Here is a 57,671-nt window from a genome sequence, read left to right on the forward strand (position 1 = left end):
AACGGAAATCACCTTCATTTGACTTAGTAGTGTTCACAAAGAGTCCCTTGACCATTTAGTTTTTCAACACTATGAAAACAGTATGATGTTTAAATAATCATACTGTTTTGGAGTTTCTTCCTATCATATTGTTACAATGATTCACGAATAACCTTTTTATAATAGCCAACAGAAAGGATTGCAAAGATAGCATATAAAGTTATATAGCAGCTCATAGCGATCCATAACGGTGCTGTTAACTCTGAACCAAATAAAAACCATCCTGATTTTACTGCAAAATAACTATGAAGTAGCCCAATGATTAATGGAACACCAAAGTTAAAGGCCTGTTTCATATAAATTCCTTTCATAATATCTCTTTCGGCAAAGCCTATTTTTCTTAATATTGTGTAAGACCCACGCTCTTCTTCTGCCTCAGACATTTGCTTAAAGTATAAAATGCTGCCTGTTGTCATTAAAAATGCTAAGCCTAAAAACGCAGTCGTAAAGATAGTTAGCCCTAAATCTTCAATATTCTCTTTGCGTTCGCTCTCAAAAGATGATTGAATATATTGTTTTGATGAACCATCACTATTCAACGCTAAAATAACCCCTGCACCTGTTTGAATATATAGTTTCTCTGCTGTTGTTATGTCTTCCTTTGATTTTAAATTAATTGTAGCTTGTTTATGCCAAAGAAAAGGCTCTGATTGTGCTCCTAGCTTTTCAAACATTTCATCTGTAACGACAAAAATGGGTCCTCCACCGCCAGCTGTTACAATTCCACTTATGATACTTTTATCTTGAACATCTATAACATGAAATGTCTCCTCATGTTTACCAGTCGATACTACAACCTCACGATCCTTTTCTAATGGAAACATCTCTGCCATGTAACCGCCATAGTTTGTTAATATCACACTATTGCCAGACAATTTTGCCTCAGGTACACTTTGCTGATAATCACTTAGCGGGATAGTATATATTGTTCCTTTCATGGTATAAAATGGGCTGTCCTTCTGATCTTTAGACATTAATTGGGCTATAGAAGCTGTTACCGCCTGCAAACGGTAATCTACTTTGTCATAAGAAATATTGCTTTCCTCAAGTTCTTTCAAAAATTCCTGACCATTGTCCTCAAGTAAGATAAAATCTCCAGGTACTCGGCTAAATGCTGACGACTCTGAGGAATAATACCCAATATATGATAGTGTTGTAATTCCAAGAGAAACACCCGTTAAAACTGTAATTAATGTTAAGGATTTTGCGTTACTTTTCATACGATGCATAATGGGTGTTAATGCTAAAACATCGAGAACTGTTAAATGTCCATTTTTCTTTAAACGGATAGAGTTCATTATAAACGCTACAGAGAAGCGGAATACTAAAAATGTCCCGCCTATAGTAGTAGCTAAAATTATCATCATATTAACAAATAAGTTGCCAGGAGTTTCAATATCGAAGAGCTTTGTTGATGCATAGTAGCCATATACAATCAATACAAGCCCTATAAAACCGATCGCCATTTGTAATGGGCTAAAACGTTTGACACGCTCGTCTGCTTGCTTAGCAGCGCTGAATAAAGATAGCAGTGACACACGGTGAATCATCCAAGCCATCTGAACAAGCACAATTACTAAGAGTATAGCGAAGACGATAATAGATTTCTGTAATGCCTCGATACTAAATGTCATCGTGACAAGCGCCTCTTTTTCTAGAACACGTAATAATATCATGGCAAATAATCGAGAACTAAAGAAGCCTGCGAGCATACCTAAAACCACTGCACCAACAAATAATAAAATACTTTCAATTGCTAATAAACGTACAATTAAACCCTTTGTCATACCGATTAGTTGATACAAGCCAATTTCTTTACTACGACGCCTCATAAATAAATGGTTTGCATACAGTACGAAGAATAACACGATAAAATACAATATATATGTTGCTGCTTCAAATCCCGCTGTGGCTGTACCACTCTTATTAACAGTTTCCAGTACATCAGCATTGTTTTGCAAAGTCACAAAGGAAAAATATAAAGTCACACTGAAAATAAGGGCAAAGAAATATAAATAATAGTGCTTCATATTTTTCTTCATGCTACGTAATACAAGCTTACTAAGACTCATAACCGTCACCACCTAGCACACTTTGCGTATGCATGATTTCCTGGAAAAACGCCTGCCTTGTTTTATCACCTTTATATAACTCACTATAAATAAGCCCATCCTTTAAGAATAAAACACGCGTGCAAAAGCTTGCTGCTACTGCATCATGCGTAACCATCATAATTGTAGCCTTTTTCGCCTCATTAATACTTTGTAGATTTTTTAAAAGTGCTGTGGCTGATTTGGAGTCAAGTGCACCAGTAGGCTCGTCTGCAAATACTAGCGATGGATTTGTAATTAGCGCACGAGCTGCAGATGTACGTTGTTTTTGCCCACCTGATATTTCATTGGGATATTTATTTAGAATCTCAGCAATCCCCAATAAATGTGTAAGCTCTTTTACACGACTGTCTGCAACAGCCTTTGGTAGCTTGCCAATAGCTAACGGTAATAGTATATTTTCTTTTACCGTTAATGTATCTAATAAATTATAATCCTGAAATATAAAACCTAATTGCTCACGACGGAAATTAGCTAGTGCCTTTTCCTTCATTCCTCGTAAGTTTTGACCATTTATTTCAATAACACCTTCTGTTGCAAAATCAATAGAGCACAGAACGTTTAATAATGTTGTTTTTCCAGAACCTGATGAACCCATAATCCCAACAAATTCTCCTTGATTAACCTCTAAATCTATACCCTTCAAAACCTCTTGAGCTGTTGATTTTTTACCATAGACCTTCTTTACTTTACGACCAATTAAAACTGCCACTTATAAACGCCCCTTTCTATAGTTCAAGTGTACCCTGTCTTCTTTGCTTATTCGTGCGTTTTACATGACAATATAAAAAGGTAGGTGACAATTTTGTCATCTACCTGTTAGTTTGATATATTCATTTTGTAATGGAAAACGCAAGGTAAATATGGAGCCTTCCCCTACATTGGATTGAACCGTAATACGAATCCCAATCTTCTGTGCGACATTATGTGCTAAGTATAAACCCATACCTGTTGACTGACTAGATTCCCTTCCAGCTGTCCCTGTATATGACTTCTGGAAAATTCGGGGTAAATCCTCTTTACGAATGCCAATACCATTATCCTTAATATGTAATAGTGTTGCTCCGTTTGGGTCTACCTCTGTAAATATGAATATTTCTGAGTTAGTGGGACTATATTTAATCGCATTAGACAAAATTTGTCGAACGATAAAGGCTAGCCATTTACCGTCTGTCATCACTGTATCTGTTAACTCTTCAACATCAAAACCGATACCCTTTTCAATGCACCATGCCTGCATAGCTTTTATTTCATTATAGACAGCAGCTCGTAGCTCCATTTCTAACATATAATTATCTTTTTCAATGGAAGATAATCGTGTCTGGTGAAGCTGCTGATCAACCAATAAATGTAGCCTTAGCCACTCTGCCTCTAATTTACGACGTAATGACAAATCTTCTATATGATCCAGCATTAAATTAATAGTCGTTAACGGGGCTTTTACTTCATGAACCCATGCGAGAAGCTCATCAGTATACTCTTGTAATTGAACTTTTGCTTGATTTAGCTCTGCATTTTTATCATAAAAAATATCTTCTATTTTCGTAAAGTAAGCTGTTTGAAAAGGGGAAAGCACCAGGCTTCTGCTATGTGCATCATCGAGTTGACTATCTACATTTCCCAGGAAATCATTAAGTTGCTTTATCTCGACTACATATCTCCAAAAAAGAAACATTATAAAACTAACAAGCAAAATCACATTTACATACCAAATAGATACCCCTACTAGACCAACGTCTAATGAAAATAAAATGTTGAGTACAGCAATCATAAATAGAAAGTAACTTATCCATGCTAAGCGTTCTCTTATAAATAATAATGGCATCTTCATCACGTCCCTTGTATGACGGCAATATAACCAAGTCCCTTTTTGGTTAAAATAACATCCTGTAAACCTATATCCTCAAGCTTAGAACGTAAACGATTAACATTCACTGACAAAGTGTTATCATTAACAAAGCGCTCATCATCCCATAACTTTCTCATCAAATCATCTCTAGAAACAATTTGGTTTGTTTTTTCCACTAAAATACGTAAAATAAAGAGTTCGTTTTTAGTTAAGGAGGCAATGTTTCCATTATACATAATCTCACTTCTAGCATAGTCAATAACCGCACCATTGAATCGTGTAACATCCAAAGATTCTTCTATATAATCATACGTACGACGTAAAATAGCCTGAACCTTAGCTAGCAATACTTCCATGTGGAAAGGTTTTTGCACAAAATCATCAGCACCCATTTGCATTGACATAACCATATCCATCGGATGGTCTCGTGATGATAGAAAGAGGATTGGCACCTTTGATATATGACGAATTTCACGACACCAATGAAAACCATCATAGGCTGGTAATTGAATATCAATTATGACTAGATGCGGCTTTTCCTCAATAAAATCATCCATCACCTTTTGAAAATTTTTAGGTCCAACCACCTGTAACGACCACTGCGTAAATCTTGTCTGAATCATTTCAAAAATTGATGGATCATCCTCTATCAATAATATCTTCAACTCCATTTTAAAGCACTCCTTTTTAACAAGTAGGATATCTTGCTTTTAACGTTGCAAGCCCGAAAATATCAGTTAATTTAACTTAAATAAGTTATCATAATGCAGTCTGTTATTAACCACACTAAATGCACATAAAACAATTTAATTTAAATGTAAATTGTATATTTGTTAGCTATATTAATTTTAACATAAAAAACCAATCTGTAAGCGTCCCTACAGATTGGTTTAGAAAAATTAGCTTAAGCTAAAATTATTTTTGGATAGTAGCTACTACGCCAGCGCCTACAGTACGGCCACCCTCACGGATAGAGAATTTAGTACCTTCTTCAAGAGCGATTGGAGCAATAAGTTCTACTGTCATTTCAATGTTATCACCAGGCATTACCATTTCAACGCCTTCTGGTAAGTTACAGATACCTGTTACGTCAGTTGTACGGAAGTAGAACTGAGGACGGTAGTTAGAGAAGAATGGAGTATGACGGCCACCCTCTTCTTTTGATAAAACGTAAACTTCAGCTTTGAAGTTAGTGTGTGGAGTGATTGAGCCTGGTTTAGCTAATACTTGACCACGTTGGATTTCTTCACGAGCTACACCACGAAGTAATGCACCGATGTTGTCACCAGCTTCAGCGTAGTCTAATAATTTACGGAACATTTCTACACCAGTTACAGTTGTAGATTTTGCTTCTTCAGTAATACCAACGATTTCGATTACATCGCCGACTTTAACTTGACCACGTTCAACACGGCCAGTTGCTACTGTACCACGACCAGTGATAGAGAATACATCCTCTACTGGCATCATGAATGGTTTGTCAGTTTGACGTTCTGGAGTTGGGATATAAGAATCTACAGCGTCCATTAATTCAACGATTTTTTCTTCCCATTCTGCTTCGCCTTCAAGAGCTTTAAGAGCAGAACCTTTAATTACAGGGATATCATCGCCTGGGAAGTCATATTCAGATAGTAGGTCACGGATTTCCATTTCTACTAATTCTAATAATTCTTCGTCGTCAACCATATCACATTTGTTCATGAATACTACTAAGTATGGAACACCAACTTGACGAGATAAAAGGATGTGTTCACGAGTTTGTGGCATTGGACCATCAGCAGCAGATACTACTAAGATACCACCGTCCATTTGTGCAGCACCAGTGATCATGTTTTTAACATAGTCAGCGTGTCCTGGGCAGTCAACGTGTGCATAGTGACGAGATTCTGTTTCGTATTCTACGTGAGAAGTATTGATTGTGATACCACGTTCTTTTTCTTCTGGTGCGTTATCGATGTCAGCGTAAGATTTAGCTGTACCACCCATTTTTTTAGAAAGAACTGTAGCAATTGCAGCAGTTAAAGTAGTTTTACCATGGTCAACGTGTCCGATTGTACCAATGTTAGCATGCGTTTTTGAACGGTCAAATTTTTCTTTAGCCATTAGAGATTGCCTCCTCAAAATTATATGTTTTATTTTTGGAATTTATAGAATGAATGCTGATAGAGAACGGGCCCATCCCCTATCCTGCAATCATAGCTTACAAATTAGTTATACTTTATGCAAGATGAAAATTCAATTATTCACCTTTATTTTTTTTGATGATTTCAGCAGCGATTGATTTTGGTACTTCTTCATAATGATCAAATGTCATTGAGAATACACCACGACCTTGCGTTGCAGAACGAAGAGTCGTTGCATAACCAAACATTTCCGCTAAAGGAACCATTGCACGAACAACTTGTGAGTTACCGCGAGCATCCATACCCTCAACGCGTCCACGACGAGAAGTAATGTTACCCATGATATCACCAAGATATTCTTCTGGAATTACAACTTCAACTTTCATCATTGGTTCTAAGATAACAGCGTCACATTGTTTCGCAGCTTCTTTAAGTGCCATAGATGCAGCAATTTTGAACGCCATCTCATTCGAGTCAACGTCATGGTAAGAACCGAATACTAATTTCGCCTTAATGTCGATTAGTGGGTATCCAGCAACTACACCGCGGTCAAGAGAGTCACGAAGACCAGCTTCTACTGCAGGAATGTATTCACGAGGTACTACACCACCAACGATAGCGTTTTCGAATTCAAAGCCTTTACCTTCTTCATTTGGAGAGAACTCAATCGTTACGTCTCCGTATTGTCCACGACCACCAGATTGGCGAGTGAATTTACCTTGAACTTTTGCAGAGCCACGGAATGTTTCACGGTAAGATACCATTGGAGCACCTACGTTAGCTTCTACTTTAAATTCACGGCGCATACGGTCAACTAAGATATCAAGGTGAAGCTCACCCATACCTGAGATGATTGTTTGTCCAGTTTCTGTGTCAGTGTGAGCACGGAAAGTTGGATCCTCTTCTTGAAGTTTAGCTAAAGCTTGACCCATTTTATCTTGGTCAGCTTTTGATTTTGGTTCTACAGAAAGAGAAATTACTGGCTCAGGGAATTCCATTGATTCAAGAATAACTAGGTTTTTCTCGTCACATAGAGTGTCACCAGTAGTAGTATCTTTAAGACCTACTGCTGCTGCGATGTCCCCAGCGAATACTTTAGAAATCTCTTCACGAGAGTTAGCGTGCATTTGTAGGATACGACCAACACGTTCACGTTTACCTTTAGAAGAGTTTTGTACGTATGAACCTGAATCTAATGTTCCAGAGTACACACGGAAGAATGTTAATTTACCTACGAATGGGTCAGTCATAACTTTGAATGCAAGAGCTGAGAATGGCTCTTCATCAGAAGATTTACGTTCTAACTCTTCGTCACCATCAACTGTAGTACCTTTGATTGCTGGTACATCAACTGGAGATGGTAAGTAATCGATAACTGCATTTAACATTGGGCGTACGCCTTTGTGTTTGAATGCTGTACCACAGATTACTGGGTAGAATTCTACTGCGATTGTAGCACGACGAATAGCCGCCTTTAGCTCAGCAACAGTAATTTCTTCGCCTTCTAAATATTTTTCCATGATTTCTTCATCAACACTTGCAACGGCGTCGATTAATTTTTCACGGTATTCTTCAGCTTGTTCACGGTATTCTGCAGGAATTTCTCCTTCAGTTACTGCTGTACCCTTCTCATCACCGTAGAAAGTAGCTTTCATTTCAACTAAGTCAATGATAGCAGAGAACTGATCTTCAGCTCCGATAGGTAATTGGACAGGGTGAGCATTTGCTTGTAATCGCTCATGTAGAGTTCCTACAGAGTATAAGAAATCTGCTCCTGTTTTATCCATTTTGTTAATGAATACAATACGTGGAACACCATATGTTGTAGCTTGACGCCATACAGTTTCAGTTTGAGGCTCAACACCTGATTGAGCATCAAGTACTGTTACAGCACCGTCAAGTACGCGTAATGAACGTTCTACTTCTACAGTGAAGTCTACGTGTCCAGGAGTATCGATGATGTTTACACGGTGACCTGCCCATTGTGCTGTTGTTGCAGCAGAAGTGATTGTAATACCACGTTCTTGCTCTTGCTCCATCCAGTCCATTTGAGAAGCGCCTTCATGTGTTTCACCGATTTTGTGAATCTTACCAGTGTAATAAAGGATACGCTCAGTTGTTGTTGTTTTACCAGCATCAATGTGAGCCATGATCCCAATATTACGAGTATTCTCAAGTGAGAATTCGCGTTTCATAGGAAATTTCTCCTTCCATATTGGGGTAAAGATTGTATAAAAGACCTTGTGTTAGCCAATTAGCTAACACATAGGTTAAATTACCAACGGTAGTGAGCGAATGCTTTGTTCGCTTCTGCCATTTTGTGCATATCTTCACGTTTCTTAACTGATGCACCAGTGTTGTTTGAAGCATCTAGAATTTCGTTAGCTAAACGCTCTTCCATAGTTTTTTCACCACGAAGACGAGAATAGTTAACTAGGTAACGAAGACCTAAAGTTGTACGACGTTCTGGACGTACTTCAACTGGTACTTGGTAGTTAGAACCACCAACACGGCGAGCGCGTACTTCAAGAACTGGCATTACGTTATTTAGAGCAGCTTCGAATACTTCAATTGGATTTTCACCAGAACGTTCTTTAACAATCTCGAACGCACCGTATAAAATCTTTTGAGAAGTACCTCTTTTACCATCAACCATCATTTTATTGATTAAACGAGTTACTAGTTTTGAACTATAAATTGGATCTGGTAACACGTCACGTTTGGAAACAGGACCTTTACGAGGCATGTGTTTTCCTCCTTTCGAATAGTTATCGATTTATTTTTATAAAGTTGACCTTGTCGTATTTGTCAGTCAATATCAAATCTGCTAGCAAGATTTGATATTTGTGACAACTAGTATGAGGCTCATTTATGAAATAACGTTAATTAAACGTTAAATTATTTTTTCTCTTTAGGGCGTTTTGTTCCGTATTTAGAACGTGATTGTAAACGACCGTTTACACCAGCTGTATCAAGAGCTCCACGTACGATATGGTAACGAACACCCGCTAAGTCTTTTACGCGTCCGCCACGGATAAGAACAACACTGTGCTCTTGTAAGTTGTGGCCTTCACCTGGGATATAAGCTGTAACCTCAATTTGGTTAGTTAAACGTACACGAGCGTATTTACGTAACGCTGAGTTTGGTTTACGAGGTGTCATTGTACCAACACGAGTACAAACACCGCGTTTTTGTGGAGACTTAACATCAGTTAAAGATTTTTTAAATGAGTTATATCCTTTGTTTAACGCTGGTGATTTTGATTTCGTGCTTTTAGATTGACGAGGCTTACGTACTAATTGGTTAATTGTAGGCATCGGTATTTCCTCCCTTCATTTATTCCTTGTTAATACCACACATCCAGGTGGTTCATTTTTTGGGTAAAAACAAAGTCTTTGTGTTTTATACACAAAAACTACTCTACAGCAATAGCAACAACCGCTGCTCCAACGTGGATTCCACAGGCCTTGCCCAGTTCCTTTTTGGACTCAACAAGAATAACTGGCACACCGATTTCTCTCGCGAAAGTAATGGCCAAATCGGTTACCCAATTGTCTGCATCAAGTGCCACAAAAAGTTCTTTCACTGAACCATCGCGCATTGCTTTTACTGCTTGCTTTGTACCTATGATTGTTTTACTAGCCCTTACTTTATCATAAGACATTTGCATATCCTCCGAAGTACAGACAGTTAACTATCAACCTTCAATATATTATCATTACCAATTACCACTGTCAACTAATATCTTTAAAAAGTCCGAAGAGATGGGTTTTTACCATCTCTCCGGAGCTCATTTTAATAGTTATTCAGCAGAAATAGTTTCTTCTAAATCAAGCTCATCTTTTTCAATGCGGATTTGACGGTAACGTTGCATACCAGTACCTGCAGGAACAAGTTTACCGATAATTACGTTCTCTTTTAATCCTAGAAGTTCGTCACGTTTACCTTTAATTGCAGCATCTGTTAAGACACGAGTTGTTTCTTGGAATGATGCGGCAGATAAGAACGATTCTGTTTCAAGTGAAGCTTTTGTAATACCAAGAATTACAGGACGGCAAGTTGCAGGGTTTTTGCCGTTTATAACAGCATCTGCATTTGCCTCTGAGAATTGGTGGATATCTAGTAATGAACCAGGTAATAATTCTGTATCACCAGCTTCAATTACACGCACTTTACGAAGCATTTGACGTACCATTACTTCGATATGTTTATCTCCAATTTCTACCCCTTGCATACGGTATACTTTTTGTACTTCTTTTAACAGATACTCTTGAACTGTTGAAACGTCTTTAACTTTTAGTAATTGTTTTGGATCGATAGAACCTTCTGTCAATACCTGACCACGTTCTACAAAGTCGCCTTCTTGTACTTTCAGACGCGCATTGTAAGGTGCTGGGTATTTACGTGTTTCTACATCACCTTCAATTGTAATTTCTTTTAGACCTTCACGGATTTCAGTGATGTCTGAAACAGTACCTGCGATATCAGAAATAACTGATTGACCTTTAGGATTACGTGCTTCAAAGATCTCTTGGATACGCGGAAGACCTTGTGTAATATCATCCCCGGCAACCCCACCTGTATGGAATGTACGCATTGTTAACTGTGTACCTGGTTCACCGATTGATTGAGCAGCAATGATACCAACTGCTTCTCCAACTTCAACCTCTTCACCTGTTGCTAAGTTCATGCCGTAACATTTTTTACATACGCCATGTTTTGTATTACATGTAAATGCAGAACGAATTGTTACTTCTTCAATACCTAACTCAGTAATAATACGAGCGATATCTTGATCGATTAATCCGTCTTTTGCTAAAATCACTTCGCCTGTTTCTGGATGATAGATTGTTTTCTTCGTATGACGACCAACAATACGTTCGTCTAACGCTTCAATTAACTCTGTACCTTCCATTAACGCGCCGATTGTTAAACCGCGGTCAGTTCCACAATCATCTTCACGAACGATAACATCCTGTGCTACGTCTACTAGACGACGAGTTAAGTAACCTGAATCGGCAGTTTTTAGGGCTGTATCGGCAAGACCTTTACGGGCACCATGTGTAGAGATGAAGTATTCCAATACCGTTAAACCTTCACGGAATGAAGATTTGATTGGAAGTTCAATGATACGACCAGCCGGATTGGCCATCAGACCACGCATACCTGCTAATTGTGTAAAGTTAGAGGCATTACCACGGGCACCTGAATCAGACATCATGAAGATTGGGTTTGTTTTCTCAAGTGATTTCATTAGTTTTGATTGGATTTCATCTTTCGCAGCACTCCAACTAGAGATAACGCGGTCATAACGTTCTTCCTCTGTGATGAAACCACGACGGAATTGTGCTTGCACTTTATCTACTTTGTCTTGTGCTATTGCTAAAATATCGCCTTTATCTGGTAATACAACAATGTCAGAAACACCAACTGTAATACCAGCGCGTGTTGAATATTTGAATCCTAGGTTTTTCATGCGGTCAAGCATTTTAGATGTTTCTGTAATGTGGAAACGTTTAAATACTTCGGCAATGATATTTCCTAAGAATTTTTTACGGAACGGGTTCACAACTGGTACTGAAGCAAAGTATTTGCGTAGTACAGCTATACGTTGTGCATTAACTTTGCCCTTTTCATCAAGTGCATTATAAGTCGCATCAGCCTCAAGCTCTTTTAACGTTTCTTCGTCAATTGTTAAGTTAACAAAGAATTTGTCTGGTGTTTCTTGCTCTAAGTTGAAGTCAGTTGGCTCATTAATATACGGGAATGATTTAGGCAAGATTTCGTTAAAGATTACTTTCCCAACAGTTGTTAATAAGAATTTATTATTTTGTTCTTCTGTAAATCTTGGGTTGCTTAACGAACTTGCTTTAATAGCAATACGAGTATGCAAGTGAACATGACCTGTATCATATGCAATTAACACTTCGTTTGGACCATAGAAAACAGAGCCTTCCCCTCGAGCACCTTCACGCTCAAGTGTTAAGTAATAGTTTCCTAATACCATATCTTGAGAAGGTGTTACAACTGGTTTACCGTCTTTCGGGTTAAGGATATTTTGTGCAGCAAGCATTAATAGACGAGCTTCTGCTTGTGCTTCAGCTGATAATGGTACGTGAACCGCCATTTGGTCACCATCGAAGTCAGCGTTGTAAGCTGTACATACCAATGGATGAAGACGAATAGCACGACCTTCAACTAATGTTGGTTCGAACGCTTGAATACCAAGACGGTGAAGTGTAGGTGCACGATTCAGTAACACTGGATGCTCACGAATTACATCTTCTAAAACGTCCCATACGTCGTTGTTTAAACGTTCGATTTTACGTTTAGCAGATTTAATATTATGAGCAAGACCACGTTCAACTAATTCTTTCATAACAAACGGCTTGAATAACTCAATAGCCATTTCTTTTGGTAGACCACATTGGTACATTTTTAAGTTTGGACCTACGACGATAACGGAACGACCAGAGTAGTCAACACGTTTTCCTAGTAAGTTTTGACGGAAACGGCCCTGTTTACCTTTCAGCATATGTGAAAGTGATTTTAATGGACGATTACCTGGACCTGTTACAGGACGACCACGACGACCGTTATCAATTAATGCATCAACAGCTTCTTGTAACATACGTTTTTCATTTTGAACGATAATGCTTGGAGCACCAAGGTCTAGTAAACGTTTTAAACGGTTGTTACGGTTGATTACACGACGATATAAATCGTTTAAGTCAGAAGTAGCGAAACGACCACCATCTAATTGCACCATTGGACGAAGCTCTGGTGGAATAACAGGTAGTACATCTAAAATCATCCATTCAGGTGAGTTACCTGAGTTACGGAAAGATTCAACAACTTCTAGACGTTTGATGGCACGTGTACGACGTTGACCTTGTGCAGATTTCAGCTCTTCTTTTAAAGATTGGGTTTCATCCTCAAGATCAATTTTGCCCAATAATTTCTTGATTGCTTCCGCACCCATAGATGCTTCGAATGTGTTACCGAATTTTTCACGATATGCACGATACTCTTTTTCAGAAAGTAGTTGTTTGCTTTCTAAGTTTGTTGCACCTGGCTCAATAACAACATAGGATGCAAAGTAAATTACCTCTTCTAATGCACGTGGGGACATATCTAAAATAAGACCCATACGGCTAGGAATACCTTTGAAGTACCAGATATGAGAAACTGGTGCTGCTAATTCGATGTGGCCCATACGTTCACGACGTACTTTAGCACGTGTTACCTCAACACCACAACGATCACAAACTACGCCTTTATAGCGTACACGTTTGTACTTACCACAATGACATTCCCAGTCCTTTGTTGGACCGAAAATACGCTCACAGAATAAACCATCTTTTTCTGGTTTTAATGTACGATAGTTAATTGTTTCTGGTTTTTTTACTTCACCGTATGACCAAGAGCGAATCTTGTCAGGAGAAGCTAAACCAATTTTCATATATTCAAATTCATTAACGTCTATCAAGGAGCCTACCTCCCTCTAGTATAGGTCTTTATAAAGACTCTTTTACGCAGCTCGACAATCGTTTGCAAAAAATGTACTTCTTTGACAAAAGATTAAAATAGTTATTCATTAAAAAAGAAAAAGTCGGACAGGGCATTAAATCCTGCCCGACTAATTTGAAATTAATTATTCAAATGACTCTACTGGCTCTTCTTCTTTATCTACATTTGGTGCAATGTTAAGAGCATCAGCTGGCTGAAGATCTTCTTCTTCGTCTAAATCACGAAGCTCTACTTCTTCATCATTGATTGTTAACATTTTTACATCCATACCTAGAGATTGAAGTTCTTTAATCAATACTTTGAATGATTCAGGAACGCCTGGCTCTGGTACACTTTCACCCTTAACGATGGCTTCGTATGTTTTCACACGGCCAACAACATCATCGGATTTAACTGTTAAGATTTCTTGAAGTGTATAAGCAGCACCGTATGCTTCAAGTGCCCATACCTCCATCTCACCAAAGCGTTGTCCACCGAACTGTGCTTTACCACCAAGCGGTTGTTGGGTTACAAGTGAATAAGGCCCTGTTGAACGTGCGTGAAGTTTATCATCAACCATGTGAGCAAGTTTAATCATATACATGATACCTACTGATACACGGTTATCGAACGGTTCACCTGAACGTCCATCATACAGGATTGTTTTACCATCACGGTTCATGCCAGCCTCTTCCATTGTTTCCCAAACATCTTCCTCGTTGGCACCATCGAATACTGGTGTTGCCATATGAACGCCTAGGTAACGGGAAGCCATACCTAAGTGTAGTTCTAAAACTTGTCCGATATTCATACGAGATGGTACACCAAGTGGATTTAACATAATATCGACAGGCGTTCCATCTGGCATGAATGGCATATCTTCTTCTGGTAAGATACGAGAGATAACCCCTTTATTACCGTGACGTCCGGCCATTTTATCCCCAACACGTATTTTACGTTTTTGAACAATGTAAGCACGAACTAATTGGTTAACACCTGGTGGTAATTCATCGCCATCTTCACGATTAAATACCTTCACGTCAAGAATAATACCGCCTGCACCATGTGGTACACGTAACGAAGTATCACGAACTTCACGCGCTTTTTCACCGAAGATCGCATGTAATAAGCGTTCTTCTGCTGTTAATTCTGTAACCCCTTTAGGCGTTACTTTCCCAACAAGAATATCACCATCACGAACCTCAGCACCGATGCGGATGATTCCACGTTCGTCTAAATTACGAAGTGCATCTTCCCCAACGTTTGGAATATCACGTGTGATTTCTTCAGGTCCTAATTTTGTATCTCGAGACTCTGACTCATATTCTTCAATATGAACAGATGTATAAACATCGTCTTTTACAAGGCGTTCGCTCATAATAACAGCATCCTCATAGTTAAAGCCATTCCATGTCATGAACGCAACAAGTACGTTACGACCAAGAGCAAGTTCGCCTTTTTCCATAGAAGGACCATCTGCTAAAATATCACGAGGCTTCACACGTTCGCCAACTTTAACAAGTGGACGTTGGTTGTATGAAGTACCTTGGTTTGAACGAATGAATTTTTGTAATTTATATTTTGTTAAATCGCCTTTAACCTCTTTACCTTCAACGACTTCAATTCGGCGAACATGGATAGAGCGAGCTTCGACATGCTCAACGATACCGTCATATTTCGCCACGACAGCCGCACCTGAGTCACGCGCATCAACATGTTCCATACCAGTACCAACGAATGGTGCTTCTGGGTTAAGTAGAGGAACCGCTTGACGTTGCATGTTGGCACCCATAAGTGCACGGTTAGAGTCATCGTTTTCTAAGAACGGGATACATGCAGTCGCAGCCGAAACTACTTGTTTTGGTGAAACGTCCATGTAGTCCATTTGCGCTTTATTGAATACTGTATTATCCCCACGGAAACGGCCTACTACTTCATCATTCGCAAATGTACCATCAGGATTTAATGGTGAGTTTGCTTGTGCTACATAGTAGTTGTCTTCTTCGTCAGCTGTTAAGTAATCAATTTGATCTGTTACTTTACCTGTTTCATGATCAATACGACGATAAGGTGTTTCAATGAATCCAAATTTATTAACTTTGGCAAATGAAGATAATGAGTTAATTAAACCAATGTTTGGACCCTCTGGCGTTTCAATTGGACACATACGCCCATAGTGAGAATAGTGAACGTCACGCACTTCGAAACCTGCGCGCTCACGTGTTAAACCACCAGGCCCTAATGCTGAAAGACGGCGTTTATGTGTTAACTCTGCCAATGGGTTTGTTTGGTCCATGAATTGTGATAATTGAGAGCTACCGAAGAACTCTTTAATTGACGCAATTACTGGACGAATATTAATTAATTGCTGTGGCACAATAGCAGCTGTATCGTTAATGGACATACGCTCTCGTACTACACGCTCCATACGAGATAAACCGATTCGGAATTGATTTTGTAATAACTCCCCAACCGAGCGCAGACGACGATTGCCTAAGTGGTCAATATCATCTGTAGCCCCTACATGGTACAGTAAGTTAAAGAAGTAACTTACAGAAGCTAATACATCAGCAGGCGTGATATTTTTCACTTCCTCATCAATATACGCATTACCAATAATATTGATTTCTTTTTGTGCTTCATCTTTAGGTGCATAAATTTTAATAGATTGGATTGTTACATCATCTTCAAGCACTCCACCAACTTGTGATAAAGCACGGTAACCAATACCTTTAGATGAATCCTCAAGGAAAGGTAAGATTTTATCTAACGTACGACGATCAAGAACTGTACCCTTCTCTACTAAAATTTCGCCTGTTTCTGGGTCTACAAGCGTTTCAGCAATCGTTTGGTTAAATAAACGATTTTTAATATGAAGCTTTTTATTCATTTTATAGCGACCAACATTCGCTAAATCATAGCGTTTTGCATCAAAGAAGCGAGAGAATAATAAGCTCTTCGCACTTTCAACTGTTGGTGGCTCACCTGGACGTAAACGTTCATAGATTTCTAAAAGCGCTTTTTCAGTACTTTCAGAGTTATCCTTTTCTAACGTATTACGTAAATACTCGTTGTCACCAATAATATCGATAATTTCTTGGTCTGAACCAAACCCTAATGCACGAAGTAACACTGTTACTGGTAGCTTACGAGTACGATCGATACGTACATACACTACATCCTTTGCATCAGTTTCATATTCTAACCACGCACCGCGGTTTGGAATAACTGTAGCTCCAAAACCTTTTTTACCGTTTTTATCAGTTTTATCATGGAAATACACACTCGGTGATCGGACTAATTGTGAAACGATTACACGTTCAGCACCATTGATAATGAACGTACCTGTTTCAGTCATTAATGGGAAATCACCCATGAATACATCTTGTTCTTTCACTTCGTCTGTTTCTTTGTTATAAAGACGTACTTTCACACGTAATGGAGCTGCGTAAGTAACATCTCGCTCTTTACACTCATCGACTTCATACTTAGGATCTCCTAATGAATAATCAATGAATTCTAATGAAAGATTGCCTGTAAAGTCCTCGATCGGCGAAATGTCACGGAACATTTCACGTAAACCTTCTTCAAGGAACCACTCGTAAGACGCCGTTTGAATCTCAATCAGATTTGGAAGCTCAAGCACCTCTTTAATACGCGCAAAGCTTCTACGCTGGCGGTGTTGTCCATACTGAACTAGTTGACCTGTCAACTCATTCACCCCTCAATAAAGCGATATTAGGTCTTTGCAAAATCATACAAATAGTGTATGATTTCGAAAGACAAAAAGAAAACGAGTCTTCAAAAAGATCTCATTTTCGGTTAACTAAACTTATCTTGGCAAGTATACCCATATTAAAACAATCATATACAAAAAGGGCACACGACCTCAAAATAATATTTTTGCATTGTATCATATTATCATAGCCAATTTGTCAAGTCAATATTTTATACATATTTCATTTATTTTTTTGCACATACTATCCAGTACCCTTTTTTCTTCTCCACAACATCGACTTCAGAAAACTTTTCTTCTAAGTAACTTACTGTTGATGGCGCACCTTGTTTTTTCTGAATTACTACCCACAGCTCACCAGATGACACTAACTTATCGTAAGCTCCATCGTAAAAACGGAAAATGGTTTCTTTTCCTGCGCGAATTGGAGGATTGGTTAAAATAGCTGCGGCTTTTACATCCTTGTCAACCATCGATAGTCCGTCACTCACAAATATCCGTACATTTTGAACACCGTTTACTTGCGCATTTTTTTGCGAGAGTGCAACTGCACGCTCGTTTATATCCATCATAAAAACAGTACGATCTGGATTTGCTTTGGCAATCGATAAACCGATTGGTCCATACCCACACCCCACATCAAAAATTGCACCATCAATATCAGGCATTTGAAAAGCATCTATTAACACACGGGATCCAAAATCTACTTCGCTTTTACTAAAAACACCTGCATCCGTCTCAAAGGAAAACGAATGTCCCAATAATTTGAATGTCCAGTGACGAGGTTTACTTTCAGCTTGAGGCTTATTTGTATAATAGTGATCTGCCATTTTCACGCCTCCTCAGAATGAAGAAAAAAGCTCGCCAAAATGACGAGCTTTCCTTTTGTTAAAAAGTAACGCGAGATTACTTAACTTCTACAGAAGCGCCAACTTCTTCAAGTTTAGCCTTGATTTCATCAGCTTCATTTTTAGAGATGCCTTCTTTAAGAGCTTTAGGAGCGTTATCAACTACTTCTTTAGCTTCTTTAAGACCTAAACCAGTGATTTCACGAACCACTTTGATTACTTTGATTTTTTCTGCACCAGCAGATGCTAATACTACATCAAATTCTGTTTTTTCTTCAGCAGCGCCAGCAGCACCACCAGCAACTACAGCTACAGGAGCTGCAGCTGTTACACCGAATTCTTCTTCGATAGCTTTTACTAAATCGTTTAATTCAAGAACTGTCATAGCTTTGATAGCTTCTAAGATTTGCTCTTTATTCATTATAATTTCCTCCTAAATTGGATAGTATTTGTTTTTGCGGTTTAAGCCGCAGAAGTTATGATGCGTTTAAAATTATGCACCTTGTTCTTCTTTTTGTTCTGCAACAGCTTTTGTTGCAAGTGCGAAGTTACGCACTGGAGCTTGAAGTACAGATAAAAGCATTGAAAGAAGACCTTCGCGTGATGGAAGTTCTGCAAGTGCTTTAACATCTTCAACTGAAGAAACAGTACCTTCGATAATACCTGCTTTAATTTCTAAAGCGTCATTTTTCTTTGCGAACTCGTTGATGATTTTAGCAGGAGCTATTACATCTTCATTTGAGAACGCAATTGCGTTAGGACCAACTAATACGTCGTTGATTCCTTCAAGACCAGCAGCTTCAGTAGCACGACGAGTTAATGTATTTTTGTATACTTTGAACTCAACGCCAGCTTCACGAAGTTGTTTACGAAGCTCTGTCACTTGTGCAACATTAAGACCACGGTAATCCACAACTACTACAGAAGCAGCGTTTTGGAATTTTTCAGTAATCTCTTGAACTTGTACTTGTTTGTTTTCGATTGCTTTGCTCATTATGACACCTCCTATAAGAATGGGTCATTTATACCGACAAAAGAAAAGCCTCTGGGTCAAAATAGACACAGAGGCTGAAAGTCATCATCTTTAAATAAGAATCCGAATTCCGATGTCCTCGGTAGGAACATTAAGTGACAAGTCACTCCTACTGTCTACGGTACAAATGGATGATTCACAACAGCAAACATCATATCATAGATACAAGTTCACTGTCAATATATTTATATGAAAAGTTAGATTGATTATTTTACCACTACGTTAGAAGCATCGATTTTAACAGCTGGACCCATTGTAGTTGTAACGTTTACAGATTTCATGTAAGTACCTTTAGCAGCTGCAGGCTTTGCTTTTTGTACTACATCAAATACAGTTAAGAAGTTTTCTACTAATTTTTCTGCTGCAAAAGAAACTTTACCAATAGGAGCGTGGATGATACCAGCTTTATCAGCACGGTATTCTACTTTACCAGCTTTAATTTCTTCGATTGCTTTTGTTACATCAAAAGTAACTGTACCAGTTTTAGGGTTTGGCATTAAGCCTTTTGGTCCTAAAACGCGACCAAGTTTACCAACTTCACCCATCATGTCAGGTGTTGCTACGATTACATCGAAATCAAACCAACCTTGTTGGATCTTTTGGATGTACTCTGCATCGCCTACATAATCTGCACCAGCTGCTTCAGCTTCTTTAAGTTTTTCGCCTTTAGCAAATACTAATACGCGTTGAGTTTTACCAGTACCGTTTGGTAGTACTACAGCACCACGGATTTGTTGGTCGTTTTTACGAGTATCAATACCTAGACGGAAAGCAACTTCTACAGTAGCGTCGAAGTTTACTGTGCTAGTTTTTTGAGCAAGTTCAATTGCCTCTTGTGCGCTGTAAAGTGTGTTACGATCGATTAATTTTGCTGCATCTTGCAGTTTTTTACCTTTTTTAGCCATTATATAATTCCTCCTTGATTGTGGTTGTAGCGGATTTTACCTCCCACGAATAAAGGTTGCGCGTTCACAAAGAAACTTCGCAACCTTCCAAAAAACAAAACATCAAGTAACAGGGATTAGTCTTCGATAACAATTCCCATGCTTCGTGCAGTACCTTCAACCATTAACATAGCAGCTTCTACTGAAGCAGCGTTAAGGTCTGGCATTTTAGTTTCAGCGATTTCGCGAACTTTATCACGTTTAACCGTTGCCACTTTTTTACGGTTTGGTTCACCAGATCCAGATTGGATACCAGCCGCTACTTTAAGTAGAACTGCTGCAGGTGGAGTTTTTGTAATGAAAGTGAAAGAACGGTCTTCGAATACTGAAATTTCAACTGGAATAATAAGACCAGCTTGATCAGCCGTACGCGCATTGAATTCTTTACAGAATCCCATGATATTCACACCTGCTTGACCTAATGCAGGACCAACCGGTGGAGCTGGATTTGCTTTACCAGCAGGGATTTGAAGTTTTACAACTTTAATAACTTTTTTAGCCACGAGACACACCTCCTTAAGTCCGTGATGTGGTAATTGGGTTGCCCCTCCCACTCAATATCTGTCTGTCAGCTAAGTGCCGATAACATTAAAATTATCATTGCAGACGCCAAAACAAAGTATGACAGTCTGACCTATGAAATGATACCACTTTTAATTTTTTTAAGCAAGTAGTAATTTACAAAATCTGCGAAACTTACATCTAAGTATTTTACAATGAGGTTTCTCACATTAGATTTTCTTTATTTGTTCAAAACTTAGCTCCATAATTGTTTCACGACCAAACATATCAACAGTCACTTTCACTTTTCCTTTTTCGGTGTCAATTTCTTCAACACGTCCTTGGAAGTGTGCAAAAGGCCCTTCCAATACTTCGACAGCCTCTCCCACCGAAATATCTACTTCAACAACTTTGTCAGACATACCCATTTGTTGTAGCAGACGATCCGCTTCTTCCGGTAATAAAGGTGTTGGTTTTGCACCACCGCCCGACGAACCGATAAAGCCCGTTACACCTGGTGTATTACGTACAACATACCAAGAGTCATCCGTCATGATTAGTTCTACTAATACATATCCCGGAAAGACTTTACGCATCATTGTACGTTTTTTTCCATCCTTCATTTCTGTTTCCTCATGTTCAGGCACGATTACACGGAAAATCTTATCTTGCATCCCCATTGTTTCAACACGTTTTTCTAGGTTTGCTTTTACACGATTTTCATACCCTGAATACGTATGAACAACATACCAATTTTTCTCCATAACTACTAGGACTTCTCGTCCGTCCCTCCCTTACAAATAAAAGTGAAAATGAATCGCAAAATGCTAAAGCACCCATCACTCTTTTCACAAACTACTCATTTAGAAAAACATAGCTTTCGCTAATAGCTAGCGAAAGCCTGATGATATATACCGAAACTAGCATAGTCATCTATAGCTACGCTCATACTCTCACTCGTAGCCTACTTAATCATAATGAGAATATTTTACTGCTGTTTACTTCATAAAACAAACGAAAAAACCCGTTATTGCATTGGACGGGCTATTTCAGAAGTATTAACATGCTATTTACTAAATTATAAATCTAAGTACCAGCGGAATAATGATGAAATACCTAGGTCTACTAACACAAAAAATAAAGCCATAATTACAACAGTTGAAATTACAACGACTGTATATTTCGTCAGTTCTTTACTTTTTGGCCAGCTTGTTTTGCGCATTTCCGACATTACATTGCTCAAAAAGTCTTTAATTTTGCCCATTCTAGCCTAACCTCCGAATCAATCATATCTGTCTATTTACAAGTTACTTTATAGCGTCTGTTTATGCACTGTATGTTCATTGCAATGCGAGCAAAATTTCTTTAATTCGAGGCGTACAGTTGAGCCTTCTTTAGCTGGAAACGTGTAATTTCTCGACCCGCATTTTCCACAATTTAACACGACTTTTTTTGCCATATAATCACCTTTTCGGCACTTTGTCTTTTAAAGACTACCACCTAAAATTGCCCATGTCAACAAAGGTATGCAATCGTTAGGACATTTCCTCGAGGACTAAATGCCTCTCTAATTTACGCTTTACTCTTTGCAGTGCATTGTCAATGGACTTCACATGGCGATTTAATTTAGCAGAAATCTCATGATAAGATTGTCCATCTAAGTATAAAGCTAGTACTTGTAATTCTAGTTCACTTAGAATCTCACTCATCTTTTCTTCTAAATAGCCAAACTCTTCTCTATGAATCATCAATTCTTCTGGATCATCCATAATAGCGCCTGTTAGCACATCCATTAACGTGCGATCTGATTCTTCATCAAAAATCGGCTTGTCCAAGGATACATAAGAATTAAGTGGAATATGCTTTTGTCTAGTTGCAGTTTTAATTGCTGTAATAATTTGCCTTGTAATACACAGCTCAGCAAATGCTCTAAAAGAAGCCAGCTTATCTCCTTTAAAATCTCGTATCGCTTTATACAAGCCAATCATACCTTCTTGCACAATGTCTTCCTTATCTGCTCCAATTAAAAAATAGGATCTTGCCTTCGCTCTTACTAATAAACGGTATTTTGTAATTAAATAATCTAACGCATCTGTATTACCTTGATGCACCATTTCAATAAGTTCTTCATCATTGAATCGTTCAAAATCTTGTGTCACTTGTACAATGCTATTTTTAAACATGGTATCACCTCAGCCACAACAGATAATTAGGAACAGTATAACGGAATTGGAAAATATGCGTCAATCAATCATTTCAAACCACGTCGCCATTTTTCAAAGGCTAATGCAACATCTGGCTTTAATTCTATGCGAGAAGGCGGTTTGGTATCTTGTTTCCGCTTTACATCATGTGAAATTTTTTGTTGGATAATGCCCATATCAATTTCGAGCTCTCTTGCGGATTTTCGTAAAGCACCATTACCAAAAATAACGCTTTGCTCCGCCATATCAGAAGTTGCTACATAGATTTGAACATTTCTAGCCTTTAATTCATGTGTCATTTTTTCAATACGTTCATCTGCTGTTTCGTTTTTCCGTGTATAAATGACTTCCACATCATTTTCTATATAAGATTGCTCCACACCTGGTACAAGATGTGCATCAAAAACGATAATGACACGCCATCCCATTGCTGCCTTATACTCGGCCATCAATTCACTCAATCTTCTACGCGCATCTGCAAAATTTGCATCACGTAAAGGCCGCAGCTCTTTCCAAGCCCCAATCATATTATAGCCGTCAACAAGCAAAATGTTTTTCATGCCTACTCAATCGCTTCTTGACGTTTACGATACACTTCGTACATTAAGAGTGCAGCAGCTACTGATGCATTTAGTGATGTGACATGCCCAACCATGGGCAGATGGTACAAAAAGTCACATTTCTCTTTTAGCAGGCGACCCATTCCCTTGCCTTCACTACCAATAATAATCGCAAGCGGTAATGTAGCATCCATTTTTCGATAGTCTGCAGAACCCTTTGCATCTGTACCAGCTATCCATACACCTCGTTCTTTAAGTTCATCGACTGTCTGAGCAAGGTTATTCACACGTACTACAGGTACATGCTCAATAGCTCCTGTCGAAGCCTTTGCCACCACTGCCGTTAAGCTTACTGAACGACGCTTTGGTATTATAATCCCATGTGCTCCTATCGCATCCGCAGTTCGCATAATAGAACCTAGATTATGGGGGTCCTCCAGCTCATCTAATATTAAAAAAAATGGATCCTCCTGTTTATTTACTGCTGCAGCAAATAAATCCTCTAGCTCTGCATATTTATATGCTGCAACGGAGGCAACAATTCCTTGGTGATTAGCATCTGATAATTGATCAACCTTTTTTTTCGGGACAAATTGAACAATGACACCACGTTCTCGTGCTAAATCAAGTAATTCATTTACGCCTGATTTTTTCACACCTTCTGCAATCCATACTTTATTCATATCACGGCCTGAACGAAGTGCTTCTAACACTGGGTTTTTACCGGCAATTATTTCACCATTTTGCTCTGCCATTATTTCGACACTCCTTTCGATTCCTCGATTATTTGAATAGCGTATGCAATGATTTCATAAACGCGTTCTAGTTCATTTAACAAATACAAACTTCCAAGCACTGCCTCAAAACCTGAGCTATTACGATAAGTTTGAACATCTGTATTTTTTGGCACAGAGCCGGATTTGGCATTGCGTCCGCGACGGAACACAGCCAATTCCTCCTCTGTTAAAAAGCTTTCCTCTATCATCCGATGAACAATCATAGATTGCGCTTTTGCTGACACATAATGTGTGGCTTCTTTATGAAGCGTGTTTGGTTTGACACGACCAGCGCGTAGTAAATGCTCACGAACCTTTTGTTCTAAAACGGCATCTCCCATATAGGCTAACGCTAGCGCATTCAATTGTTTAACATCTTTGTTACGGAGTTTATCCAAGTTACTTACCCTCGTTTCCATCTAGTTCCTTGTCGCGTATCTTCTAAAATGATACCTTGTGCTTGCAAATGGTCACGAATTTCATCTGAACGGGCAAAATCACGGTTTTTACGTGCCTCTACACGCTCTTGTAAAAGGGCTTCAATTTCTTCATCTAACAGCTCTTCTTCTTTAGCAAACTCAATACCTAAGACGTCACCTAGCGCCTCAAAAGTTTCCATAAAATGCGATAATACTTTTTCATTAGTGTTTGTTTCATTTAAATAAATATTAGCAATACGGGCTAATTCAAACAATACAGAAATACCATTGGCTGTATTAAAATCATCATCCATTGCTTCTTCAAAATGAGCTTTTTGTTCCTCAATTTTTTCAAGCCATTGTTCTGAATGATCACCTAAGCTAGCAGTAGTTGTTAATCGATGCTTGATATTGTTGTAAGCAGTTAGGATTCGTTCTAATCCAGTTGCAGCAGCATCCACTAAATCTTTTGAAAAGTTAATCGGGTGACGATAGTGCACAGAAAGCATAAAGAATCTTAAAATTTGTGGGTTAATTTGTTTGCGGATATCATTGACAAGTATAAAATTCCCTAGAGATTTGGACATCTTTTCATTGTCAATATTAATATACCCATTGTGCATCCAATAACGCGCAAATGTTTTATCATTATGAGCTTCAGATTGAGCAATTTCATTTTCATGATGTGGGAATGTTAAATCTTGGCCACCAGCATGAATATCAATTGTATCTCCCAGATGCTCTCTAGCCATTACAGAGCACTCTATATGCCAGCCAGGACGACCTTTTCCCCATGGACTCTCCCAGTAAATTTCACCTGGTTTAACAGCTTTCCATAAAGCAAAATCTAATGCATCGTCTTTCTTCTCACCAGCTTCAATACGAGCACCGATTTTTAAATCATCAACTGATTGATGGGACAATTTACCGTACCCATTAAATTTACGCGTTCGATAGTACACATCACCAGCAGACTCATAAGCATAACCCTTATCCATTAACACTTGAATGAATTCAATGATATCATCCATATGCTCTGTAACGCGTGGATGCACGTCAGCTTTTTTACAGCCTAAAGCTATAACATCTTCAAAATATGCGTTAATAAAGCGCTCTGTTAATTCATGAACTTCTTCACCTAGCTCGTTAGCAGCCTTTATAATTTTGTCATCTACATCTGTGAAATTTGATACAAATTTCACATCATACCCTTTGTACTGAAAATATCGGCGTACTGTATCATAGACAATTACAGGTCGTGAATTCCCAATATGAATATAGTTATAAACCGTGGGACCACAAACGTACATTTTCACTTTGCCTTCTTCTAGCGGTACGAAAGGTTCTTTTTGTCGTGTTAATGAGTTAAAGATTTGTATACTCATCGTGTTTCTCTCTCCTTTTGTAAGCGTTCGATCTCTTGTTACAAGGTAGCAATCTGCTTCTCGAAAACTTGACAACGTTCTTCTACTAAATCAGGTATATTTTGATGGTCAAGTTTTTTCTCTAGACGAATTCCATCCTTAATCACTATTTTACCAGGTATACCGACAACTGTAGCATTTGGTGGCACTTCTTTTAAAACAACTGAGCCTGCGCCAATTTTACTATTCTCACCAATTGTAATCGAGCCTAATACTTTTGCGCCTGTTGCCACAAGTACATTATCCTCTAATGTCGGATGACGTTTTCCTTTTTCTTTACCTGTACCGCCTAAAGTCACACCTTGATATAAAGTTACATTATCGCCAATTTCACATGTTTCACCAATCACAACGCCCATCCCATGATCTATGAAGAAACGTCGACCAATCTTCGCCCCAGGATGAATTTCAATTCCAGTGAAGAAGCGACTAATTTGTGAAATGGTACGGGCTATAAAATAAAAACGCTTTTTAAAGAACCAGTGAGCAACTCGATGTGCCCAAGTAGCGTGCAGCCCCGAATATGTTAGCACAACTTCAAGCACACTGCGCGCAGCTGGATCATTTTCAAAAATGGTTTCTACATCTTCCTTCATTCTTTTAAACACAAAAACTCCCCCTTTTCTTTTTGATCTGCCTTGATCCTTTGAAATTTTCACATAATCAACTGCATTCTTGGACTTTGAAATACTGTGCTGATGTTGATTGTTCTACAGAGTTAACTAGTGAAGAACGCATTTTATATCAATTTCGCCTTGGCGTAATTGTGTCCAGATTTCGAATAGTGCCTAGGGCTGCACGATGCAGGTCAGTCAGCCGTTTTCGCAGGATGCGAAGATTTTTAGGCTAACATCCTTTTATTCATTCCTTTGAAAATCCGTGACATCCGCCAGAGGCTTTGGGCCAACATATGTTTTTTGTGCGAAAGCGTAGTGCTAACGCAGCGGCAGCAACATATGTTGGTCACTCAATCGTGTGTTGCTGTCGCTTCGCTTTCGCACAGATAAATTGCCACAGGACATGGCTTTCTTAGACTGAGTTCCTCTATTTCAGTTGGTGTTTGGACACCCACTGAAAAGGAACCAAAACTGCATTCATCTCACCACCTGTAGAGGTGGGAGTCTTCTGTATCTGCCGCTGCCGCTGCCGCTATGCTTACGCGCATAAAACATCTGCCGCTATGCTTTCGATACAAAAAACATTTGCTGAATGAAGATAAATAAAAAACGTCCCCATCATTCCCATAAGGAATGACAGAGACGCTAAATTTAAATTGCGCGGTTCCACTCTGATTGAAGGCATAGCCCTCCACTCTGGACGTTCTGTAACGGGAACGAATCGATAAAGCCTACTATTGTTCAGCCTTATGCTCAAAGGTGCATTTCAGTTTTGCCTAGGCTCAGACCACTTTCAGCCGGTGATGGTCCTCTCTTTAGAGCATGCGCCACTTACTTCTCCTTATCAACGCTTTCTCAATGTAAATTCATTTTACAACGAACTAATAAATTGTCAATAAAATTCTATTTATTGCGCAAATTTTTCTACACGGTCAATTGCTTTCTCTTTACCAATTAAACAAATAGCATTTGGTAGCTCTGGGCCGTGAGTTTCTCCAGTTGTGACAACACGGATTGGCATAAATAAATTTTTACCTTTATGACCCGTAGCTTTTTGCACAGCTTTAATAGCAGCTTTTACTTCATCAGGTGTAAATTCTTCTAGCTCTTCAAGCTGTGACTTAAATGCTGCCATGACCTCAGGTACTTGCTCACCTGCTAAAACAGCTTTTGCTTCTTCATCATATTCAATATGATCGTTAAAGAATAGGCTGGATAAATCTACTATTTCAGCACCAAAGCTCATTTGGTCATGATACAGTGCAATTAAATCTGTTGCCCATGCATGTTGTTCTGGTGTCAGCTCTTCTGGTAATAAGCCGGCTTTCTGTAAGTGCGGTAAAGATAATACCACCACTTCTTCTAAAGATAATTTTTTAATGTATTGGTTATTCATCCATGTAAGTTTTTGCTTATCAAACATTGATGGTGATTTTGACAGACGTTTCTCATCAAAGATTTTAATAAATTCTTCTTTGGAGAAAATCTCATCTTCTCCTTCTGGAGACCAGCCAAGTAATGCAAAGAAATTAAACATTGCCTCAGGAAGGTAGCCTAAATCTTTATATTGCGTTACGAATTGAATAATGGATTCATCACGTTTTGATAATTTTTTACGGTTTTCATTAATGATCAATGTCATATGGCCAAAGCTTGGATACTCCCAGCCAAATGCATCAAAAATCATCATTTGTTTTGGTGTGTTAGATAAATGCTCTTCGCCTCGGAAAACATGAGAGATTTCCATGAAGTGATCATCTAGAACTACAGCATAGTTATATGTTGGAATACCGTTTGCTTTAACAATTACCCAGTCACCAATATCTTTTGATTCAAATGTAACTTGTCCACGTACTAAATCCTCAAACTCATAAGTTACATTCTCAGGTACACGCATACGTATTGTATAAGTTTCACCAGCAGCCTCTTTAGCAGCAACTTCCTCTGCTGATAAATGACGACAAGTACCGTCATACGTTGGCGCAGCTACTCCTCGTGCCTTTTGCTCTTCACGAGATGCTTCTAATTTTTCAGAAGAACAGAAACATTTATAAGCGACGCCCTGCTCTAAAAGCTTTTCAGCATGCGCTTTATAAATATCAAGACGCTCCATTTGACGATAAGGTGCGTATGGTCCACCAATATCGATGGATTCATCGTATTCAATACCTAACCATTTTAGGTTATCTAGCTGAGATGCTTCTCCGCCCTCTACATTACGCTCAATATCTGTATCCTCAATACGTACGATGAATTTACCGTTATGATGTTTTGCATATAAATAATTGAATAACGCTGTACGCGCACCACCGATATGTAAGTAACCAGTAGGGGATGGCGCGTAACGAACACGAACTTCTTTCGCCATAATTAAAAGCCTCCTAAATTTTCGATCAAAAATTGACTTTGTTCATTTTACCACTCTGCTACAGGAAATAAAAGCGCTGATAGCCTGCTTTTACTTCTTAATCAATAGAATTGTCGCCATTGCGGCAATCCCTTCCTCACGACCTGTAAAACCTAATCGTTCAGTTGTTGTCGCCTTGACATTAACTTGTGAAGGCTCTGCGTTCAACAAATCCGCAATACGATTTTGCATTTGCTCAATATACGGTGCCATTTTAGGTCGCTGCGCCATGATAGTGCAATCAACATTACCTAGAACATACCCTTTATCCTCAACAATTTTCCAGATGTGCTCTAATAATTTTGCTGAATCTGCATCTTTAAATGCAGGGTCTGTATCTGGAAAGTGTCGACCAATATCTCCTTCTCCAATAGCCCCTAATGCTGCATCTGTTACAGTATGTAATAAAACATCTGCGTCAGAATGGCCTACTAGCCCTTTTTCATGAGGAATTGTTATACCTCCGATAATTAATGGACGTCCTTCTTCAAATGCGTGTACGTCAAATCCTTGTCCAACTCGAAACATATTCATCTTCCTTTAATTAATATTTATCATTATCATATCAAAGTTTGCCAAAGGGTGTTTGAAAAGCGCTTTAATAATTATCCTCCTCTAGCAGTAATGGGCAGTTTAGAAAGCTATACTCCCTAGACTGCCCAACGTTTTTTAAATATGATACTCTATATTTTTCATTTGACTATTGCTAATATTCGGTGATGGCTGTGAATTATAAACACGCGAATAAGGGGGAACAGAATGTGTTAGCCAAATATTGCTCCCTAAGACGGAATCATGCCCAATCGTCGTCTCGCCCCCTAAAATCGTAGCACCAGCATAAATGACAACATTGTCCGCAATATTCGGATGACGCTTAATGCCCTTAATCGGATTACCATTTTCATCTAACGGGAAGCTTAATGCACCTAATGTTACACCTTGATAAATTTTCACATTCTTTCCGATAGTACAAGTTTCACCTATGACGACACCTGTTCCGTGGTCAATAAAGAATGATTCCCCTATGGTAGCCCCCGGATGAATATCGATACCAGTTAATCGATGCGCATATTCTGACATAATACGAGGTACAATTTGTACGCCCATCTCATATAGCTCATGCGCGATTCGGTGAATATAAACAGCCACAATAGATGGATAGCTTAGCAAAATTTCTTCTGTGGAAAGAGCTGCTGGGTCACCATTATATGCCGCTTGAATATCTGTTTGTAAAACTTGGCGAATGGCAGGAAACCGATTAATCAAATCCATAACAATTTTATCTGCTTGTTCACGACAATACTTCTCGCAATTGGCAGGATCACGGTCCTCCATATTATAAAACAATACTTTTTCGATAATATCCCGTAAATCTAATGCTGTTTCACGCAGCTTATTACTGCAAACTACATTCACCCTTGTTTCATCAATAGGCTTTACCGTAAAAATGCCCGGAAACAGTACTTCATGAAAATTATCTATTATTTTAAAAACACAATCTCGTCCAACAAAGCCTATTGAATTGTCAACGTCGATGTACTGTTTATTTATACTAGTTAATGAACCTGTAATTTCTGGAACCTTTTGATTTAACCATTCATTTAATGACACAATAAACACCCCTCACATCTTTTTCATCTATTCTATTACCTTATTAAACATATATCCACTATTTCATTTTACACGTAAAAATCCCTTTCTTGATCGTTTTGAAACTCTTAGTATACAAGGAGTCACGCTGACTCCACTCCAATCAACTAGTATTTTATTAAAATGTCATCCCTAACTTTTGATGATGATCCATATTATGTAATATATTCTGAGCACAAAAATGTCTTTTTCAAAGGGTATACTTAGACACAGCGAAGGTTTTTCATCAAAATTTCATCGAGTTCATTTTTCTTATTCACCAAAAAATATAATTGAGACAAAAAAGAATCGCATTTAGCCAAATTGTCAAATGCGATATAACATATTTTTAATTAAGCACCCTATTGATTTTGGCAAATGACCTTTTTATCGTTTAAAAATTATTGTGCAAAAAAATCAACACGTATCCTCCAATACTCTTCATACTATATACCCTTTGCCCATCATTTTTGATATCCTTGTTCTAAAGGCATAACAAGATGGGGGTTTCCATGAACATTAACACTTTCGAAAAACAATTCAACAAAACCATTTTAAAACGTGGACTCGATTATTATACAAACGGCCTTGTAGAGGATATCGTACAAATTGACGAACATAATTGGCAAGCTGAAGTCGCTGGCTCATCTACATACATTGTCGATATACGCACGAATAGGAAAGGAGATATTTTATATGCTGATTGTGATTGCCCCTATGACGATGATTGCAAACATATCGCTGCCGCCTTATATGCAATTCAGCATGAGCAGGGCACTACCTCAGTACAAACAACAGCCAAACCATCGCTTCAACAATTATTGCAATCACAAACGAAAGAACAATTAGTAGAAATCATTATGAAAGTAGGGAAAAATCACCCTACCTTTATAAAAGAGTTGGAGATGCTCATCACAGCACCGGATGATGCTTTAAATGCTGCTGAAAAGTTAATCGTACATCATATCAATGCCGTCCAAGATCGCCGCAGCAGTTTCATTCCATGGAACCAATCGTCTAAAGCATTACGGGGAGTCAAAACGATACAAGGTCACATCGGAGAACACATCGAAAATGGTGAATATTTCACCGCCATTCAACTTAGCCTACTCTGTTTCAAACATACATTCGATGCTTTACACTATAGTGATGACTCAAATGGTGATTTCGGTGATTCTATAGAAGAAAGCCTAGCATTTATTGAAGACGCCATTAGAGAGGGTGGAGATGTTTGGAATACAGAGCAGTATGAAACAGTGTATGAATTAATTATAAAAGAAGCGATGCATACAGGTTTAGACGGCTGGCCGGACTGGCGTATATCCTTCCTCCAATCATGCATTCCTTTATGCCACGATGATGCGATCGAAAAGAAATACGTTGCCCTCCTACATTCTCTTAGTACACAAGGAGATAGTTGGAGTGCTAATTATATGAATAAACAACTAAAAGAATTGCAATTCCAAATAATATCCTCCAAATATAGCAACGAAGATGTGGAGAAGTTTTTAGAGCAAAATATAGAAGATGCAGGTATGCGTGAACGGGTTATTTTATCTGCTATAGAGCAAGGTGATTATGCAAAAGTATTGCAACTTTCTCAAGATGGTCAGCAACACAACCATGATTTCCCAGGAATCGTGAATAAATGGAAGCGCTATGCCTTTACAGCACATAAAGCATTAGATAATAAAGAAGATATGCGCGAATTAGCCTTACAGTTATTGTTGGGCGGTGACAACGAATATTATGACGAATTCAAAAAACTCCATTCAGCACAGCAATGGTCAAAAACATTCAACCAACTACTAGAGCAATTAAAAAAGCACAATCCCTACTTTTATGCCACACTCATTGTAGAGGAAAAACAATACGCACACATTCTGGACTATTGCAAAGAACAACCAATGCGAATCGAACAGTACTATCCACATATTAGAGAGCATTATTACGAAGAAGTTTGCGCACTTTTCATCGATACTGTTACTTCAAGCGCAAAGCAAGCATCCGACCGCAGACGCTATCAAGAAGTTTGCCGTACTATTACAATCATGCGTAAAGCCGGCTATGTGCTCGAAGCAACCCAACTAATTGCAGATCTACTACAAACCTATCCAAAACGCCGTGCTTTTGTGGATGAATTGCGGAAGTTGAAGTGATAAGCAAGGACAACTTGCAAATGAAGAAGAGTAAACCACTAAATAGAGTCTTTTTCTTTTTTTATAGGACTGTCGAGTGATCATAATTGTGTAGGTGTTCCTGTTTTTCGTCTTAAACATAATTGGATAAACATAGCATAAAAGGGACTTTATTCGACTAACATCCACCATCATAATTTTAGAAATAGCCACCTCACTATGGCACCAGATGATGGCTATTTCTTTTTGTTTTGATGAAACAAACGACTTATTACTTAATCTTCTCTAATTCCTTCGCCATTTATACTAACCGATCTTCCTCTCACAGCCATAGTATTCAATACCCTTTCTGAGTACATTTTCATCTTCTATGGGAAGCGCTGGTTTTTGCGCTACATGGATGGTTAACAGGGCTTTGGTTCAATAAAGGTAAACAAATTGATCGAGCTTTTTTTATAAATGGATTCATTTAATTTATGATTAAGTCAATGTTCTTGTGAAATTATTAATCAAACTTTAATTTCAAGCTACAGTTAAATATATAAATATATAAATAATATTTCTTAAAGATTGCATGATCCACGCTTACGCAAGATTGCCTCACCAAATACTAAGTCTTCTTGCGTCGTCATTTTTACATTTTCATAACTACTTTCTACGATGTGTACTTGGTGTCCAAGACGCTCCATCAACATCGCCTCATCTGTACCGAGAAAACCTACTTTTTCAGCTACGTCCTCCGCTTCCATAATTAACTCAAAACGGAATGCTTGTGGTGTTTGCACCATCCATAGGCTTTCACGATCAACCGTTTCCTCAATAATGCCATTCGTTGATACTTTTTTCATCGTATCCTTCGCTCGAACCCCTGCAATAGCTGCACCGAGTTCATGTGCACTTTGTACAAGATTAGCGATAATATCATGTGTAATAAAAGGGCGTGCTGCATCGTGTACAAGCACAATATCTACCTGTTGCATCTCCTTCATACACGAATGAACCGAATGTTGACGCTCAGCACCACCATCAGGCAAGCCCTTCACTTTTGTAATTTCAAATTGCTCTAGCAGTTTTTGAATATGCGCACGTTCTTCTGGTTTTACAGCCAGCCAAATACCTGTGCAAGATGGATCTTGCTGAAACACTTCTAGCGTGTGTATCAGAATAGGCTTCTCCAAAAGTTTTAGAAATAATTTATTTTGCCCTGCACCCATGCGCTTTCCACTTCCTGCTGCAGGTAGAACTACTTCATATTGCATTTTCTCACATCCTAATCGTCCTTCGGCTTCGCAAATATCATACGACCTGCTGATGTTTGCAGCACACTCGTTACTGTAACTGTAATTGCCTGTCCGATATAACTACGTCCGCCTTCAACCACAATCATTGTGCCATCGTCTAAATAAGCCACTCCCTGATTATGCTCTTTACCATCTTTAATAACCATTACTTGCATATTCTCTCCAGGGATAACAACAGGCTTTACAGCATTAGCTAAATCGTTGATGTTTAAGACTCTTACGTGGTGTAGCTCGCATACTTTATTAAGATTGAAATCATTTGTAACAATCTGTGTATCATTGCTCATTTTCTTTGCAAGACGCACTAATTTTAAGTCAACTTCCTGCACATCCTCAAAATCCTCTTCGGATATTTCCACATTCGTCATACGCTCATCTTGCAATTTTTTCAAAATATCTAAGCCACGACGACCTCTTGTACGTTTTAAAGTATCAGAAGAATCTGCAATATGCTGAAGCTCTGTAAGAACAAATTGAGGAACCACTAATATACCTTCTATAAACCCTGTTTCAGAAATATCCGCAATACGACCATCAATAATAACACTTGTATCCAGCAGCTTGTAGCTCCCTTTTACTTCTTGGGCTTCTACACCCTCTACTAGCTTTTTCTTTGTATTGTTACCACGCAATGTAAAGAGCTGGATTAATTCATCACGCTTCTTAAAGCCCACACGGAATCCTAAATAACCAAGTACAAAGGACATGATAATCGGTAAAATCTCTGAAACGAATCCCAGTTGAACACTTTCAATGGCAAAGCCTAAGAAATAGGCAACAATCAGCCCAATTATAAGCCAGAGCGTTCCAAATAATAAGTCTCCTACAGGTACCTTAAATAGCACCTCTTCCATCCAGCCAATGAGTCGCACAAAATAATCTGAAAAGGCAAACGATAATGTAAACAATAAAATTGCCCCTAAAGCTACTGATACATAGGGATTATCAAGCCAAGGATTAGAAGATAAGTGAAGCAATTCGTATAATGGCGGTAAGAAAACAAAGCCTAATGCTCCCCCAATTAGTAAAAAGGCAATTTGAACAAATTTTTTCATAAGCTGTCACCTCCAATTCTTAGCTATAATTATACATAGTTTACTTTAGAAAATCTTTCATGAGCCTAACAAACCCCGTTAAATTTCTTTTCTTTTTAACCGCTGGCAGCACCTTCAAAGAGAGGTGGAAATAAAGAGGTTTTCTTTAAACAAAAATGCCAGCTATAACGTTGTAAATAGAGGTATCGTATTAGGGTGTTATGTAGGACGCTTAAAACCCTTTTTTAGTTCCGTTTTTTACACTAACCATCTAAAAAACGATTGAAAAGGAAAGTGCATGTCAGAAACTTGTCCAACATGCACGCTTCGTTTATAGCTCCCTAAAGCACGCATTCAGTGCATCCTTAATTGTTTCTACCCCAACAATCTCGATACCTTGCGGAAAATCCCAGCCGCCAATATTTGAAGCTGGTATAAACACTCGCTTAAATCCTAGCTTTGCCGCCTCTATTACACGTTGTTCAATACGGGAAACACGGCGTACCTCCCCGGTCAATCCCACTTCTCCAACAAAACAATCTGTAGCTCTAACAGCTTGATCCTTAAAGCTCGAGACAATGCTTGTCAACACTGCTAAATCAATGGCAGGTTCATCTAGCTTTACACCGCCAGCGACTTTAATATATGCATCCTGAGCCTGCAGCATGAGGCCCATTCTTTTTTCAAGAACAGCCATTAATAGCTGCACACGATTTTGATCTACACCCGTTGTCATACGCTTTGGATAGTTAAAGCTTGTAGGTGTTACGAGTGACTGAATTTCAACAAGAATTGGCCGTGTACCCTCCATAGAAGCCACTATGGTTGACCCCGCTGCACCCTGTGAACGTTCCTGTAAAAAAAGCTCAGATGGATTTAATACTTCCTTTAAGCCCCCCTGAAGCATTTCAAATATAGCAATCTCGTTTGTTGAGCCAAAACGGTTCTTTTGACTGCGCAAAATACGGTGATTATGATGGCGCTCCCCCTCAAAATACAGTACAGTATCCACCATATGCTCCAAAATACGTGGTCCTGCAATTTGGCCCTCTTTTGTTACATGCCCAACTAAAAATATAGCGATTCCTTTCGTTTTAGCGATTCTCATCAACTCTGCTGTACACTCACGTACCTGTGATACACTGCCAGGGGCACTGGTTACCTCAGGATGAAACACAGTTTGAATGGAATCGACAATGACAAACTTTGGTTGTACATCCTCAATAGTTTGATTTAAAAATTCTAAATTTGTTTCTGAATAGATATAAAGCTCCTGTGATACCACTCCTAAACGCTCCGCACGAAGCTTTGTTTGACGGATTGATTCCTCACCAGAAATGTAAAGCACACGATGACCATTATTTGAAAGTAAAGCGGACACTTGTAATAATAACGTCGACTTCCCAATACCAGGGTCACCTCCTATTAGTACAAGAGAGCCTGGTACGATTCCTCCGCCTAGCACTCGGTTAAGCTCACCCATTTCTGTTGTAATTCGAGACTCCTCAGCAGCCTCAATCTGCATAATAGGAAGAGCTTTTTGCGTAACTGTCGCAGAATGCTGGAAGGCTCCGCGAGGTCCTTTTGCTACGACCTCTACTTCTTCAACCATCTTATTCCATTCCCCGCAGCCTGGACATCTTCCCATCCATTTTGCAGATTCATAGCCGCAGCCTGAGCATACAAATTTCGTTTTTTTCTTTGCCAAATCACATTCACCTCGAATATTTGTTCTTATTATCAATTGTACATAAAAAAGGACAGCTTGGCACTATAGCCTGCTGTCCTTTTGAGATGAAGCGTAGCCGTTAGAAATTAATTAGATGCAGAAACGCCCTCTTTTTTCTTTACTACAAAATCTTCATTCACATAATCAATAATCACCTGATTGCCCTTCTCTACATTGCCTTTCAGTAATTCTTCTGATAAGCGGTCTTCTACTTGTTTTTGTAGTGCACGACGTAGAGGACGGGCACCGTATTGAGGGTCATAGCCCTCCTGTGCAATTTTCTCAAGCGCCGCATCTGTTAGCTCTAAGGAAATATCTTGTTCCTTTAGACGCTTTGTTAAAGCTTTTGCCATCATAGAGACAATTTCTTTTAAATGTTCTTTCTCTAATGAGTGGAACACAATCATCTCGTCGATACGGTTTAAGAACTCTGGTCGGAATGCTTTTTTCAATTCCTCAAGCATTGTTCCCTTCATGTCTTTATGTTTAGATTCCGCACCACCAACATTGAAGCCTAAGTTTTTCTGGTATTTTAAAGCATCTGCCCCAACGTTTGATGTCATAATTACAACTGTGTTACGGAAATCCACTACACGACCTTTAGAATCAGTTAAACGACCATCTTCAAGCACTTGTAGCAGAATATTGAAAACATCTGGATGGGCTTTTTCAATCTCATCTAGTAAAACAACTGAATATGGTTTACGGCGAACTTTTTCAGTTAACTGACCGCCATCCTCAAAGCCTACGTAGCCTGGAGGTGAACCGACTAAGCGCGAAGTTGAATGTTTCTCCATATATTCAGACATATCTACACGAATCATTGCATCTTCGTCGCCAAACATTACCTCAGCCAGTGCTCTCGCAAGCTCTGTTTTACCAACCCCTGTTGGTCCTAAGAAAATAAATGAGCCAATTGGTCGTTTGGGATCTTTCAAGCCTGCTCTTGCACGGCGAATAGCGCGAGAAATCGCCTCCACTGCCTCTCCTTGACCTACCACTCGCTTGTGTAACTCTTCCTCGAGCTGTAATAGCTTAGATGATTCCTCTGAAGCAATTTTTGAAACAGGGATTCCAGTCCACATAGATACAACAGCTGCAACATCATCCACTGTAACTTTTGATTCAGATTTCCCTTGCTCTTCTTTCCAGTTCTTTCTAGTCGTTTCAATTTCATCTTTTAGCTTCTGTTCAGTATCTCTTAATGAGGCTGCCTTTTCAAACTCTTGACCAGAGACTGCAGCATTCTTTTCAGAGCGCACATTTTCGAGCTTATCTTCAAGTGCTTTTAGATTTGGTGGAACTGCAAATGAACGTAGGCGTACTTTTGAACCTGCTTCATCGATTAAGTCGATCGCTTTATCTGGTAAGAAACGATCAGAAATATAGCGGTCACCCATTTTTGCTGCAGCCTCGATCGCTTCATCTGTAATTTTTACACGGTGATGTGCCTCATAGCGATCACGTAAGCCTTGAATAATTAGAATCGCCTCTTCCACTGTTGGCTCATCAACTTGAATTGGTTGGAAACGACGCTCTAAGGCCGCATCTTTTTCAATATATTTACGATATTCATCTAATGTAGTCGCACCGATACATTGAAGTTCACCACGTGCCAACGAAGGTTTTAGAATATTTGATGCATCAATTGCTCCCTCTGCACCACCTGCGCCAATTAATGTATGCAATTCATCGATAAATAAAATAACATTGCCTGCCTGGCGAATTTCATCCATCACTTTTTTCAAGCGATCCTCAAATTCACCACGGTATTTTGTACCTGCGACCACTGTTCCCATATCAAGTGTCATGACGCGTTTATCACGAAGAATCTCCGGCACTTCATTATTAATAATTTGCTGTGCTAAGCCTTCAGCAATAGCCGTTTTACCAACCCCAGGCTCACCAATTAATACAGGGTTATTTTTTGTACGGCGAGATAAAACCTCAATAACACGTGTAATTTCCTTGCTTCGACCAATCACAGGGTCTAAAGAGCCTTCTCGCGCAATTTGTGTTAAGTCACGAGCAAGACTATCTAATGTAGGTGTATTGGCAGCCTGTGCAGCTTGTTGACCAGATTGTGCATTATCATTATTCCCTAGCAACAATAGTACTTGCTGACGCGCTTTATTTAAGCCGACACCAGCATTGTTTAATACACGAGCAGCGACACCCTCGCCTTCACGAATAAGAGCTAATAGCAAATGCTCCGTACCGATATATGAATGACCTAGTTTGCGTGATTCATCAACTGAAAGCTCTATGACCTTTTTCGCTCTAGGTGTGTAGTGGACAATCGGACCCACGTCCTCTTTTCCTTTTCCAACTAATTCTTCTATACCCGCTTCAATCGTTTGAGGACTAATGTCAATGGCTTCTAATGCTTTCGCAGCTATACCGCCGCCTTCACGAATAAGCCCTAATAGAATATGCTCTGTTCCTATTGATTCGTGTTTCCAACGAATTGCCTCTTCCTGTGCAAGCTGTAATACTTTTTGTGCGCGTTGTGTAAAACGATTAAACATCATATGAATCCTCTCCTTTTTCCCCTATAATAGGCTTACTCATATTTTCACGAAATAATGCCTCACGAAGCATTTCCGCTCGTACGCGATCACGCTCGGCAGGTGGTAAAACCTCTCCTGCATAATGTTGTAAAAATCCTGGCTGCATACTGACAACACACTCGTTAAGAGTCGTCGCCTTAATGCCCTCTATCAACTGTAAATCTACCCCTAAACGGACGTTCGACAAGCAGGTAGCCGCCTCTTCGCTCGTTAAAATACGAGCATGTGTTAAAGTACCTAATGCACGATATACTCGATCTTCTAGGGCAAGTTCTGCTTTTTCCATTAATCTGCCTCTTGCATGTCGCTCTTTTTGAATAATTTTTTCAGCGACGCTTTGAATGTCTGCCAAAATGTCTTCTTCTGTTTTGCCTAGTGTTATCTGATTCGACACTTGGTAAACATTACCTAAATTTTCACTACCTTCCCCATATATCCCTCTTACTGTCATTCCCAGCCTTGTCATGGCATTAATAATTTGACTCATTTGACCTGTTAATGTAAGGGCAGGCAGGTGCATCATAACGGATGCTCGTAAACCAGTACCAATATTTGTCGGGCAGCTTGTTAAATATCCAAAAGTATCACGAAATGCATAAGGTAAAGCTTTTTCTAGGGCTCGATCAATTTTATTGGCCTGCTCATATGCCCTTTGTAGCTGAAAACTCGCTGTCATACATTGAATGCGTAAATGGTCCTCTTCATTCACCATAATGCTAATTGATTCATCATCAGATAATAGCATGGAGCCAACTTGTTCTTTTTTGGCAAGCTGAGGACTTATTAAATGCTTTTCTACAAGAATTTGACGCTGTAAGGATGTTAAGTCTTTGATGGCAAAATATGAGTAATGATCTTGGAGCTTTGTGCTATCCTGCACGGCATGTGTTACAGCCTGCTCTACCTGCAATGCCTCATTCTCTGTAAAGGATAGTGGAAAACGATAGCCATCTAAATTTCGTGCAAGACGGATACGTGTACTGATGACTATATCTGAATAATCGTCCTCCACGCTCATCCATGTGGGTGTAGCTCGTTCTAGAAACGATTCAATCATCACGTCATATCACCACCTTCAAATTGTAGCTGTTTCTCCAGTTCCTTCACTTCATCTCGCAGTTTGGCGGCCTCCTCAAACTGTTCATCATCTACAGCTACTTTCATAAGTTTCCGAATATCTTCTATTTGTTTTTTAATGACATAAATATTACTATGGGCGCCTGGCATCTTACCAAGATGTTGAGGTCCTGCTTGTATTCTATTAAAGAGCTTCGGCAAGTGCTCACTAAAGCTGTCATAGCAGCTAGGGCAACCGAATTTTCCTTCTTTTAAAAATCGTTTATACGTAAATCCACACTGTGGACAAGTTTGTGGTTGTGGCTGCGCCTGTTGTTTTTCATCCACTTTTTGTTGTTGCCATGTCGGTGAGCCAAACCAATTAGATAATAGCTGTTGAATAGATACAGGCTCTTGTTTAAATTCTGCATGAAATGGATGGAACTGCGAGGCGCAGACGTCACAGTAATGGTGCTCTACCTTTTGTCCATTTTGAACTTGTGTTACAGTTACCGTCGCATTACGCTGCTTGCAATGTTCGCAAATCATTTCCATCACCTCTCTATTTTTGCTGTTCATATTTGATTGTTGTTAGCATTGCTCGTAATATTCTTGCTCGAATGGTATCCCGTAATGGGAGTGGCAAATCCAAAGTGGAGCGATCAATGGCTGCTAACATTAATTTCGCTTCTCGCTTTGAAATTACCTGCTCATCAATAAGCCGATAAACTAAATCTTCTGCCATTGTTTGCGATGCCCCTCCCTCTATCTGCCTGAGGACATCGTCAATCAAATCAATTTGTGAATTCGCGCGGACACGTAAAATTCGTATGTATCCACCACCACCACGTTTGCTTTCAACAAGATAACCTCGTTCGGCAGTAAATCTAGTATTGATCACATAATTTATTTGCGAGGGCACACATTGAAATTTATCAGCAATTTCACTGCGCTTAATTTCAATATGCCCTTCTCCACCTAATTCAAGTACTTGCTTCAAGTAGCCTTCTATGATGTCTGATATATTACGCAATAGGAATACACCTCGCTTACTTCACTGACTTTGACTATCTTTGACTTTCTTTGAGTATATTATACAAAACGCTTGAAAATAATTGCAATGATTTCGCCTATAGAAAAATTAAAAGCAGTCATCTTTTCATTCAAACGCTTGAAAAATCACCATTCATGCTAGATATCTTTGAGTCATAAGTCTAATGTACCCTTTTTAGTGATGAAAAAAACGCAAGCACATGCAATTAGCATATACTTGCGTCCGGATTTTCAAAGGATGTGAAGATCTTAGCCTGAGTTCCTCTATTTCAGTAGGTGTTTGGTCACCCAACTGAAAAGGAACCAAAACCGCACTCATCTCCACCTGTAGAGGTGGGAGTCTTCTGTATCTGCCGCTGCGCTTATGCGCATAAAACATCTGCCGATATGCTTTCGATACAAAAAACATTTGCTGAATGAAGATAAAAATTATACCCAGCGGCCAACAATTGGGTAACGCCATGGTTCATCAGATATAGCCTTTACAATACCAATAATCGGTACGACAAACACCATAATACCGAAAATGATTAAAAACGGTAAACCAACTAGTACAAAACTGAGTGCCACAGAAATTGCAATTAAAACACCCATAACAATCTGGAACAGTAATGCTTGAATGGAAATAGCCTTTACCTCTTTATCAGAACTAATTAAGAAAAATAAAATTGGTACGAACCATGGCGCAAAAAATGCACTTGCGTGTATGATTACCTTAGACCATTTAGCTTCCATTTATATCAACCCTTCTTTTTTAAATTTTCTTTTGTTTTATGTACTACTATTTACGGAACTATACCCTTAATAGTTTCATTGTATGTTGTATTTTTTTAAAAATTTTTGGGAAAGGCATGTGAGACACAATGGAATTTAATAACACACTTGCAAACGAATACGAAAAAGGTATTCGTCGAACATTACCTAGTTACGATGCCATGCTACGTTTAACACAAACCTTTTATCATTCCACACTACCTGAGAAAGCTAAACTCTTAGTAGTTGGCTCTGGAAGCGGCAATGAAATTTTACAGCTTGCAGAGCATAAGCCAGCTTGGTCATTTGTTGGCATCGATCCTTCTGAGGCTATGCTACATATAGCGGAGGAGCGTTTAAAATCTTTACCTAATCAAATTTCTTTATACCATGGAACTATACTGGATACGAAGTTACCCTCTGGGGAGTTTAATGCGGCTAGCTGTATTTTAGTGCTACATTTTATCAATGGGACTCAAGAAAAGCTTGCAACATTAAAAGAAATAGCAAATAATTTAAAGCCTGGTGCACCATTTGTTCTTGTTTCAAAATATGGGCAGCCCGGCTCTTTAGAAACCGAGCTACAATTTGATTTATGGCGGGCCTATTGGCTGCAACATACAAAGCTAACTTCCTCAGAGGTAGCTGATATGGAAAAATCCATACGCTCTCTTTCTTTTATGCCTGAGGAGGATATTTTAACATTACTTCAAGAGGCAGGATTTACAAAGCCATCCAGATTTTTTGCCACTACTTTATTTGGTGGTTGGATATGCTATAAGGGAGTCTAAAAATAAATGTATTACTCTATGAAGACGACTACTCCTACAAAGTTATAATCAACAGAATTGAGGTGAATGCTGTGATACGCACAATCGGAATTACAAAAGATCAACAACTTTTAAAGGATTTTCCTATCGAGGATATACACAATAATCATTTTGAATGGTATTGGGTCGATTTTGATTGCCCCACTACTGAAGAAGAGCTCCTATTGGATACATTTTTCCATTTCCATCCACTTGCTATAGAAGACTGCTTAATGCGTTTACAGCGACCAAAGCTCGATTTTTATGATGATTTCCATTTCTTTGTTATTCATAGAGTGAATGAAGAATTAGCAGCAGAGGAAGTTAATATTTTTGTTTCAAATAAATTTATTGTAACCTTCCATAAAAATACTGCTCCCGAAATCGATAGAGTACAAAATATGCTAGAAAAACAACCGAAAAATTGGGAACGAGGTACAGTGTATTTAACCTATCAGGTAATTGATAAAATCGTTGATAATTATTTTCCGCTTGCCTATAAAATTGAGGATCATTTAAACGCTCTAGAAGATGAATTAAACTATCAAAGTAATTTAAATGCCATGAAAATCGTATTCGAATTCCGTAGTGATTTGCTCGATTTACGGCGCACCATCCTACCAATGCGTGACCTATTATACCGTATTCTTAATTCCTATCGATTCTCACTAAAAAAATCTGAACGAGCTTATTTCGGAGATATTTACGATCATTTGCTAAAGCTGACAGAAATGGTTGAATCTAACCGTGAGCTAACAGCTGATATGCGTGATAGCTATATGGCAATGAGCTCTAGTCGTATGAATGGCATTATGATGACCTTAACAATCGTGTCAACTATCTTTATTCCATTAACCTTTATTGCTGGTGTGTATGGGATGAACTTTGACAATATGCCTGAGTTACATGGCAAATACAGCTACTTTATCGTCTTAGGCATCATGATTCTTATTGTTATCTTTATGCTGGCAGTCTTTAAATGGAAAGGCTGGTTTAAGTTATTTAAACCTTAATGAATATAGAACAGGCATCTTAGAAATTTATCTAGGATGCCTGTTCTACATTAATAGGGCCCACGATCATCAATTTTGTTTTCCCCTTGCTGCGGGAATAAAAAGTATGCAAGTACACCAGAGACTAATGTTGCACAAATGGTAATTAACAACCGTTCTATGTCTGGCACTTCAGCATAATAGTTACGCAGCATATAAACCGAACCGATTGCGACAATTACCATCACAGGTATGACAAATTTGAAACGTTTCTTCTCCATTTAATTAATACCTCCTCACTCTTTTTTTACGCACAATTATAACTGCTAAACAGTTCGTATTTTACAGGTTTCCAATATTAAATACAAACCACCCAGCGCTCTTTCAATCGTTTATTTCATGACATTTAAACAACAGCCATTTACAAGACTTAAAAAATAATAGAAATAAACGAAAATTTTAACCAAATATACTACAAAAAATAGTAGAATAAATTAAATACCATATATTTCGCCAATTTACAAACGTAACAATTCCAATGAGGGGCAAACAGTTTAAGTTTACTTTAAATTTATATACATAAAATGGATTTATAAAGAATGGAGCAAACAACAATGAGTTGGTTTACAAAAAAGAACGATTCTAGCTACTCAATTACATTAGCACCTGAAAATTATAAAAAAAATGTACAGTTGGATGTCTCTAACCATCCACAACTTCAAAAACAATTACAACTTTTAAATTTAACAATTGAAGACTTAGCAATTATTAAACAGATGCAGCCTTTAGCAAAGGATCTAATCCCTGAAATGGTCAATCAATTCTATGCAGCCATTAGTTTAAGCCAAGATTTATTAGATATTATTAATAGAACTTCACAGATTGATCGTTTAAAGGTTACTTTACATAAGCATCTTAGTGATATTTTCGAAAGCCGTATCGACGACTCATATATTGACGAACGAAAGGCAATTGCAGAAACTCACGTTCGAATCGGCCTTCAATCAAATTGGTATATCGCCTCATTCCAGTCTTTAACTTCAACATTTACAAGCTTTGCTAACAAATTGGATATTTCTAAGCATGATGCGATTCTTGCCATCAATGCCTTCTGTAAAATTATTAACTTTGAGCAACAGCTTGTCATTGAAGCCTACGAAAAAGAGGAAGAACGTATTCGCACGGCAGCAGATGAAACAAAGCACGCACTTGTGACAACTATTCAAAGCACTGCTGAGGAGCTGAACGCTATTAGTGAAGAAACAGCCGCTTCCCTATTAGTTATCTCCTCTCAAACGGATGATATTGCAGTAGCTACTAAGCAAGGTTTAAGCTTCGTTGCTGATACAAAGGAAAAATCTAAACGCGGTCAACAGCAATTACAAGAGCAAAACGATTTAATACAGATTATTTTACAAAGTGTGAATGGCCTTGAGGTCACAATGAATCAGTTACGCACCTCCTCTCAAAAGATTTCAGAAATTGTTGGACTGGTAACAGGTATTGCCGATCAAACAAATCTATTAGCATTAAATGCATCTATTGAGGCAGCTCGCGCTGGGGAGCACGGTAAAGGCTTTGCTGTTGTGGCAGAGGAAGTTCGAAAGCTTGCTGAAGAGACAAAAAATGCCGTACAAAATGTTTCCCATCTCATTAAAGAAACAGAAGGTAATATTACAACCATGTCGAATTCTGTTATTAATGTGGATCAAAAAATTCAACATAGTGTAGATACACAAAATAGCCTATCCAAATCATTTAATGATATTGCTGAAGCTGTATCTGGTATTCAGCAGCAGTATGTCAATACATCGAGAGATATTTCTGCCATTTCTAATTTAATTACTGAGCTATCTCAAGGTGCCACACTTGTTTCTTCTTCATCTGACTCCCTCATCAATGTGGTGAATGAATTAAATATGTGAATACGTAAAAAGGGAAATTGACTAGGTTGTCAATCTCCCTTTTCTTTAATGCGGTAATGAACGTTTTTGTTTGCGATGCTCTCGTCGCACCGGTCCCGTTTCAAAAAGACGTTTCTCTTCATCTGTCTCAGGGTAGATTGCAGGAACAGGCTTCGGCTTCCCATCATCATCTACTGCAACCATCGTTACAAATGATTCTGTCGTTAATTTTTCCTCACCAGTTTCAATGTTTCTAGAAATAACTCGAACATAGACCTCCATTGAAGAACGTCCTGTTGATGAAACAATACTTTCAATTTCTAAAATATCTCCTACATGGGCTGCTGATAAAAAATCAACGGAATCAATAGAGGCTGTCACAACATGCCCTTTAGCATGCTTCATTGCTGTAACAGCAGCAATTTCATCAATATAAGCTAACACTCTTCCACCAAAAATGGAATTGTGGTTATTGGTATCTGGCGGTAACACGAGACGCGTTTGAACAGTACGTGACTGACTCATCGGTACAGCGTTGTTTGTCATAATTCTTGCAACTTCCCTTCATGAATGTTCTTTCGTCATCGTAACGCAGAAAAGAAGTTGATGCAAATTAGAATGATTTTCGAATTACGAATCTAAACGAATCCTTGTAAATCCAAAAGTGTGTGTTGTAGCCCGTTTTTGTCCACAGACATTCCAATGGGCTACACCTAAAACCAAAGAAATCTGTATTTATCCGAGTGCTTGGTCGCTTTTTGGTCGCCCAAAGTCGCCTATTTTTTCTATTGAAACAAACTTTAAGACCACCCTTCACTGGAGTGGTCTTAATTGTTGTTAAGTACATGTTTCATTGAAGATCATTAATTTTTAATACTCTCTTTTGTATTTCTTTTATAAACGTGAAAATATAATTTTAAACTTACATATATACTATATCCCATTAATGCCCCACCTATTGAGCTAATATGGAAGCTCCAATCGTCTCTAGAAACATAAATCCCATAATAACTAATTACAGATCCAATTAAAAATAAAAATAAAAAATTAGTAATAATAAATTTTTTCAATTCACAATAACCTCCCCCTGTTTTTGATTGAGCATCGAATTATTTTACAAATTTTATACATTATGGTAATATATGACTTGTACTTAACCAGTATAATACTATATTAACAAAAGGAGTAATTTATATGTTAAAAAAACCATTTTTTCTATCTTCTGCACTAGTACTTTCTTTAAGTCCATTCACTTCAACATTTACAGCACAGGCTGCAGAGAATAATGATGATTTAATGAATGCGATACCATTAACTGAAAACTTCTCTCAAGAAGAAAATTCAACTTACTTGCCGTTAGAAACGTATATTCATGATAATAATTTACAAAATTTTAGTGTGCAATCACGCGCTACTATGACTATACAAACTGGATATTACATAAAAGAACAAGGTTACCTAACAAATAAACAATTAAGAGATTATGTGGACTATGTAGACCAACAATCAAATATATTAGGATGGAATTTTCTTATTTCCGGATTCTTAACTTTAAATCCAGTCGCAATAGCACCAGCAGTTTTAATGCAATTTGCTGGAGGTGCATCAAACTTTGATATTGTTAAGGAACAGGCTTATGCAGGAAAAGGAATGGGATGGGCACATATGTATGCAGATGGTCCTAATACATTAAGTATAATACCTAGAAGAGATTTTTCTTCACTCACAATAAAATATACAAGATAAAATTCCCCTTTCATAATGTAAATTGAATAGTACTGTATTGACAGATTTAAAACATTTGTTACCATGTGACTGCCAAAATATGGCGGTCTATTTTTTATTTACCTACACACGATATGCCCAACCTTACGAGGCACAACCACAGTCTTTTTATCAACAGGTTTACTAACATTTGTGGATGCTTTTTTAAATTCCATTTCTTTGTATTGATCCACTAAATCAAAGATCGATAATTGCCCTTGCTGCTCCATAAATTCAAAATGAGTCATCTTCTGTTTCCCCTTTCATCATTCCAGCCAATTATCTAACGATAGTTCACCATGCACTATTGATCGTGTATGACCATCACGTTCCTCTAACCAATTATAGAAAGGTACTGGACGTTTTTTATACGGTGTTTCTTCTATACGTGATGATTTACTAGGATTCTTATTTGAACGCTTTACAGCCTTACTATACGCCCCCAAAAATACGGCTCTTAATGTGCTTGCAACCTGTTATGTATTATCTTGTGGAAGTTATTGTCCTCAACCATTTATATTTATAGCTCTGGTTCATCATGTACCAGACCTCTCAAGGCATAATTAAAAGCACCCCTTAAAAGGGTGCTGGATTACTAAAGTATCTTGAACATTTTAAGAATTTGAAGTATAGATACTGTAAAAACTGATAAGTTAAGAAGTAAAAGTGGAATCTTTAATAATATATTTTTCCCGTTAAAATTAGATAGAAGAACAATTTTAAATACCCCTCTAAAAAAACCATATATAACTATCAATAATAATATAATTATTACCCAATTAACAAAAATATTTGAGAAGAAATAATGTAATAATACTACAATGATTCCGAAAAAAAATGCTACTCCCACATCTATTATCGCTGACTTTAATGATTCCTTAAAAACCTTTCAAATTTTTAATAAAAAACCTACGATTCCAATGAATCCTAGCACAGCACCAATAAGGCTGGTAATAAACTCATTACCTAAAAATGTTGGATTCAAATACAATAATATTGAACAAATGAAGAAAGCCAAAGCAACTGATATTCCTTCAGCAATTTTTATTTTATCTTCCATACTATAACCTCCTAACTATTTTTTACTCTTAATACGATAATTTACCTAAAAAGGATTCAAAATAAAGTAAATAGCGCTTTCGAAGGAATGCTTGTATAAAATGAGGCTGGCAAATTAGTAATTTCAAAATATTATCTGATAAACAAAAACACCTACCGAAGTAAGTGTTTTGATAATGTCTATTTATTGCCATCTAAGTTAATGTAAAATTTTCAAAAAAGTTACTCGTTTAAATTACTAGTTGAAGAAATACTCTTTATAAACTGATTACCGTAATTTGTCAATACATAATGTCCTTTTATAAAATCTGTTCGAATATAAGCATCCTTCCCTTCACTCTTTCTTTTTTCAATTAATTGATTAAGTTCCTTTTCTATTTCTTTTACTTTCGATCTCATTAATTCATACTCTTCTCTATCATTCGTGTTGAAAAATTTATTGATTTCTAAAATTCCTAGTTGAACTAAATTATCCATATAGAACATATCATTTTCCGGAAAATCTATTTCAATCAGAGTATTTAAATTATTTACTCTTGAAGTTATCGGAATTGGACCATCATTCATTTTAGCTAAATACCCAAAAAATACTTTCTTTCCTTTTACACAAATATCATAGATAATTTTAGCTTCATCTGAGCTAAGATTCTTTATCACTTGAACAAATCCAGGATGTGCATATTTTATATTAGAATCTATTGACGCATTTACTAATAAATTTATAAAGAGATTTGCAATATCCTCATTAGTGACTGTCATTAGTTCGTCTATAATCTTCAACCCTAAACTAGGAGGAACTGGAACAATGTCTTCTTCCTGTATATAACTGTTGAACTAGGATACGATGAGGAAACTGGTAAACGAGAAAATACAAATCAGTAACATTAAACAGTCTTTCTGAACGTGCTATCAAAAAAGCGATTACTGAGTTTGAAATTGAAGTATCTAAAATGGAAATCTTACAGGACACAGAATCTATTACATTCAAAGAATTTTGCAATCGTTGGTTAGACAATTATGTGAGACTTGATCTATCCCCTGCTACTAAATCACATTATGTAAGAACTTTAAACACTGAAACATTTAATAATTTCGATAACATGAAGATGAAAAAAATTAAAAAAATTCATATTGTAGAGTATTTTTCCGAGGAAAAAAAGAAGGACGTAAAAATTTAAGTAATAAATACGGCGTATTAAAAAGTATATTTGCTAAGGCTGTAGAATGGGAGATCCTTATCGATAATCCTATGAGTGGCATAAAAGCCCCTCGGGTGGAATCTCGTAAAAAAGATTTGCATTTTTATGATGCTAATCAATTAGTACAAATGCTAGATGCCATAGAGAGCCTAGACTTCAAATACAGAGTAATTTATAAATTAGCATGTTTGGTAGGATTGAGAGAGTCTGAGATAGTAGCTATAAGTTTAGAAAAGATTAATTTCGTAAACAACACAATATTAATTGATCAAGCACTTAAATATGATACAGAAAAAAAATCAAAATTAGTATTAGGTCCACCTAAAAATAAAAAATCACGTATTGTAAATGTCCCTGAAAAGTTTATGGATGAAATTAAAGAACAAGTACTGGCACAAAAGAAAATGAAAATAAAGTCAGGAGATGCATGGAAGCCTATGAAAGATGATGACGGCAACGACATTGATTTTTTAATCACTTCGCGAAATCGTTTAGGCTATCCAATTGTACCTTCTGTATTATCTTTAACTTGGAGACGCCACTCAAAAAAACTAGGTTTACCCGAAATTAACTTTCATGCATTAAGACATTCTTTTGCATCTTATCTACTAAGTAATGATGCTAACTTTAAAATCATCCAAGAACAATTAGGACACAGCGATGTAAGTATGACAATGAACACATATAGTCACTTAACCAAAGAGGACAAAAAAGATGCCATTGATTTATTTAATAAAATATTATAATTTGGTCGCTTTTTGGTCGCCTCAAATTTTCGAAGTCCCCAAAAACCTTTGAAAATAAACGATTAGGGGACTTCATGCAAATTAGAATGATTTTTTCATCGTGATAAATTTCATATCTGTCATTTCTTCTATTGCCCACTTAATTCCTTCTCGACCATAGCCACTCATTTTTACGCCGCCATATGGCATATTATCCACTCTAAATGTCGGAATATCATTAATAATAACGGCTCCTGCCTGTAACTCATCTGCCGCATAGAGTGCATCTGACAATACATTTGTGTATATTCCCGCATTTAAGCCAAGTTCCGACTCATTTACTAGTCGAATAGCGTCGTTTAATGTTTCATATGAAACAATTGAGACGATTGGTGCGAAAGTTTCCTGACAAACAATTTTCATATCAGCAGTAACGTTTGTCATAACAGTCGGCATTAATGTTCTTTCTGTGAATGTTCCCCCTGTTGCGACTACCGCCCCCTGTTCCTTGGCTTCCTCAATCCATTGACGAATACGTTCAACCTCATTTGGATGAATCATTGCACTCACATCCGTATTTCTGTCTAACGGATCCCCTACCACTAATTTTTTCGTTTCTGCTACAAATGCCTTTGTAAAATCATCAATGATGGAGGAATGCACATAAATTCGTTGTAACGAAATGCAAACTTGTCCAGCAAAATTAAAGGCTCCTCCAACACAACGGGCTATAATTTTATCAATTGGTGTCGAAGGCTCGACAATAACCGCAGCATTAGAACCAAGCTCTAACGTTACTTTCCGCAAACCAACCTTCTCTTTAATACCCAAGCCAACCTTACCGCTTCCTGTGAATGTCACCTTTTTCACAAGCGGATGAGAAACGAGCGTGTCACTGAGCTCTCCGCCACTGCCTGTCAATATTTGAAGGGCTCCATCAGGTAGCCCTGCCTCTTTAAATATTTCTGCCATTACGATTGCACTTAATGGTGTTTGTGTTGCTGGCTTTAAGACAACTGTATTTCCTACTGCAAAGGCAGGTCCTAGTTTATGTGCCACTAAATTAAACGGGAAATTAAATGGCGTAATGGCGGATATAACCCCGATTGGTTCTCGTTTTGTCCAGCCAATACGATCACCTGCTCCAGGCGCAGCATCCATTGGGACTGTTTCACCCTTAGCCTGCTTTGCCCCCTCAGCAGCAAATTGATAGGTTGCTATTGTGCGTTCTATTTCCATCAAGCCTGCTGATATGGGTTTACCTGCCTCTAAGGCTAAGATTTCAGCAAATTCTTCCTTGCGCTGTCGCATGATATGGACAACTTTATATAATATTTCCGCTCGTTCGTAAGCTGTTGTCTTTTTAAATGTTTGGAATGTCTCCTGTGCACCTTCTATTGCCCGTTCAACATCTGCAATTGACGCCTTAGCAATCTTTGCAATAATCTCACCGCTAAATGGGGAACTAAGCTCATATGTTTCCTGTGCATCCTGCCACTGACCATTGATCCAAAGTTTTGTTTCCTTCATCCTTCAATTGCACCTCCATAAAATCATACTCTTCTTTATTTTATCACGAAGAACTTGAACTAGATGCTACAGTAGCTGCAGTAACTGCTGCTAACATTGCTGCCTGTTGTGCTTGAATTAATAATTCAATGGATGACATGATCGTCATGGATAAAGACTGTTGCACCTTTGCTATATCATAAATAGCGAATTGTATAGCCATAAATAATACAAATTCACGATGCCATTTCAAAAGTTTCATACCCTTTAATTCATGATATAAATCTATAATTTGTTGGAGGTGAACATTATTTACCTCAAGAATGGCTAAAAAACCAAGCAATGGGTAATACATCGTCTTAACTTTAACATCCTGTTTTTTTAATGTATCGCGAATCATAACGACGCTTGGCACCAGTTTATTATCGTATTGAGGAGATAAGAAAGTCAGTACCTGTGATAACCATTGTAGTTCATTGCCAGCATTAAAATTGTACGTACGTAATTCTTTATAGTAACGGTTCATCGTTTCTGCTCTTACTTCAACATCATCCATTGAACTACTTAATAGTACAGTATACGGGATATCCTCATAGGATGTTAAAAATCGATGATGCTTGCGAATTTCTTCAAATAAAGCTCGTGCTGACTGTGCATGTGCATGTTTTTCACTTTCCTCTTCAGTTAAAAACTGAGCTCCTATAAAGGTAAAATTACCACTCCTAAATTTGACTTCCTTCATTATAGTGACGTTTGTTAGCAAATTTTTCACGGCATGCTCTATATCATCGTACTCCATCAAATTTGCAGCAATACTATACCCTACCGTTGTTCTTAAAGGGGACATCCATGATGATTGCTTCTTCATTTCTTGTAATACTTCTTTATATTTTACGGAATCAAAGCTCTTCCCTGACGCCACATATTTGCTCGCGATTGCTAAGATAATTTTACGATCAACTGTCCAGCCCGCAGCCTTCGAAACCGTTTCCACTGTTTGAGTAAATTGATTTTCTATCATAACATAATCCATATTCAGCACACTCCTTTTTTCCATTATATACGTAATATCCAATTGAAAGGATTCAGCCTATATCAATACAGAATTTGTTTTACTAGGTGCTTTCACAAGTACCTAGGTCAATATGAGGTCATGTACTGTTTATCCTCTGATTTTTCGACAAACTCCACGTATCTTCTACATTCTTAAAATATCTCCGATTTGTAACAATTAACATAAAAAGTAAGCTTAATTTAATGTATGTTACCCGATTTTATATGGTTTAATGGAAATAACAAATAAAGAATGGAGGTAATTATATTGAATAAGATAACCAGTAGAAAATCTTTATTCACAGTAACCCTACAAGATCGAATACAGCAATTTTTACTGTTACGTAACTCTCCAAGAAATATAGCCCTACATACACTTTTTCAGAAAAATTAACATAGAAAAAAACAGCGGCACCTACTTTTGCCGCTGTTTATACATGATTTTACGTCTTTCAACGTTTATATGCTTATCCATTGCATGGAGCGATTCTTAGTACAAAAAAGATTTAAATTAATCCCAGTTCCTTTAATTCATCAGCGGAAAAGGCTCTTGATCTTGTTAAAAATCGCTTTCCCTCTACACCTTCTAATGAAAACATACCGCCTCGACCATCAACCACATCTAAAATTATTTGTGTATGCTTCCAATAATCATATTGATTTTTATGCATATAAAAGGGTGCACCACCAATCTCCCCAAGGCAAATATCCTGATCACCTAATATAAGGTCGCCATTTGGGTAACACATCGGTGAAGATCCGTCACAGCACCCACCGGATTGATGAAAAATAACAGGCCCATGCTTTTCTTGCAATAATTCGATTAGTGCCAGCGCTTCTTCTGTTGCTAAAACACGCTCGATCACGCTCATGCACCTCCCTACGGATTAGAAGAAACCTAGTTTGTTTTCACTGTAGCTAACTAATAAATTCTTCGTTTGTTGGTAATGAGATAACATCATCTTATGATTTTCACGACCAATTCCTGACATTTTGTAGCCACCGAATGCCGCATGTGCAGGATAAGCATGGTAACAGTTTGTCCAAACACGTCCTGCTTGAATACCTCGACCAAAGCGGTATGCTGTATTCATATCACGTGTCCATACACCTGCACCTAAACCATATAATGTGTCATTCGCAATTTCTAATGCTTCCTCTTTTGTTTTAAACGTTGTGACAGCAACAACTGGACCAAAAATTTCTTCTTGGAAAATACGCATTTTATTATTCCCTTTGAAGACAGTTGGTTTAATGTAGTAGCCATTTTCAAAGCCTGAACCTACATTGTTTTTCTCTCCTCCAATTAGACATTCAGCGCCTTCTTGCTTACCAATATCTAAGTAGGAAAGGATTTTTTCCATTTGCTCACTTGAAGCCTGAGCACCCATCATTGTGTTTGGATCAAGTGGATTTCCGACTTTAATTGCTTCTACACGCTGTAATACACGCTCCATAAATTTATCGTAAATAGATTCCTGAATTAATGCACGAGAAGGACAAGTACATACTTCCCCTTGGTTAAGTGCGAATAGCACAAAGCCCTCTACTGCTTTATCTAAAAAGGCATCATCTTCATCCATAATATCCTCAAAGAAAATATTTGGTGACTTACCGCCTAATTCTAATGTAACTGGAATAAGGTTTTGTGAAGCATATTGCATAATTAGGCGACCTGTCGTTGTTTCACCCGTAAAGGCAATTTTACCAATGCGTGGATTAGATGCTAGTGGCTTTCCTGCCTCTAGACCAAAGCCATTCACAACATTAAGGACACCTGATGGCAATAAATCTTCTATCAATTCAAGAAGCACCATAATCGAAATTGGTGTTTGCTCTGCAGGTTTTAACACTACACAGTTTCCAGCTGCAAGTGCAGGTGCTAACTTCCAAACAGCCATTAATAGCGGGAAATTCCAAGGAATAATTTGCCCAACTACTCCAATTGGCTCATGGAAGTGATAAGCAACTGTATCATTATCGATTTGGCTTACTGCACCTTCTTGTGCACGCAAAGCACCCGCAAAATAGCGGAAATGATCAATTGCTAGAGGGATATCTGCATTTAATGTCTCACGTACTGCTTTCCCATTATCCCATGTTTCGGCAACGGCTAGCTTTTCTAGATTTTGCTCCATGCGGTCCGCAATTTTAAGTAAAATGTTTGCACGCTCTGTTGCGGATGTTTTACCCCACGTATCTTTTGCGGCATGTGCTGCATCAAGTGCAAGTTCGATGTCCTCAGCTGTGGAACGCGCTGCTTGTGTAAAAACTTGTCCAGTAACAGGAGTGATATTATCAAAGTATTGACCTTTCACAGGGGGTGTCCATTCTCCACCAATATAATTATCATATTTCTCTTTGAATTGAACTACCGATCCTTCAGTGTTTGGAAATGCATAAACCATTTTACTTCTCCCCTTTACACAAAATAATGAGAAAATATCTACAAAAACTATTATTATATATCGAAATAACAATATTTTCATAGAAACCCTCTTACTCAATATATTGTCAGAAACGAAAAATAATTTCAACTTTTTTAAAAATTTTTTGAGTAATTTATTTTTACTAGAAAAGCTTCTAGCATTCACGGTGTCACCAGCGATAATGTATACTTAAATTATATAAATGTATAGGAGAACAATATGCGCATTAATAAATATTTAAGTGAAACTGGCATCGTCTCTCGTCGTGGTGCTGATAAGTGGATTGAGGAAGGTAAAGTAACCATTAATGGAGAGGTAGCTACCGTAGGCAGTAAAGTCGAAGCTGGTGATATTGTTTGTGTTGATGGAAAAGAGGTAAAAAAAGAAGAACAGCTCGTATATATTGCCTTAAACAAACCAGTTGGAATCACTAGTACAACTGAACGTCATATAAAAGGGAATGTCGTTGATTTTGTTAATCACCCTCTACGAATTTTCCATATTGGACGTCTGGATAAGGAATCAGAGGGACTATTATTATTAACGAATGACGGAGATATAGTAAACAAAATTCTCCGCGCAGAAAACCATCATGAAAAAGAGTATATTGTGCAAGTTGATCAACCAATTACGGAGCAATTTATCAAGAAAATGGGAACAGGTGTAGATATTTTAGATACCACAACCTTGCCATGCCATGTAGAAAAAATATCAGATAAAGTCTTTAAAATTATCTTAGAACAAGGTCTAAATCGTCAAATACGCCGTATGTGTTCAGCTCTCGGTTATTCCGTTAAGCGTCTACAACGAATTCGTATCATGAATATTAAACTTGGTAATTTAAAGGTTGGACAATGGCGCGATTTAACGGACAAGGAACGAGCAGAACTATTCAAACTACTTCAATATACACCTAAATAAAGCATTGTAAGGGGAGAGAATTATGCTTTCAATACAGAGTACTGAATTGTTAACAGGAGCACGTATTAGCGGTGACTTTTGGGATTTAGATGAGCTTATAAATGCTATTCACAAAATAACAGGGGATGAAAACAAATATTATGATTATCAAGGTTCACGTCTTCGTATCTTGAATGTTTGCTACAATTTACGCCAAGCCGCTAAGGGAGAGCGCCAACTGGAATTTGTTAGTAATGGGCTTAATAAAAGTGTACTGACACAGCATGAATTAATTTTCCCAAATAAAAACGCCTATTTCTCAACGGAGGTACTTTGGCCTGAGCTTATTTTTATGGCCATTGCATTAAACGACTTTATTCAACTGCACAAAGAGTTAATAGATTCTTCTGATTGGAATATAAATGTTGCTTCCATACGCAAATTCCAAGCGGCGGTTGCTGATTGTCTTGAACAAGAACTAAATGAGGAAGAATATTTAGTATTTTTAAGGATGCTACATACGAAAAATCCCTTAACTTTTCGCTATGTTACTCAGTATATTGATGTACTAAATCTTGAGTATATTCAATTAAGCTGGGAGGAACGTAAAGCTCATTTAGCAGCATTTGCTCTGCGCATAATGTTAGAGGATGATGAATATGTATCACTTAAATCTCAACTAATGGAAGCTGCCATTTCTACAAAAAAAGCATTGCATGATATCGAAATAATGACCAATTACCCTGAAAAAATTTTGTGGTAAACCGTATATGCCGTCTCACAATTAGCTGAGACGGCTACTTTTTATCGAATCGATTGATAAGCCATTTTTCGAATAACGCTCTCATGCTGAGGATAATCAGCTAAAAGCTCCTCTTGTGTAAATAATTCAAAGTCCTCAAAATCAAAGCCTGGTGCCACCATACAGCCAACTAAACTAAATGCATCCGCTTCCTCTACAGAT

The 57,671-nt window shown here is 38.0% G+C and carries 57 protein-coding genes and 2 other annotated features (1 of these 59 running past the window's edge); of the genes, 9 read left to right on the forward strand and 48 right to left on the reverse strand.

What is annotated here, in order from left to right; all coding sequences use genetic code 11:
* Positions 1–131: 131 nt before the first annotated feature.
* From AC3WOM_RS10250 to epsC (AC3WOM_RS10385), 28 genes are all read right to left on the reverse strand, one after another.
* On the reverse strand, positions 132–2,111 hold the full coding sequence (locus AC3WOM_RS10250) for an FtsX-like permease family protein (protein ID WP_492446593.1): 1,980 nt from the start codon (positions 2,109–2,111) through the stop codon (positions 132–134).
* Positions 2,101–2,862: an ABC transporter ATP-binding protein gene (locus AC3WOM_RS10255; RefSeq protein ID WP_492446595.1), complete on the reverse strand. Its 762-nt coding sequence runs from the start codon at positions 2,860–2,862 to the stop codon at positions 2,101–2,103. The genes AC3WOM_RS10250 and AC3WOM_RS10255 overlap by 11 nt, the downstream gene beginning before the upstream one ends.
* A gap of 96 nt (positions 2,863–2,958) precedes the next feature.
* On the reverse strand, positions 2,959–3,975 hold the full coding sequence (locus tag AC3WOM_RS10260) for a sensor histidine kinase (protein WP_492446597.1): 1,017 nt from the start codon (positions 3,973–3,975) through the stop codon (positions 2,959–2,961).
* A 5-nt stretch (positions 3,976–3,980) separates the two neighbouring features.
* A complete protein-coding gene (locus AC3WOM_RS10265) occupies positions 3,981–4,670 on the reverse strand; it encodes a response regulator transcription factor (RefSeq protein WP_427546273.1) in 690 nt (229 codons plus the stop codon).
* Positions 4,671–4,914: 244 nt separating this feature from the next.
* The gene (tuf, locus tag AC3WOM_RS10270; protein ID WP_219361369.1) at positions 4,915–6,102 is read right to left on the reverse strand and encodes an elongation factor Tu; all 1,188 of its coding nucleotides are present in this window, start codon (positions 6,100–6,102) and stop codon (positions 4,915–4,917) included.
* A gap of 136 nt (positions 6,103–6,238) precedes the next feature.
* Positions 6,239–8,317 (reverse strand): elongation factor G, encoded by a 2,079-nt coding sequence (gene fusA, locus AC3WOM_RS10275; protein WP_427546271.1) that lies wholly within the window; start codon positions 8,315–8,317, stop codon positions 6,239–6,241.
* Positions 8,318–8,397: 80 nt separating this feature from the next.
* On the reverse strand, positions 8,398–8,868 hold the full coding sequence (rpsG, locus tag AC3WOM_RS10280; RefSeq protein ID WP_010860612.1) for a 30S ribosomal protein S7: 471 nt from the start codon (positions 8,866–8,868) through the stop codon (positions 8,398–8,400).
* A gap of 152 nt (positions 8,869–9,020) precedes the next feature.
* Entirely contained in the window at positions 9,021–9,440 is a 420-nt protein-coding gene (rpsL, locus tag AC3WOM_RS10285) for a 30S ribosomal protein S12 (RefSeq protein WP_008181595.1), read from the reverse strand.
* A 98-nt stretch (positions 9,441–9,538) separates the two neighbouring features.
* Positions 9,539–9,787 carry a ribosomal L7Ae/L30e/S12e/Gadd45 family protein gene (locus AC3WOM_RS10290; RefSeq protein ID WP_427546269.1) on the reverse strand — a complete coding sequence of 83 codons (249 nt, stop codon included), beginning with the start codon at positions 9,785–9,787 and terminating at the stop codon, positions 9,539–9,541.
* A 138-nt stretch (positions 9,788–9,925) separates the two neighbouring features.
* Entirely contained in the window at positions 9,926–13,612 is a 3,687-nt protein-coding gene (rpoC, locus tag AC3WOM_RS10295; RefSeq protein WP_492446601.1) for a DNA-directed RNA polymerase subunit beta', read from the reverse strand.
* 165 nt (positions 13,613–13,777) lie between these two features.
* A complete protein-coding gene (gene rpoB / locus AC3WOM_RS10300; protein ID WP_492446603.1) occupies positions 13,778–17,353 on the reverse strand; it encodes a DNA-directed RNA polymerase subunit beta in 3,576 nt (1,191 codons plus the stop codon).
* A gap of 242 nt (positions 17,354–17,595) precedes the next feature.
* Positions 17,596–18,198 (reverse strand): class I SAM-dependent methyltransferase, encoded by a 603-nt coding sequence (locus AC3WOM_RS10305; RefSeq protein ID WP_427546263.1) that lies wholly within the window; start codon positions 18,196–18,198, stop codon positions 17,596–17,598.
* Positions 18,199–18,274: 76 nt separating this feature from the next.
* The gene (rplL, locus tag AC3WOM_RS10310; protein WP_427546261.1) at positions 18,275–18,637 is read right to left on the reverse strand and encodes a 50S ribosomal protein L7/L12; all 363 of its coding nucleotides are present in this window, start codon (positions 18,635–18,637) and stop codon (positions 18,275–18,277) included.
* 72 nt (positions 18,638–18,709) lie between these two features.
* The gene (gene rplJ / locus AC3WOM_RS10315) at positions 18,710–19,210 is read right to left on the reverse strand and encodes a 50S ribosomal protein L10 (protein WP_427546259.1); all 501 of its coding nucleotides are present in this window, start codon (positions 19,208–19,210) and stop codon (positions 18,710–18,712) included.
* Between the two features lie 32 nt (positions 19,211–19,242).
* Positions 19,243–19,389, reverse strand: a sequence feature (ribosomal protein L10 leader region).
* Positions 19,390–19,455: 66 nt separating this feature from the next.
* The gene (gene rplA / locus AC3WOM_RS10320) at positions 19,456–20,154 is read right to left on the reverse strand and encodes a 50S ribosomal protein L1 (RefSeq protein WP_492446606.1); all 699 of its coding nucleotides are present in this window, start codon (positions 20,152–20,154) and stop codon (positions 19,456–19,458) included.
* 116 nt (positions 20,155–20,270) lie between these two features.
* Entirely contained in the window at positions 20,271–20,696 is a 426-nt protein-coding gene (rplK, locus tag AC3WOM_RS10325) for a 50S ribosomal protein L11 (protein WP_004233593.1), read from the reverse strand.
* A gap of 228 nt (positions 20,697–20,924) precedes the next feature.
* The gene (gene nusG / locus AC3WOM_RS10330; protein WP_492446608.1) at positions 20,925–21,458 is read right to left on the reverse strand and encodes a transcription termination/antitermination protein NusG; all 534 of its coding nucleotides are present in this window, start codon (positions 21,456–21,458) and stop codon (positions 20,925–20,927) included.
* Between the two features lie 314 nt (positions 21,459–21,772).
* Entirely contained in the window at positions 21,773–21,958 is a 186-nt protein-coding gene (gene secE / locus AC3WOM_RS10335; RefSeq protein ID WP_427546253.1) for a preprotein translocase subunit SecE, read from the reverse strand.
* Positions 21,959–22,006: 48 nt separating this feature from the next.
* Positions 22,007–22,153: a 50S ribosomal protein L33 gene (gene rpmG, locus AC3WOM_RS10340; RefSeq protein ID WP_492446609.1), complete on the reverse strand. Its 147-nt coding sequence runs from the start codon at positions 22,151–22,153 to the stop codon at positions 22,007–22,009.
* A 76-nt stretch (positions 22,154–22,229) separates the two neighbouring features.
* Positions 22,230–22,877 (reverse strand): RNA polymerase sporulation sigma factor SigH, encoded by a 648-nt coding sequence (gene sigH, locus AC3WOM_RS10345; protein ID WP_286925554.1) that lies wholly within the window; start codon positions 22,875–22,877, stop codon positions 22,230–22,232.
* A gap of 68 nt (positions 22,878–22,945) precedes the next feature.
* The gene (locus AC3WOM_RS10350) at positions 22,946–23,458 is read right to left on the reverse strand and encodes an NYN domain-containing protein (RefSeq protein ID WP_427546249.1); all 513 of its coding nucleotides are present in this window, start codon (positions 23,456–23,458) and stop codon (positions 22,946–22,948) included.
* A gap of 2 nt (positions 23,459–23,460) precedes the next feature.
* Positions 23,461–24,213, reverse strand: a complete 753-nt coding sequence (gene rlmB / locus AC3WOM_RS10355) for a 23S rRNA (guanosine(2251)-2'-O)-methyltransferase RlmB (protein WP_427546247.1) — start codon at positions 24,211–24,213, stop codon at positions 23,461–23,463.
* Entirely contained in the window at positions 24,213–24,653 is a 441-nt protein-coding gene (locus AC3WOM_RS10360) for a Mini-ribonuclease 3 (protein WP_427546245.1), read from the reverse strand. The genes rlmB and AC3WOM_RS10360 overlap by 1 nt, the downstream gene beginning before the upstream one ends.
* Positions 24,638–26,038, reverse strand: a complete 1,401-nt coding sequence (cysS, locus tag AC3WOM_RS10365; RefSeq protein WP_492446612.1) for a cysteine--tRNA ligase — start codon at positions 26,036–26,038, stop codon at positions 24,638–24,640. Before cysS ends, AC3WOM_RS10360 begins: the two co-directional genes overlap by 16 nt.
* 38 nt (positions 26,039–26,076) lie before the next feature.
* Positions 26,077–26,685, reverse strand: coding sequence for a serine O-acetyltransferase EpsC (epsC, locus tag AC3WOM_RS10370; protein ID WP_427546241.1), 609 nt, complete (start codon positions 26,683–26,685; stop codon positions 26,077–26,079).
* 644 nt (positions 26,686–27,329) lie between these two features.
* Positions 27,330–27,551 (reverse strand) — a binding site (T-box leader).
* Positions 27,552–27,601: 50 nt separating this feature from the next.
* Positions 27,602–29,062, reverse strand: a complete 1,461-nt coding sequence (gene gltX, locus AC3WOM_RS10375) for a glutamate--tRNA ligase (protein WP_492446614.1) — start codon at positions 29,060–29,062, stop codon at positions 27,602–27,604.
* Between the two features lie 90 nt (positions 29,063–29,152).
* Positions 29,153–29,629, reverse strand: coding sequence for a 2-C-methyl-D-erythritol 2,4-cyclodiphosphate synthase (gene ispF, locus AC3WOM_RS10380; protein ID WP_492446616.1), 477 nt, complete (start codon positions 29,627–29,629; stop codon positions 29,153–29,155).
* Between the two features lie 141 nt (positions 29,630–29,770).
* Positions 29,771–30,712: a serine O-acetyltransferase EpsC gene (gene epsC, locus AC3WOM_RS10385; protein ID WP_492446618.1), complete on the reverse strand. Its 942-nt coding sequence runs from the start codon at positions 30,710–30,712 to the stop codon at positions 29,771–29,773.
* 530 nt (positions 30,713–31,242) lie between these two features.
* Between epsC (AC3WOM_RS10385) and AC3WOM_RS10390 the strand changes: the two genes are divergently transcribed.
* Positions 31,243–32,889: an SWIM zinc finger family protein gene (locus AC3WOM_RS10390; protein ID WP_492446619.1), complete on the forward strand. Its 1,647-nt coding sequence runs from the start codon at positions 31,243–31,245 to the stop codon at positions 32,887–32,889.
* 542 nt (positions 32,890–33,431) lie between these two features.
* Here AC3WOM_RS10390 and ispD read toward each other — a convergent pair.
* The 8 genes from ispD to AC3WOM_RS10430 form a co-directional block, all read right to left on the reverse strand.
* Positions 33,432–34,127 carry a 2-C-methyl-D-erythritol 4-phosphate cytidylyltransferase gene (gene ispD, locus AC3WOM_RS10395; RefSeq protein WP_492446621.1) on the reverse strand — a complete coding sequence of 232 codons (696 nt, stop codon included), beginning with the start codon at positions 34,125–34,127 and terminating at the stop codon, positions 33,432–33,434.
* Positions 34,128–34,138: 11 nt separating this feature from the next.
* A complete protein-coding gene (locus tag AC3WOM_RS10400) occupies positions 34,139–35,224 on the reverse strand; it encodes a PIN/TRAM domain-containing protein (protein WP_427546230.1) in 1,086 nt (361 codons plus the stop codon).
* Between the two features lie 310 nt (positions 35,225–35,534).
* The gene (gene radA / locus AC3WOM_RS10405; protein WP_427546228.1) at positions 35,535–36,911 is read right to left on the reverse strand and encodes a DNA repair protein RadA; all 1,377 of its coding nucleotides are present in this window, start codon (positions 36,909–36,911) and stop codon (positions 35,535–35,537) included.
* Between the two features lie 107 nt (positions 36,912–37,018).
* Positions 37,019–39,463 (reverse strand): ATP-dependent Clp protease ATP-binding subunit, encoded by a 2,445-nt coding sequence (locus AC3WOM_RS10410; protein ID WP_427546226.1) that lies wholly within the window; start codon positions 39,461–39,463, stop codon positions 37,019–37,021.
* On the reverse strand, positions 39,453–40,562 hold the full coding sequence (mcsB, locus tag AC3WOM_RS10415; RefSeq protein WP_427546224.1) for a protein-arginine kinase McsB: 1,110 nt from the start codon (positions 40,560–40,562) through the stop codon (positions 39,453–39,455). The genes AC3WOM_RS10410 and mcsB overlap by 11 nt, the downstream gene beginning before the upstream one ends.
* Positions 40,559–41,107: a UvrB/UvrC motif-containing protein gene (locus AC3WOM_RS10420; RefSeq protein WP_492446623.1), complete on the reverse strand. Its 549-nt coding sequence runs from the start codon at positions 41,105–41,107 to the stop codon at positions 40,559–40,561. The genes mcsB and AC3WOM_RS10420 overlap by 4 nt, the downstream gene beginning before the upstream one ends.
* Before the next feature lie 13 nt (positions 41,108–41,120).
* Entirely contained in the window at positions 41,121–41,591 is a 471-nt protein-coding gene (locus AC3WOM_RS10425; RefSeq protein WP_283870093.1) for a CtsR family transcriptional regulator, read from the reverse strand.
* A 449-nt stretch (positions 41,592–42,040) separates the two neighbouring features.
* Positions 42,041–42,346 carry a magnetosome magnetite crystal formation protein family gene (locus AC3WOM_RS10430; RefSeq protein ID WP_492446624.1) on the reverse strand — a complete coding sequence of 102 codons (306 nt, stop codon included), beginning with the start codon at positions 42,344–42,346 and terminating at the stop codon, positions 42,041–42,043.
* Between the two features lie 128 nt (positions 42,347–42,474).
* Between AC3WOM_RS10430 and AC3WOM_RS10435 the strand changes: the two genes are divergently transcribed.
* Positions 42,475–43,155, forward strand: coding sequence for a class I SAM-dependent methyltransferase (locus AC3WOM_RS10435; protein ID WP_492446625.1), 681 nt, complete (start codon positions 42,475–42,477; stop codon positions 43,153–43,155).
* 71 nt (positions 43,156–43,226) lie between these two features.
* Positions 43,227–44,186: a magnesium/cobalt transporter CorA gene (corA, locus tag AC3WOM_RS10440; protein WP_427546214.1), complete on the forward strand. Its 960-nt coding sequence runs from the start codon at positions 43,227–43,229 to the stop codon at positions 44,184–44,186.
* A gap of 50 nt (positions 44,187–44,236) precedes the next feature.
* On the opposite strand, the gene AC3WOM_RS10445 is transcribed toward corA, so the two are convergent.
* Positions 44,237–44,446 carry a hypothetical protein gene (locus AC3WOM_RS10445; RefSeq protein WP_427546212.1) on the reverse strand — a complete coding sequence of 70 codons (210 nt, stop codon included), beginning with the start codon at positions 44,444–44,446 and terminating at the stop codon, positions 44,237–44,239.
* Positions 44,447–44,779: 333 nt separating this feature from the next.
* Here AC3WOM_RS10445 and AC3WOM_RS10450 point away from each other — a divergent pair, with 333 nt between their 5' ends.
* On the forward strand, positions 44,780–46,090 hold the full coding sequence (locus tag AC3WOM_RS10450; protein WP_492446627.1) for a protoglobin domain-containing protein: 1,311 nt from the start codon (positions 44,780–44,782) through the stop codon (positions 46,088–46,090).
* 45 nt (positions 46,091–46,135) lie between these two features.
* Here AC3WOM_RS10450 and AC3WOM_RS10455 read toward each other — a convergent pair whose 3' ends face one another.
* Both AC3WOM_RS10455 and AC3WOM_RS10460 read right to left on the reverse strand, forming a co-directional pair.
* Entirely contained in the window at positions 46,136–46,615 is a 480-nt protein-coding gene (locus AC3WOM_RS10455; RefSeq protein WP_427546209.1) for an acyl-CoA thioesterase, read from the reverse strand.
* Between the two features lie 317 nt (positions 46,616–46,932).
* The gene (locus AC3WOM_RS10460; RefSeq protein WP_427546207.1) at positions 46,933–47,139 is read right to left on the reverse strand and encodes a hypothetical protein; all 207 of its coding nucleotides are present in this window, start codon (positions 47,137–47,139) and stop codon (positions 46,933–46,935) included.
* A 124-nt stretch (positions 47,140–47,263) separates the two neighbouring features.
* Between AC3WOM_RS10460 and AC3WOM_RS10465 the strand changes: the two genes are divergently transcribed.
* Positions 47,264–47,815, forward strand: coding sequence for a hypothetical protein (locus tag AC3WOM_RS10465; RefSeq protein WP_427546205.1), 552 nt, complete (start codon positions 47,264–47,266; stop codon positions 47,813–47,815).
* A gap of 98 nt (positions 47,816–47,913) precedes the next feature.
* Here the strand turns inward: AC3WOM_RS10465 and AC3WOM_RS10470 are convergent, their stop codons facing one another.
* The 4 genes from AC3WOM_RS10470 to AC3WOM_RS10485 all read right to left on the reverse strand — a co-directional run bounded on the left by AC3WOM_RS10470 (position 47,914) and on the right by AC3WOM_RS10485 (position 49,714).
* Positions 47,914–48,081: a hypothetical protein gene (locus AC3WOM_RS10470; RefSeq protein WP_427546203.1), complete on the reverse strand. Its 168-nt coding sequence runs from the start codon at positions 48,079–48,081 to the stop codon at positions 47,914–47,916.
* Between the two features lie 18 nt (positions 48,082–48,099).
* Entirely contained in the window at positions 48,100–48,279 is a 180-nt protein-coding gene (locus tag AC3WOM_RS10475) for a hypothetical protein (protein WP_427546201.1), read from the reverse strand.
* A gap of 443 nt (positions 48,280–48,722) precedes the next feature.
* Entirely contained in the window at positions 48,723–48,893 is a 171-nt protein-coding gene (locus AC3WOM_RS10480) for a hypothetical protein (protein WP_492446629.1), read from the reverse strand.
* 221 nt (positions 48,894–49,114) lie between these two features.
* The gene (locus tag AC3WOM_RS10485) at positions 49,115–49,714 is read right to left on the reverse strand and encodes an Abi-alpha family protein (RefSeq protein WP_492446658.1); all 600 of its coding nucleotides are present in this window, start codon (positions 49,712–49,714) and stop codon (positions 49,115–49,117) included.
* A gap of 128 nt (positions 49,715–49,842) precedes the next feature.
* Here AC3WOM_RS10485 and AC3WOM_RS10490 point away from each other — a divergent pair, with 128 nt between their 5' ends.
* Positions 49,843–50,070, forward strand: coding sequence for a tyrosine-type recombinase/integrase (locus tag AC3WOM_RS10490; RefSeq protein ID WP_492446631.1), 228 nt, complete (start codon positions 49,843–49,845; stop codon positions 50,068–50,070).
* Between the two features lie 95 nt (positions 50,071–50,165).
* On the forward strand, positions 50,166–50,837 hold the full coding sequence (locus tag AC3WOM_RS10495; protein ID WP_492446633.1) for a site-specific integrase: 672 nt from the start codon (positions 50,166–50,168) through the stop codon (positions 50,835–50,837).
* An 81-nt stretch (positions 50,838–50,918) separates the two neighbouring features.
* Here the strand turns inward: AC3WOM_RS10495 and AC3WOM_RS10500 are convergent, their stop codons facing one another.
* From AC3WOM_RS10500 to adh, 4 genes are all read right to left on the reverse strand, one after another.
* Positions 50,919–52,346, reverse strand: a complete 1,428-nt coding sequence (locus AC3WOM_RS10500) for an aldehyde dehydrogenase family protein (RefSeq protein WP_492446635.1) — start codon at positions 52,344–52,346, stop codon at positions 50,919–50,921.
* Between the two features lie 43 nt (positions 52,347–52,389).
* Positions 52,390–53,358 (reverse strand): DUF4003 family protein, encoded by a 969-nt coding sequence (locus AC3WOM_RS10505; RefSeq protein WP_492446636.1) that lies wholly within the window; start codon positions 53,356–53,358, stop codon positions 52,390–52,392.
* Between the two features lie 526 nt (positions 53,359–53,884).
* On the reverse strand, positions 53,885–54,244 hold the full coding sequence (locus AC3WOM_RS10510) for a DUF779 domain-containing protein (RefSeq protein ID WP_427548580.1): 360 nt from the start codon (positions 54,242–54,244) through the stop codon (positions 53,885–53,887).
* A 21-nt stretch (positions 54,245–54,265) separates the two neighbouring features.
* Complete coding sequence (adh, locus tag AC3WOM_RS10515; RefSeq protein WP_427548582.1) at positions 54,266–55,786, reverse strand: aldehyde dehydrogenase; 1,521 nt, start codon at positions 55,784–55,786, stop codon at positions 54,266–54,268.
* 240 nt (positions 55,787–56,026) lie between these two features.
* On the opposite strand from adh, the gene rluF reads away from it, so the two are divergent.
* Both rluF and AC3WOM_RS10525 read left to right on the forward strand, forming a co-directional pair.
* The gene (rluF, locus tag AC3WOM_RS10520) at positions 56,027–56,728 is read left to right on the forward strand and encodes a 23S rRNA pseudouridine(2604) synthase RluF (protein WP_492446638.1); all 702 of its coding nucleotides are present in this window, start codon (positions 56,027–56,029) and stop codon (positions 56,726–56,728) included.
* A gap of 22 nt (positions 56,729–56,750) precedes the next feature.
* On the forward strand, positions 56,751–57,470 hold the full coding sequence (locus tag AC3WOM_RS10525; RefSeq protein ID WP_492446640.1) for a DUF6904 family protein: 720 nt from the start codon (positions 56,751–56,753) through the stop codon (positions 57,468–57,470).
* Positions 57,471–57,511: 41 nt separating this feature from the next.
* Here AC3WOM_RS10525 and AC3WOM_RS10530 read toward each other — a convergent pair whose 3' ends face one another.
* A protein-coding gene (locus tag AC3WOM_RS10530) for a cupin domain-containing protein (RefSeq protein WP_492446642.1) crosses the window boundary here: on the reverse strand, positions 57,512–57,671 show its final stretch. 338 nt of this gene lie beyond the right edge of the window; 160 of the gene's 498 nt are visible here — the last part of the coding sequence; its start codon lies beyond the right edge, outside the window — the gene reads right to left on this strand; its stop codon occupies positions 57,512–57,514.

This window comes from Lysinibacillus sp. FW301-JW8, from assembly GCF_058788755.1.

Excerpts from the sequence above, each read along its gene's own strand:
- AC3WOM_RS10250 (WP_492446593.1), bottom strand. The coding sequence starts at position 2,111 with ATGAGTCTTAGTAAGCTTGTATTACGTAGCATGAAGAAAAATATGAAG.
- AC3WOM_RS10260 (WP_492446597.1), bottom strand. The coding sequence starts at position 3,975 with ATGCCATTATTATTTATAAGAGAACGCTTAGCATGGATAAGTTACTTT.
- AC3WOM_RS10265 (WP_427546273.1), bottom strand. The coding sequence starts at position 4,670 with ATGGAGTTGAAGATATTATTGATAGAGGATGATCCATCAATTTTTGAA.
- tuf (WP_219361369.1), bottom strand. The coding sequence starts at position 6,102 with ATGGCTAAAGAAAAATTTGACCGTTCAAAAACGCATGCTAACATTGGT.
- fusA (WP_427546271.1), bottom strand. The coding sequence starts at position 8,317 with ATGAAACGCGAATTCTCACTTGAGAATACTCGTAATATTGGGATCATG.
- rpsG (WP_010860612.1), bottom strand. The coding sequence starts at position 8,868 with ATGCCTCGTAAAGGTCCTGTTTCCAAACGTGACGTGTTACCAGATCCA.
- rpsL (WP_008181595.1), bottom strand. The coding sequence starts at position 9,440 with ATGCCTACAATTAACCAATTAGTACGTAAGCCTCGTCAATCTAAAAGC.
- AC3WOM_RS10290 (WP_427546269.1), bottom strand. The coding sequence starts at position 9,787 with ATGTCTTATGATAAAGTAAGGGCTAGTAAAACAATCATAGGTACAAAG.
- AC3WOM_RS10305 (WP_427546263.1), bottom strand. The coding sequence starts at position 18,198 with ATGGCAGATCACTATTATACAAATAAGCCTCAAGCTGAAAGTAAACCT.
- rplL (WP_427546261.1), bottom strand. The coding sequence starts at position 18,637 with ATGAATAAAGAGCAAATCTTAGAAGCTATCAAAGCTATGACAGTTCTT.
- rplJ (WP_427546259.1), bottom strand. The coding sequence starts at position 19,210 with ATGAGCAAAGCAATCGAAAACAAACAAGTACAAGTTCAAGAGATTACT.
- rplA (WP_492446606.1), bottom strand. The coding sequence starts at position 20,154 with ATGGCTAAAAAAGGTAAAAAACTGCAAGATGCAGCAAAATTAATCGAT.
- nusG (WP_492446608.1), bottom strand. The coding sequence starts at position 21,458 with ATGGAGAAAAATTGGTATGTTGTTCATACGTATTCAGGGTATGAAAAT.
- secE (WP_427546253.1), bottom strand. The coding sequence starts at position 21,958 with ATGGGCAAAATTAAAGACTTTTTGAGCAATGTAATGTCGGAAATGCGC.
- rpmG (WP_492446609.1), bottom strand. The coding sequence starts at position 22,153 with ATGGCAAAAAAAGTCGTGTTAAATTGTGGAAAATGCGGGTCGAGAAAT.
- sigH (WP_286925554.1), bottom strand. The coding sequence starts at position 22,877 with ATGTTTAAAAATAGCATTGTACAAGTGACACAAGATTTTGAACGATTC.
- AC3WOM_RS10350 (WP_427546249.1), bottom strand. The coding sequence starts at position 23,458 with ATGAAAAACATTTTGCTTGTTGACGGCTATAATATGATTGGGGCTTGG.
- rlmB (WP_427546247.1), bottom strand. The coding sequence starts at position 24,213 with ATGGCAGAGCAAAATGGTGAAATAATTGCCGGTAAAAACCCAGTGTTA.
- AC3WOM_RS10360 (WP_427546245.1), bottom strand. The coding sequence starts at position 24,653 with ATGGAAACGAGGGTAAGTAACTTGGATAAACTCCGTAACAAAGATGTT.
- cysS (WP_492446612.1), bottom strand. The coding sequence starts at position 26,038 with ATGAGTATACAAATCTTTAACTCATTAACACGACAAAAAGAACCTTTC.
- gltX (WP_492446614.1), bottom strand. The coding sequence starts at position 29,062 with ATGGCGAAAGAAGTTCGTGTTCGTTACGCGCCATCCCCTACTGGTTAC.
- ispF (WP_492446616.1), bottom strand. The coding sequence starts at position 29,629 with ATGTTTCGAGTTGGACAAGGATTTGACGTACACGCATTTGAAGAAGGA.
- AC3WOM_RS10390 (WP_492446619.1), top strand. The coding sequence starts at position 31,243 with ATGAACATTAACACTTTCGAAAAACAATTCAACAAAACCATTTTAAAA.
- ispD (WP_492446621.1), bottom strand. The coding sequence starts at position 34,127 with ATGCAATATGAAGTAGTTCTACCTGCAGCAGGAAGTGGAAAGCGCATG.
- AC3WOM_RS10400 (WP_427546230.1), bottom strand. The coding sequence starts at position 35,224 with ATGAAAAAATTTGTTCAAATTGCCTTTTTACTAATTGGGGGAGCATTA.
- AC3WOM_RS10410 (WP_427546226.1), bottom strand. The coding sequence starts at position 39,463 with ATGATGTTTAATCGTTTTACACAACGCGCACAAAAAGTATTACAGCTT.
- AC3WOM_RS10420 (WP_492446623.1), bottom strand. The coding sequence starts at position 41,107 with ATGATTTGCGAACATTGCAAGCAGCGTAATGCGACGGTAACTGTAACA.
- AC3WOM_RS10430 (WP_492446624.1), bottom strand. The coding sequence starts at position 42,346 with ATGGAAGCTAAATGGTCTAAGGTAATCATACACGCAAGTGCATTTTTT.
- AC3WOM_RS10435 (WP_492446625.1), top strand. The coding sequence starts at position 42,475 with ATGGAATTTAATAACACACTTGCAAACGAATACGAAAAAGGTATTCGT.
- AC3WOM_RS10445 (WP_427546212.1), bottom strand. The coding sequence starts at position 44,446 with ATGGAGAAGAAACGTTTCAAATTTGTCATACCTGTGATGGTAATTGTC.
- AC3WOM_RS10450 (WP_492446627.1), top strand. The coding sequence starts at position 44,780 with ATGAGTTGGTTTACAAAAAAGAACGATTCTAGCTACTCAATTACATTA.
- AC3WOM_RS10455 (WP_427546209.1), bottom strand. The coding sequence starts at position 46,615 with ATGACAAACAACGCTGTACCGATGAGTCAGTCACGTACTGTTCAAACG.
- AC3WOM_RS10465 (WP_427546205.1), top strand. The coding sequence starts at position 47,264 with ATGTTAAAAAAACCATTTTTTCTATCTTCTGCACTAGTACTTTCTTTA.
- AC3WOM_RS10470 (WP_427546203.1), bottom strand. The coding sequence starts at position 48,081 with ATGACTCATTTTGAATTTATGGAGCAGCAAGGGCAATTATCGATCTTT.
- AC3WOM_RS10480 (WP_492446629.1), bottom strand. The coding sequence starts at position 48,893 with ATGGAAGATAAAATAAAAATTGCTGAAGGAATATCAGTTGCTTTGGCT.
- AC3WOM_RS10490 (WP_492446631.1), top strand. The coding sequence starts at position 49,843 with ATGGAAATCTTACAGGACACAGAATCTATTACATTCAAAGAATTTTGC.
- AC3WOM_RS10500 (WP_492446635.1), bottom strand. The coding sequence starts at position 52,346 with ATGAAGGAAACAAAACTTTGGATCAATGGTCAGTGGCAGGATGCACAG.
- AC3WOM_RS10505 (WP_492446636.1), bottom strand. The coding sequence starts at position 53,358 with ATGGATTATGTTATGATAGAAAATCAATTTACTCAAACAGTGGAAACG.
- adh (WP_427548582.1), bottom strand. The coding sequence starts at position 55,786 with ATGGTTTATGCATTTCCAAACACTGAAGGATCGGTAGTTCAATTCAAA.
- rluF (WP_492446638.1), top strand. The coding sequence starts at position 56,027 with ATGCGCATTAATAAATATTTAAGTGAAACTGGCATCGTCTCTCGTCGT.
- AC3WOM_RS10525 (WP_492446640.1), top strand. The coding sequence starts at position 56,751 with ATGCTTTCAATACAGAGTACTGAATTGTTAACAGGAGCACGTATTAGC.